Genomic DNA, 55,435 nt, shown 5'->3' with positions numbered 1-55,435 from the left:
TCGTCAGCGACTTCCTCTACTACCAGGACCAGCGCGAGCGCGGCCCGGTGATGAGCTTCATCCGCTGTGACCGCGGCCGCACGCCCACCGACCACCACACCCTCGCGCTGGCCCTCGGCCCGGCCAACCGTTACGTGCACTCGGCCTACCAGGTCGCCGACCTCGACGCGCTGGCCGCCGGCGGCGAGTACCTACGCGAGCACGGCTACCGGCGCTCGTGGGGCGTAGGCAGGCACATCCAGGGGAGCCAGATCTTCGACTACTGGCGCGACCCTGACGGCTTCCTGGTGGAGCACTTCAGTGACGGCGATCTTTTCGACAACACCCTCGAGGCGGGCTGGGCTCCTATGACCGCCTCCGGTCTGGCCCAGTGGGGTCCGCCTGCCACCAGTGACTTCCTCGGGATCAAACCCGGCCGGCAAGCACTTCGTGAACTGCGCGCGGTCGCCGCCGCGCTGCGCGAGGACAACGAGTTCGACCTGCACCGCCTTCGCGGCCTGATGAAAGTAGCAACGACATGAGTATCTCCGTCCTGCGTACCGCCGATGCCTGGTGGGTGCTCTCACCTACCGGCGCGGCGAAGATCGCCACCGAGGCGACCACCACCGGCCAGCTGCTCGCCGACGGGCTGGCCATCGCGGCCGCCACGGCGAACAGCGAAACCGTCCCGGTCGACACGTTGGCCCTGATCTCTCCGGTGACAGGGCCGTGCCGTGTCGTCGCGCAGATGACGAACTACGCCTCGCACGTGACCGACACCGGCGGCGATCCCAGCACCGTCCCGATGACGTTCTTCCGCAAGTCGTCCGGGTCGATCAGCGGCCCGCACGACGACGTGATCCGGCCCAGCCACGTACGCCTGCTGGACTACGAGGTGGAGATCGGCCTGGTCATCGGACGCGAGATGCCGGTCGGCACGACGGTCACCGACGACAACCTCGCCGACTACGTCGCCGGGCTGGTCGTCACCAACGACGTCTCCGCGCGCGACGTCCAACTGCCCCAGACGCAGTTCTACGAGGCCAAGTCCTACCCGACGTTCACCCCGGTCGGCCCGGCACTGGTGCTGCTCGACGCCGAGGAACTCAAGCGGTTCACGGACCTGCGGCTGACGTTGCGGGTCAATGGCGCGCTGCGGCAGGACATGACGGCCGCTGACATGATCTACTCGCCGGTCCGGGCGCTGCAGAGCCTGTCCCGGTTCCAGCGGTTGGACGCCGGTGACCTGCTGCTCACCGGTACACCGGTCGGCACCGCGCTGAGCGCGCCGCCGAGGCCCGTCCAGGTCATCGCTTCGCTGTTGCCGCCGGCCACGAGATGGAAGCTGTTCTTCGGCGGCCAGGCCCGCAACCCGAAGTACCTCAAGGACGGTGACGTCGTCGAGGCCACGATCGCCACCGACGACTGCGCGATCGATCTGGGCACCCAGCGCACGGTCGTCAGGGACGCCCGGTGAACGAACAGCTGCTGTGGCCCCGCTACGCCACACCCACCGACCTCGCCGCGATCGAAGCCGTGCCCCTGCAAGCACGGGGCCTGCCCGAGTCGACCTACGCCCTGCTCGCGCGCGCGGCCGAACACTGGCCCGACCGCATCGCCGTCAGCGTCCTACCCGCCGCCGCGCGGTGGCGCGAGCCGATGCAGCGCACCTTCGCCCAGATGCTGGCCGACGTCCACCGCTACGCCAACCTCCTGCACCAGCTCGGCGTACGGCGTGGTGACGCGGTGGCGCTGATGTCACCCAATTGCGCGGAGCTGATCACTGCGACGCTCGCCGCTCAGCTGGCCGGGATCGCAGCGCCCCTGGGCGCCGGCCTGTCGGGGCAGCATCTGGCTGAGCTGCTGCGCCGAAGCGGCGCTCGGGTGCTGGTCACGGCCGGACCCGACCTCGCTCCCGGCACGTGGGACACCGTCCGGTCTCTCGCCGGCGAAGGTCTGCTCGACACCGTGCTCGTGCTGGGCCCCACCGCCGCGACAGGCGGGCTGCAGGCGCTGCCCGCCGTCGGCGGCGTGCACATCGGATACCTCGCTGAGCTGGCCACCGCCATGGACCCGTCGGCTTTCGGCGGTGACCTGCCCCGTGCCGGTGATCTGGCTGCGATCTTCCACACCGGCGGCACCACCGGCGCACCGAAGCTGGCCGCGCACACCCACGCCAACGAGGTCGCCGACGCCTGGATGCTGGCCGCCGCAACCATGTTCAACCAGCAGACCGTGGTCCTGGCCGCCCTTCCGCTGTTCCACGTCAACGCACTCGTGGTCACGCTGCTGGCACCGCTGTTCAAGGGCCAGCATGTGGTGTGGGCCGGCCCGCTCGGCTACCGCGACCCCGACCTGTTCCCGGCGTTCTGGAGAATCGTCGAGCACTACCGGATCGCCGCCATGAGCGCAGTGCCGACCGTGTACGCGGCGTTGACTCGATACCCGGTCGACGCCGACATCAGTAGCCTGCGCCATCCCATGGTGGGCGCGTCGCCGCTTCCAGCTGCGGTCCGCGAGGGCTTCCAGGCACATACCGGCGCCACTCTGGTCGAGGGCTACGGACTGACCGAGGCCACCTGTGCCAGCGCGCGTACCTTCGCAGACGTGCCCCGGCCCGGCTCGGTCGGGCAGCGCCTGCCATACCAGCGCGTCGAAGCGATCGCCATGGCGACCGACGGGACCTGGCGGATCCTGCCCGCCGGCGCCACCGGTGTGCTGGCGGTCAGCGGCCCGGCCGTCTTTCCCGGATACGTCACCCGCCGCGGCGGCGCTGGCCACGTCCTGGACGGACTGGGCAAGCTCGCCGACGGCTGGCTGGACACCGGCGACCTGGGGCGGGTCGACGCCGACGGCTTCGTTTACCTCACCGGCCGTGCCAAAGACCTCATCATCCGCGGCGGGCACAACATCGACCCGGCGATCGTCGAAGACGCGCTCCATGCCCATCCCGACGTCGTGGCGGCCTGCGCCGTCGGGCGTCCCGACAGGCACGCCGGAGAGGTCCCCGTCGCCTACGTCACCCTCGTCCCCGGTGCCACGGTGACGCCGGAGCAGTTGCGCGACTGGGCCCGCGACCGCGTGCCGGATCCCACCGCCGCGCCCAAGACCGTCACCATCCTCGACGAGCTGCCCGCCACGGCGGTCGGCAAGCTCTACCGGCTCGCCCTGCGCATGGACGCGACCCGCGCGGAACTGCACACCGCGCTGCACGACGTACCCGCCGTGCACGGGATCGACATCGCCGTCGAGGGCAGCACCCCGGTAGCGGTCATCACCGTCCAGGCGACGGCCCACCAGGCGGCCGTCAAAGCAGTCCTGGACCAGTACACCATCGCCTGGCGCACGGAGGTAAAACCATGACACTGCCCACCATCATCCTCGCGGTGCTGCTCGCCGTGGCCTTTGCCGCCCTGGGCGCCGCGAAGGTCAAGGCCGTGCCGGCGATGCGGGAGCTTGCCACCGAGGCAGGCTTCTCCACCGCCGCCTACCGCCGCATCGGAGCGCTCGAACTCGCCGCAGCCATCGGCCTGCTCCTCGGCCTGCTCCAACCGCTGATCGGCGCGCTGGCCGCGGCCGGCCTGCTGCTCCTGCTCACCGGAGCCGTCGTCGTACACGTCCGCAAAGGCGACGGCCTGCGCAAGGCCGCCCCGGCCCTGGTCTGCGCGCTTCTTGCCGCCGGCTACCTGATCCTGCTGCTGAGCGGGGCATGACCATGGTGCCTGTGGTGATAGTCGGCGCCGGTCCGACAGGGCTGACCGTCGCGACGCTGCTCGCCCAGTACGGCGTGCAGTGCCTGCTGCTCGAGCGGTGGCAGTCCGCCTATCCTCAGCCCCGCGCCGTCGCCGTCGACGATGAGGTCCAACGGATCATTGCCCGCCTCGGGCTGCGCGAGAAGTTCACGGCCGTTTCCCGACCGCACCAGGGCCTGCGCCTGCTCGACACCGACCTGCGCGTGCTGGCCGAAATCCGGCGCGATCGCGACGGCGGCAGGCACGGCTTCCCCGAGGGAAGCATGTTCGACCAGCCCGAGCTGGAGCAGCTGTTCCGCGACAACCTGACGCGGTACCCCGCTGCCACCCTTCGCGGCAACGCCGACGTGACCGCGCTCACGCAGGACGCCGATGGCGTGCGCGTCGACTTCACGGACCTGACTACCGGCGAACAACACTGCGTCCGCGCCGGCTACGTCCTCGGCTGCGACGGCGCCAACAGCCCGACGCGCACAGCGATCGGGGCCACGATGAACGACCTCGACTTCACCCAGCGCTGGCTCGTCGTCGACGTGGACACCAACGCCGACCTCGGCCACTGGGAAGGCGTCCAGCAGGTCTGCGACCCGAGCCGGGCCGCCACCTACATGCGCATAGGGACGACCCGCCACCGCTGGGAGTTCCAGTTGACGCCCGGCCAGACAGCCGACGACTTCCGGGACATGACCCGGCTGCACCCACTCATCGCCAGATGGACCGGCGACGTCCCGGTCGACCGGCTGCGCATCGTCCGCATGGCCGAATACACCTTCCGCGCCCAGGTCGCCGACAGGTGGCGCGACCGCCGCGTGTTCCTACTCGGCGACGCCGCCCACCTCACCCCGCCGTTCATCGGCCAGGGCATGGCAGCAGGGCTGCGCGACGCGATGAACCTCGCCTGGAAACTAGCCGCCGTACTCGACGGGACCCTGCCCGAAGCCGTGCTCCACACCTACCAGACCGAGCGCGCCGCACACGCCCGCTCGATGATCAAGCTGGCCAGACTCATCGGAGTCGTGATGACCGACAGCGGTCCTCTGGGCGCGCTCCTGCGCAGCGCTGTCGTGCCCTGGCTGCACGTGTTGCCCGTGATCAAGAAGATGACGGCCGGGAGTCAGACACCGGCGCTGCGCCGGTCCGCTCTGGTGGTGCGTGCGCGACTGCGCCGCGCGTTGGCCGGCCATCTGTGTCCGAACGCGCTCCTCGACGATGGCCGGCGCTTCGACGACGTGGCCGCAGGCCGCTTCGCACTCGTCACGTCAGCCGAGCCGTCCCCCGCCGAACAAGCCGATATAGCGGGCGTCGAAGTGGTCGTCGTGCACGCCGCACCCGGCAGCGAGCTCCACCGCTGGCTCAGGCAAGGCAGGGCGCACACCGCGCTCATCCGACCCGACGGCACGGTACTGAGCGCAGGACACAGTCCGTCGGCGCTCGTCGGTCAGCTGCGGGCGTTCGCCCCCCAACTCCCGCCCACCACGGCTGAAAACGAGAACCACCCGGACGTCGAGCATGACCCCGATGCGGTCGCCGACCGCTCATCCCTCGAAAACATCCATACTTCAGCAACACCGCAAACGCGCGGCGAATTCACTTAAACCGCTTCAATGGAATAACAGTGGACTTCCATTATGATCGGGATGTTCAGTAGATCGAAGCTGCAGGTGACACCGAGGGAGAAGGTGTGGGAGCACCCGAGTTGAATGTCGGTAAGGCGGCGGACGCCGTGCTGGCGGAGTACGCAGCACTGCGAGCCGAACTTCTCCAAAAACTCGGAGCGCAAAGCACGATAATGAACCTCAACATGACCGCAATAGCCGGAATCGGCGGTATCGTCATCACCCAGCGAGCGGACATCAGGCTACTGTTGATGCTGCCCGTCATCTCCGGCGCATTAGGACTGATCGCATATGGCGAGGCCCGGGACGTGACTGTAATCGCGCGCTACATCCGCGATCGACAGGCCTCGCTGCTGGCGCAATATGTCGGCGACCAGAGGCTGTTTCAGTTTGAAGCGTATTTCCAAGACAACAAGGGCAGGCTACGGCCGATCCTGCTCAGCGTGGTTGTCGGCCTGGTATTCCCCGGCATCTCGCTGGCGTCGCTGTACCTTGTCTGGCCTTATTTGAGGTCGCCTCTGGATTGGTCCGCGTGGGGTTTGGGCGCGGTTCTACTCGCGTTGAACGCCGTCGTCTGGGTTGCGCTGTGGAACCGGCGGCGGTGATCCCGGGCAAGTGCAGGCGAAGTACCAGGCGTCTTCCTGCACCGGGGCGGCCAGACCGCGCCCGCGTGAATCACAGGATCACGGGGGCTTGCTGATGGGATCCAGCGACGACGCTGCGACCGCGCGCAGACCCACCCCGCTGGATCCGTATCCGCGGCCGCGCCCCGCGGGTGCCGACGGTGCGGCGAAGCCATACCCGCCGGAGCTGGGCACCGACGCGATCGCGGTATTGGAAGGGCGCACCTTCGTGCTGTCGGATGCGCTCGGCGACGTGCCCACCGGCTCGGTGGGCGGTCTGGTGCACGACGACACGCGGTTTCTGAACCGGTGGGAGCTGTCCCTCGACGGGACGCGGCTGTCGCTGCTGAAGTCGCGAGCCGTCGACTACTACTCGGCGGCGTTCTATCTCGCCAATACCGAGTTGCCGGGCCTGCGGGCGAACACGGTCGCGGTACGCCGATTCCGGTTCGTCGGCAACGGCATGCTCGAACAGGTCGCCGCCGTCAACTCCGGCCTCGATGCGGCCAGAATTGAGCTGCGGCTGTCCTGCGGGACCGATTTCGCGGACCTGTTCGAGATGAAGGGGACCGTGCGCGACCGCAGCCAGCAGATCACGTGCCGGCCTGGCGACGGGTCCCGGTCGCTCAGGTTCGGGTACGCCGTCGACGGCTTCAACGTGGCCTGCACCGTACGCGTCGTGCGCGACACCATACTCGATGCAGCCTCGCTGAAGCCGGTCGGCGAGACGGCCGTGCGGGTGGACGGCGACAGCCTCGTCTGGGACCTGGACCTGGCACCGGGACAGCTGTTCGCCGCGCTCGTGCGCGTCGACCTCGAACGCGATGGTGTCACGCTGGAGCCGATGCACGAAAACTTCGGTGAGCAGCAGCAGATCTCCGAAGGTCCGCTGAAGCGCTGGCTCGAGCATGCGCCGGACATCGAATGCGACAACGCAGACCTCAATGCGGTGCTCGACAGGTCGATCGTCGACCTGGCAGCGCTACGGATCGAAGGCACCATCGCAGGCGAGCCCTACGTGCTGCCCGCCGCCGGCCTGCCGTGGTTCATGACCCTGTTCGGCCGCGACACGCTGATCACCTGCCTGCAGACGCTGTGGGCCGGCCCCGATCTGGCACGCGGTGCCCTGCACCTGCTCGGCGAACTGCAGGGCACCCGGATGGACGAGTTCCGCGACGAGGAACCCGGCAAGATCCTGCATGAGATCCGCCACGGGGAGCTGACCGTGCTCGGCGAGAAACCCCACAGCCCATACTTCGGCACCGCCGACGCCACCCCCCTATGGCTCATCCTGATGTCGGAGTACTGGCGCTTCACCGGCGACGACGCCTTCGTACGCGAGCGGTGGCCGCGGGTGCTGGCCGCGCTGGAGTGGATCGACCGCTACGGCGACCGCGACGGCGACGGATACGTCGAATACGCCACACGATCGTCGCAGGGCCTTGGCAACCAGTGCTGGAAAGACTCATGGGACGGGGTGCAGTTCCACGACGGGCGCATCCCGTACCTGCCGATCGCCACCGCCGAGATCCAGGGCTACGTCTACGACGCGAAGACGCGCGCCGCCGAGCTCGCGTCCCAGGTGATCGGCGACGACGACTTCGCAGGCCGGCTCACACGCCAGGCCGAACAGCTGTACACGCGATTCAACCGCGACTTCTGGTCACCGGATCGCGGCGGTTTCTACGTCATCGGTCTCGACGGGGACAAGCAGCCCATCGACTCGCTGACCTCCAATCTCGGCCACCTGCTGTGGTCGGGCATCGTGCCCCCCGAACGCGCGTCCGTGATCGCGAGCCACCTGATGTCGGACAGCATGTTCAGCGGTTGGGGTGTGCGGACGCTGTCGACCAGCGACCGCGGCTTCAACCCGATCGGATACCACACCGGCACGATCTGGCCGCACGACAACTCGATCATCGCCCTGGGATTGGCCCGTTACGGGTTCCGCGACGAAGCCAACCGCATTGCGCTCGCACAGCTCGAGGCCGCCACGCACTCCGCCTTCCGTCTGCCGGAGGCCTTCGCCGGCTTCCCCCGCGTCCATGCTGGCTTCCCGGTCCCCTACCCGACGGCTTGCAGCCCGCAGGCCTGGGCGACAGGCGCCCCGTTCGCGTTCGCCAAAGTCATGCTCGGCTTGGACGCACACGACCGGCAGATCCGCCTCGACCCCTGGGTGCCCGACGAAATCGGCCGGATCCAGATCAGCAACCTGCCCGCCTTCGGTGTCCACTGGGACGTCGAGGCCCACGGCGCGACCGGGTACGCACGACTCGCCCGTTGAACGCTGGCTGGCTCCGTAGACGGCGATTCGACAGTCGCTGACAACCATCTCATCTGCCCGGCGACCGACCACTCAACGAGCTGCTATTTCCGAGCCGGGTAGTGATTGATCATGCTGTCAGCAAGACGGCGTCGTCAGCGGCCTGCGGTTGTAGGCAGGTAAAGGGGTCGGACAGCGCTGTACTACCCGGGCTGTCCGGCGAGCGCCGCACTTGCCGGCCCACTCGCCCCGACATACAACCTGTTTCACGTTCAGAGTCGGTGGGCAGTTGACTCAGCCACGGCCACTAGCACTTCCACCTGCGTTGGGGCCCGCCTGATGTGTCTTGAGCGTGGCGCGACCGTCCGATTTGGTCTGCGGTCAGGTCGCAGTGTGCACCCAGACGAGGATCGCTCACGCGCCGCGCAATCCGTGCGGAACGGCGGCCCGAGCCCGCGTACAGACCGGCAGATGACACGCAAACCATACGCGCGTCCGCGCCCTTTACCCGTGTCTTCAAGAGCAAGAAAGGCGACTTCCGGATCTTCGGAAACCGCCTTTTACCTGCTGTTTTATTCTGTCGGGCTGGCCGGATTCGAACCGACGACCCCTTGACCCCCAGGTATATAAAGGGTCAGCGGTGCACTAGGCAACGTTTGCCGAGGTCGCCAGAAGTATAAAGTACCCCAGTCAAGGGGTCTGTGATTGCACCATTCCAGCACCACGTTGACCCAGTTCACGGCACATCCGCATTCAGGATAGCTGATCACCGCATGACAAAATGGACAATTTGAAATAACGGTGGGCGCCGAATTGGCGGGTTGCAAACCCTGAAGCGCCTGCGTCAACGAAACGCACCATGACCGAATTTGAAGCGCTGTACTACGGCGCATTCGCACCAGCGTTCACGCCCTCCGGCCACTACGGTGACGGCCCAGTCAAACTGACTGAACCCTCGCTCATGCCAGGGCAGGCCGCCGCCGGTGCGTGCAGCCCAAAGGGTCTGGTGTGGATGCCTCCGGCTCGGAACGACGCGGCATGCAGAGGCCAACAACTCCAGCAGGTCCTCGATTGGCAACTCGGCCCCCCGCCCCGGCACGACGACGAGGTCGGTGGCGATGCTGACGGCATGGCCGAGAGCTGCCAGTTGGCTCGCTGTCCGCGCCGCGTTGCGGTCTAGCTGCAGGCTGGCGCTTGCGGCAGCAGGATGCAGGATGCAGGATGCAGGGTACCCGCGACGTCGCGCCGGGGCCGTAAATGACGAAGTATTGCCTGCTCATGTGCACGCTGTTTCCGTCGTGGCGAGATGCTCAAACGTGGCGACGACCAGCCGGGCTGCTGCGGCCAGGGTTGCGGGGTCGACGCGGTCGGGGGTTTCGGCCGGGGTCTGGTAGCTGGGCATCCCCATGCCGATGCCGACGGCTGCGTGACCGGCTGCCGCGTAGCGGGCGGTTGTCTGAGGGCATGGCCTTCCCGCGCAGCGCGATGACGGTGGCTCGGCCCGCCTGGTCGAGGGCGGCCAGGAGTCTGTCGGCGTCGCCTCCGGCTTCCAGGGCGACGGCTTGGCGCAGGGCCGCGGCGCCGTCGAGGTTGATGACCAGCGTGCCGGGTGCCCGTCGGGTGGCGTGGCGCGCCGAGCCGTGGGCCTTTGCTTCGTCAGCGTCCAGCCGCCGCCACCACGGTCACGAGTCGCACCTCACCCTTGAACGTTCAAGCGTTGATGCTAAGCTGACACTTGAACGTTCAAGTGAAGTCTGTGGCGCGGGTCGGTACCGGCTCAACGCACGACCCGCCGGCCATGCAATCCGTCGGCCGGCCTCACACTGGCCAGCCGGCCCAGCAAGGAGAGAACCGCATGAGTGACCTCAAGATTGCCGTCATTCTCGGCAGCACCCGGCCCGGCCGCAACGGCAAGGCCGTCGCGGACTGGGTGATGGGCCAGTCCGGCGCCCGCACCGGCGCCGAGTACGAGCTGGTCGACCTCGCCGACTTCCCGCTGCCCCACCTGGACGAGGCCATGCCACCGGCCATGGGCCAGTACCGGGGTGAGCACACCAAGGCGTGGGCGTCCAAGATCGCCGAGTTCGACGGGTACGTCTTCGTGACCCCCGAGTACAACCACTCCACCTCCGGGGTGCTCAAGAACGCGATCGACTACCTGTACGGCGAGTGGAACAACAAGGCCGCCGCCTTCGTCTCGTACGGTTCCCTCGGCGGAGCTCGGGCCATCGAGCACCTGCGGACCGTGGCCAGCGAACTGCAGCTGGCCCACGTACGTCAGCAGCTGTCCTTCTCGCTGTTCACGGACTTCGAGCACTTCTCCGTCTTCAAGCCGGCTCCGCAGCACGACGCCGCGGCGACCATCCTGTTCGACCAGCTGGAGTCCTGGACCCGCGCCCTCAAGACCGTCCGGGTTTGACGCCCTCGCCTGCCGGAAGGCAGGCGACGGGAAACCCGTCCGCCTTCAGGCGGACGGCGCCGTCCGGGTCGACACCACCGCGGCCCGTCCGCCCACCGACTCGGCGGCGCGGGTACACCGCGACGCCGGGTCCGGCCGCACCGGCGGCAAGATCATCCTCGTTCCATGAAGGAGTCCCTGATGACTGACACTTCCGTCTCCCCGCCGGCCTCGCGGCTGCGCGTCGGCGCTCTCACGGTCGGCGGTGCCGTCCTGGCCGCTGCGCTGCTCTGGACGGCCGCCCAGATTCTGGATATCGGCCTGGTCGTCGACCCCGGCAACGGCCAGGCGCCCTCTGCGGTCAGCCTGCCGCTCACCGTCACGTTCACGCTCGTCGTCAGCCTGCTCGGCTGGGGTGCCCGGGCGCTGCTGGACCGGTTCACCCGCAAGGCATCGGTCATGTGGACCGTGCTTGCCGTATTGGTGCTGTTGGTGTCCTTCATGCCCCTGTTCGTCTTCTCGGCAACCGGGGCAACCAAGACGATCCTGGCGCTGATGCACGTCGCGGTCGCCGCCGTGCTGATCTCCACCTTCAGCCGACGCAAGCCTTGACCATCGGTCAGCGCAACCGCGATGCCGGTCGCCGCTGAGCCACCACGCACTTCGGATCGCCACCGTGCGGGCTGGTACGGCGACAGCCGGAGCAGGCGGTGTCCCGGAACGGACATGGGTCAGGTTCCGGGACCCGCACTCTTCGCCGACTCCCGATCGAGGACGGTCGGCCCGGCGGATGCCTTTCCGCCCGGCGGCCCCTCAGCGAGCCAGCCGGTCCGCATCATCGACCTGGCGCCCTGACCATGCAATCGGGGCCTGATCTCCCCAGCGTCCTGCGACACGAGCGGGTGCGGTGATCCCTTCGATGCACGTCCTCAGGCACCTTCAGCCAGCCAATTCCTCACGAAGTAACGAAGTGGATACCCCCATGTCTCGCACAGCCCTCAAAGCTGCCAGCGACGCGCACGCCGAGCGTTGGAAAGCGCTCGTCTTCATCGCCCTCGCCCAGCTGATCGTCGTCCTCGACGCCACAATCGTGAACATCGCCCTGCCCTCCGCCCAGCAGGAGCTGGGTATCTCCGACGGCGACCGGCAGTGGGTCGTCACCGCCTACGCGCTGGCCTTCGGCGGCCTGGTCCTGTTCGGCGGCCGGGTGGCCGACCTGTGGGGCCGCAAGCGCGCCTTCGTCATAGGCCTGATCGGGTTCGCCGCCGCCTCCGCGCTCGGCGGCGCGGCGACCACCGGCACCATGATGTTCGGCGCCCGCGCCCTCCAAGGCGCCTTCGGCGCCCTGCTCGCCCCCGCCGCGCTCTCACTGCTCGCCGTGATGTTCACCGACGCCAAGGAACGCGCCAAGGCGTTCGGCATCTACGGCGCGATCGCCGGCGGCGGCAGCGCCGTCGGCTTCATCCTCGGCGGTGCGCTCACCGAGTACCTGGACTGGCGCTGGACGTTCTACGTCAACATCCCGTTCGCCATCGCCGCGGCGGCCGGCGCCTACTTCGTCATCCGCGAGCCCGCCAGCAGCCGCAACCGCTCCCCGCTCGACATCCCCGGCGTGGTCCTGTCCACCCTGGCCCTGACCTGCCTGGTCTACGGCTTCAACTACGCCGAGTCCCACGGCTGGGGCGACAGCACGACCCTCTCCCTGTTGGGCGGTGGGGTGGTCCTGCTGCTCGCCTTCGTCATCACCGAGGCCCGGGTCAAGGCACCACTGCTGCCCCTGCGAGTGGTCACCGACCGCAACCGCGGCGGCGTCTACCTCTCCCTCGCCCTCGCGGTCATCGCCATCTTCGGCACCTTCTTGTTCCTGACCTACTACCTGCAGGTCGTAAAAGGCTACTCGCCGATCATGAGCGGGTTCTGCTTCCTGCCGATGGTGGCGGGCATGATGATCGGCTCGACGCAGATCGGGCCGCGTCTGATGACCCGCGTTCCGGCCCGGTTTCTGATGGGTGCCGGCTACCTGGTGGCCGCGTCCGGCATGTTCCTGCTCGCGCAGATGGAGATCCGCTCGTCCTACGCCTCGACCGTCCTGCCGGCTCTGGCGCTGCTCGGTCTCGGCATGGGCATGACCTTCATGCCTGCCATGTCGCTGGCCACTGCGGGCGTCGAGCCCCGCGATGCTGGCGTCGCGTCCGCGATGGTCAACACCTCGCAGCAGGTGGGCGGCGCGATCGGCACAGCCCTGCTGAACACCATCGCCACGTCCGTGACGACCTCGTACGTCCGGGACCACATCGCCGACGCCGCGACGAACCCGCAGCAGCAGCTGGTCCAGCTGCAGGGCGTGGTGCACGGCTACAGCACCGCCATCTGGTTCGCCATCGGCATGCTCGTGATCGCCACGCTGGTCGTCCTGTCCCTGGTCGACGTCGGCCGTACGGACCACGAACACGCCGAGGACGAGGCGGCGGTGCCGCTGCTCGCCCACTGATGCACCAGGTCCCCTGACGAAGCCTGTCGTGGGGGTGAGGCGGGACGCCGCGCCACGACTCCTGAGTCTCCCGCCCCCGCAGCGGGGCAATGCGGAAGGAACAAACATTGACAGAGCAGTTGCGATTGATGGCGGTCCACGCACACCCGGACGACGAGTCCAGTAAGGGCGCCGCCAGCATGGCGAAGTACGTCGCCCAGGGCGTGGACGTGCTGGTGGCCACCTGCACCGGGGGCGAGCGAGGTTCCATTCTCAACCCGAAGCTCCAAGGCGACCCGAAGATCGCGGCCAACATCCACGAGGTGCGGCGCAGGGAGATGGACGCCGCCCGCGAGATCCTGGGCGTCCAGCAGGCCTGGCTGGGGTTCGTCGACTCCGGCATGCCGGAGGGCGACCCGCTGCCCGCCGGTTGCTTCGCGCTGGTGCCGCTGGAGAAGGCGGCCGAGCCGCTGGTCCGGCTGATCCGGCAGTTCCGTCCGCACGTGATCACCACGTACGACGAGAACGGCGGCTACCCGCACCCCGACCACATCATGACCCACAAGATCACGATGGCGGCCTTCGAGGCGGCCGGCGACCCCGACGCCTACCCGGAGTCCGGCCAGCCCTGGCAGCCGCTGAAGGTGTACTACAACCACGGCATGTCGATGGCCCGGATCCGCGTGCTCCACGCCTACCTCGTGGAACACGGGCAAGAGTCCCCCTTCGGCGAGTGGATCGCCGTCTGGGACGAGGACGGCCTCACCGAGCGCGAGTTCACCACCCGGGTGCAGTGCGCCGACTGGTTCGACGTGCGCGACCGGGCGCTGCTCGCCCACTCCACGCAGATCGACCCGGACGGCCCGTGGTTCCGGGTGCCGCTCGACGTCCAGCGCGAGGTCTGGCCGACCGAGGAGTACGAGCTGGCCCACTCGCTGGTCGACACTCGGCTGCCCGAGGACGACCTGTTCGCCGGCATCACCGCCGACATCACCGTCTGACCCGACCTTGCCGAAACCCCGACCGCTCAGGTGGGAGGCGGTGTCTCAAAGGGACGAAGCTTCGTTCCAGATCGTATCGTTGCCCGTGACCAGGGGTGCTGCGGCGTCAGTGTCCCTACGAGGCGACCGCGACTACGGATTCCGCCCCGGGGGTCGCGACACGGCCGCGATCGCACGCCGGACGCCGGATGCCCGGCCTCGCTCCCATCGAGGCCCCTCATGGCCCGGCGTTGCGCTGTGGCACCTGAAGGGCGGTGTCCGTGCGAGGAAAGGTCTACTGCTCCCGGCGGTCGATCCTCTCGCTGATCTTCTCGGCAGCGGTGCGCAGAGTGTCCAGCTCGGCGGGGTCGAGAACCTCGAAGACCAGGTCCCGTACCCGAGCCACGTGCCCCGGGGCGGCCTCGGCGAGATGGGCCTGACCGGCTTCGGTCAGGATCGCATGGGTGTAGCGGCCATTGGTGGGGTCTGGTTCGCGGCGGACGAAACCCCGGCGCTCCAGCCTGCTGATCATGTGGGAGAGACGGGACAGCTCAGCGTTGGCGAGCACGGCCAGGCCGCTCATGCGCATGCGCCGTCCTGGCTGGTCGGACAGTCCGGCGAGGACGTAGTACTCGACGTAGCTAAGGCCCGCGTCCTGCTGCAGTTGCGCTTCCAGGGCAATGGGCAGCTTGTGCATCATCAGGGCGAATTGCTGCCATGTCTCCAGCTCCGCCGCGGTCAGCCAGCGCGGCTGATCGTTCGGGCGTGGAGGCTGTTCAGGCATGCCCGGAGTCTAACTGACGTGAACGTTCACGTGTCACATTTGGATCTTCCGCAGCGAACCGCCCACCCCCGACCTGCGAGTATCAGTACGCAGCGCCAATGGCCTGGCCCTCGTCCATCCAGGTGCGGTGGATACTCCGTCGGCGTGCGCTGACCGGTGGCTGCGAGGGTCGGCGATCACTGACCCTCGAGGACACCCCCGCTCGGCGGGTTGGCGGCCAAGAGCGCCTTACTTGCCATCGAGCCTCCGGCACGTGTCGGCGGCATCAAGGCGCAGTCGGCGTGCTCCTGCCGCGGGCCCAGTACCAAGGTGAGGTCGAGGACTGGGGATAACGCAGTTAGGGCATCAGATTCGCGTTCATGGTCGGTTCGATGACGAGCACTTTCGAGAACGCACAGCGGATGCGAGCCTGTTCGGCCAGGTGCTGGAAGACTCGCTGTGACATCCCGGGGGCCTTCGCCTCGACTGTGAGGTGCACGGCGACGATGGCCGGGCCTCGGTCACCAACGCCCGTGGTCACGTCCGCTGCCGTGCTCACCGAGGCGATCTGGGAGCCCTCCTTGCCGGAGATGTTGGACAGGGCCTGGTTGTAGCAGGCAGCGTAGGCCGCTGCCAACAGCTCTTCCGGGCATGCCCCCTCGGCCCCCTCGAACCGACTCGCATACGTGTATGGCACGGCGTCGAGGGTGCCGCTCGTGGTGGAGATTGTTCCGGCACCGTCCTGGAGCGTCCCGCTCCAGTCCGACCGGCCGCGCACGGTGGGCATCGTTCACTCCTTCGCCTGGCGGGGCGCTGCGGCGTACTGGTCGCCAACGTGCCGGAGTCCTCGCCACGGTTGGGCCCGTTCAGGGGACCCACTCGGCAAACCGGCACAGTGCCCGCTGGTCGGGGCGGTGTTCGGATAGGGGTCGATCATGGTGTGGTGGACAGCCATGTAAGGAAGTCCAGGAGTTCCCGGTTGACCTCCTCGGGGCGTTCCTGCTGGGTCCAATGGCCGCAGCCGGGCAGGATCCGGGCACGCCACAACCGTGGCGCAGCCTGCTCGACAGCGTTCAACGTGGCCTCGACGCCACGTAGGCCGACAACCATGTCGCGGCCTCCGGCGATGTAGAGAGCCGGCACCTCGATCCGGCGGCCGCGGAACGCCGCGAGCAGTTCCCAGTTCCGTTCGATGTTGCGGTACCAGTTCAGGCCGCCCGTGAAGGCCCGGTCGCCGTGAATGGCGTAGTCGCCGACGAAGGCTTCGATGTCGTCGTCGGTGAGCCAGCCCGGCAGTCGCGTCGGCTCAGGCATCACGTCCAGGAGCGTGCCACCGTCGGGGACGATCCACGGGCGGGGCGGATCGCTGGACGGGCTGTCGCCTGAGGCGCCGACCAGCAACCGGCGGAATGTGGTCGCCGGGTCTCGGGCCAGCATGGCGTCGGCGACCCCGGGTTGCTGAAAGACGACCTGGTAGTAGCCGTCGCCGAACTTCTTGCGGGTCGCCGACGGCGGGGTCATCCCTGCGGGTAGCACAGGCGGGACGCTCAGTCCCGCCACCGCCCGTACGACGTCGGGGCGAAGCATCGCCGTCACCCAGGCGACCGGTGCGCCCCAGTCGTGGCCGACGAGCACCGCTGTCTGCTCCCCGAGCGCGTCGATGAGCCCGATGACGTCGCCGGCGAGGTGGAGCAGGCTGTAGGCCTCGACGGCTTCGGGCTGCTCGCTGCGGGCGTATCCACGCTGGTCAGGAGCGACGGCGCGGTAGCCGGCCGCAGCCAGTGGGCCGAACTGGTGCCGCCACGAGTACCAGCTCTCCGGGAATCCGTGCAGCAGCACAACCAGCGGGCCGGTGCCCTGTTCGGCGACGTGCAGCCTGACGCCGTTGACCGTGACGTACCTGTGCTGGACGTCGCCCGCCATACGATCCCCTACGAAATCCGCCACCAGATCGCGAAGCACGGCTAGGTAGGCCGGGCTGGCATGCAGCACGTCCCACATTGGTCGATATGCGCCGCCGACGCCAAGTCCATGCCAGAACCTCGCACTTCAGGCAACGACTTGACCTGCTCCGAGGACGCGATCCGGGGGCGCGGTACCTGCCCCTCCAACCCGCTGCGGCGCCGGCCTGCCGTAAGGAGGCCACCAGCCGCTGATTGGTTCTCGCCCCGCGGTGGCGCATCAGGCAGCCTGACCATCGGATGCCGTACATGAGGAGTGGTTATGCAGGTTGCCGTGGTCACCTTCGACGGGTTCAACGAGCTCGACAGCTTCATCGCTTCCGCGCTGATCAACCGGTGCCGTAAGGACGGCTTGGCGGCCTTCATCACGACGCCGACGCCGGTGGTCACGTCGATGAACGGCGTCGAGGTGAGCGGGCAGCGCCCGATGGAATTCGCGACCGAGGCCGATGTCGTGCTGATCGGCAGCGGGGTCAAGACACGCGACGTGGTCGCCGACGACCGGCTGCTGTCCATGCTGGCGCTCGACCCTTCGCGGCAACTGATCGGTTCGCAGTGCTCCGGAGCGCTCGTGCTGGCGCGCCTCGGGCTGCTGGGTGCCATGCCGGCCTGCACGGACATGGTGAGCCGGCCCTTTGTCGAGGCGTGCGGCGTCACCGTGCTGGACGCGCCGTTCCACGCTGAGGGAAACATCGCTACAGCGGGTGGCTGCCTGGCGTCGCAGTATCTGGCCACCTGGGTGATCACCCGAACGCTCGGACCGGACGCCGCGCGCGACGTCATCGGCTACGTGGCACCGGTCGGCGAACGCGAGGAGACCGTCGAGCGGGCTATGCGTGCCGTCAACACGGGCGAGATCGCGATGCGCTGACACTCCGCAGCATACGAACGCGGCGCAGCATCGACCTCAGGCGCCGACCGCGTTTGGCTTCGTTGTTGCCGCCCGTTTGCGCCGGATCGCCGGGTGGCGTCAGGTCGCTGGTTGCGGCCTACCGAGTGCGGCTCGCCCCACGGGCAGCCGCCGTTCGGAGGCGGCCGAGGTTGAAGCTGCGGCCGAGGGCGTCGCCCAGTCCTCCGGGATGCTGTCACGCAGGGCGGCGACCTGGTCCAGGCCGGTCAGTTCGAGGATCTGGTGAGTTATGCCCGGCGCTCCGCACAGCGATATCGCTGCCCCGGGCAGCCGCGCCGCCAGTGCGTAGAGGTAATGAACCAGAGCCGCGCCACCGAAGGTGACATCGGTCAAGTCCACATACAGGGTCTCGCAGGACACCACGGCCAATTGCCGCTGCGCCAGGCTTATGTCCCCGGAATCGAGCAGGTCAACGTCACCAGCTATGCACATACACGCCACCCGCCCCTGACATGCGCGGGTGACAGTGATGACCATCGGATGCTGTTCCACGCCATCCCCACCTCTGGCTTTTCCGACGAGCTGCCGAGGTCTGGGGCAGTTAAGATCAAACAGTCAACATGAAGGATTCTACCCTTAGTTCCGCAGCCGCAACACTGCCCGACTACACACAGGATGGCCGCTGCCGCCGGAGGTATCGGTCGATAGATCAGCTGGTACGCGGCCGAGACGGTCGCGCGGTAGACCGCACCCGCGACGGCCCGATCGCGGTGAATCGCAGCGCGGGCGGCATTGGCACCGGGGCCCCCGTGCACGCCGGGGCCGGGATGGGCCGAGGCGCTGGCCAGATACAGCCGGTCGATCACGGTGTCGGCGAGACCCAGCCCCGGCGTCGGCCGCAGCACCAACTGCTGGGTGAGCGCGGCGGTGCCCCCGCCGAGCGCGCCGCTCATGTTGGCGTTCTCGTTGACCAGGTCCTTAGGACCTTGGACGCAACGGCCGACGACCAGCTCACCGAATCCGGGCGCCAGTTTGTCGACCATTTCTTCGATGCGGTCCACGTATCCCCGGATGCCGGCGTCGTCGCGGCCCCGCCCGGCGTAGCGGTAGGGCAGGTGGGTGTAGGCCCAGGCGGTCTCTGTTCCCGACGGCGACCTGGTCGGGTCGGCGCGGCTCATCTGTCCCACCAGCACGAACGGCACCGTGGGATCGTCTCCTGCGGCAACCGACGCCGCCGTACGCGAAAGTCGGGCAGTGTTCCCGCCCAAGTGCGCCGTGCCGCCGACGCCGCCGCGGGCCAGCAGCCGCGTGGCCGCCCGCACCGGCGGGAACGGTGTGAACATGGCCGCCACCAGGTCGTCCTCAAGGGCCAGCCAGCTGCGGTATGCGGCCAGCCAGCGCCGGCCATCGCGACGGTCGAACGAGGTGACCGACTCGGCGGTTTGTTCAGGGTCGCCCCACATCAGCGCGGCGCGTCGGTCCGGGAGCGCGTGTGCGAGCACGGCGTCGGCGCGCAGCCAGCGCAGGCCGTAGTCGGTCAGCTGCAGTCCGGAGATCACGGGCGAGCAGGCCGCGAACGGGTAGAACGCGCTGCACAGGTCGGCGCGGAAACCGGGTGCGGCGACCTCCGCGCTGCGTACGGCGCCGCCCGGGGTGGGTGCGGCCTCCATGTCACCCGGTTTCCTTTGTCAGGTGCCGGGTAAAGATGCCAAGGTGTTTGCTTCGGTGAAGGCGCAACAGCTCGCGGCAGCTTTCGTGCGGGTCCGCAACCGGTTCGGCTGGCTCGACCATGTGGTCCGGGCCGGCAGGCGTTACGACGCCGCCGACGGCGGCAGGCTTTCCGCGGCCGTGACCTACTACGGGTTCTTCGCCGTGTTCTCCATGGCGCTGCTCGCCTTCGCGTTGCTCGGCTACGTCCTGGACGATCCCGCCGTGCTGGCCGCGGTCCAGGACTACCTCTCGCAGAACCTGCCCCGCCTGGACGCCAGCGCGTTACGCGACGCCCGCGGCACCGCCGGGCTGGTCGCCTTGCTCATCTTGCCCATCGCGGGACTGTTCTGGGTCGACGCGCTGCGTTCCTCGATCCGGGCGATCTGGCGGCTGGCGCAATACCCGGGCGGCTTCCTGACCCGCCAGCTCATCGACCTGGGCATCCTGGCCGGGCTGTGCCTGCTGCTGGCCGCATCGCTGGCCGCCGCCGCCGGCTCCGAAACCGGGCTGCGATGGCTGCTGGTGGACATCTTCAGCGCGCAAGGCCTGCCCAGCCAGTGGACGTTGGCCACCGCCGGGTTCGTCCTGGGCTTCGCGGTCAACACCGTTCTGGCCATCGCCGTGCTGACCGCGGTCCCGCGCGTGCGAATGCGGCTACGCCGCGTCCTGGGCCCAGCTCTGCTGGTCGCCGCCGGGCTGGAAATCCTCAAAACCGCGGGACGGCTCTACATCCAGCGCACCGAAGCCAACCCCGCCTACCAAGTCGTCGCCGGAGCGGTCGGCCTGCTGGTGTTCCTCAACATCCTCAACCAGCTCCTGCTGTTCGCCGCGACCCTGACCGCCACCAGCAGCACAGGGCCGGTCACCGACCTGTCCGCAGGCCCGCCACCAGCCACCCCACACCGCCCCCACCAGCACGCTGCGTCGCCTACACGGCTTCGCGATCGACTGCGCCGCCGGATGACAATCCGCCGTGCCCGCGTGACCGACCGGAACAAGCAGACCGTTACCACGTTCTTCGAAAATCTCTCCGCCGGCAGTGTCGAGCAGGCGCTCGCGACCCTCACCCCGGACGCGACGTGGTGGGCACCCGGCGACCTGCCGGTCTCCGGGACCAAAACCAAAGACCAATACCAGAGCGCACTCGCCGCGATCGGCACCGAGTTCCCCGCCGGACTCACCTACACCATCCAGGGGCTAATCGCAGAAGGTGACCAGGTGGCCGCCGAAGTCGTGTCCACAGGAACACACCTCGCCGGCAAGTCTTACCACAACGACCACCACTTCCTGTTCACCGTGCGCAACGGGCAGATCGTGGCCGTCAACGAATACATGGACACCAAACACCTACACGACCTCATCTATTAGTGCCCTGTCACGCGGCCTTAATGGTGTAACCCGGTTCGCAGATTCGTGAGTGTCAGTTCGAGCGACTTCCTCGAACGCCCGATCGGCTCCCGGGCCGCGAGCCTGACCGGGCGCCAGAGCGCGATCCTCGAGGACCCGGCCGATCTCGTCGGACCTCGGCCTAGCGTAGACACAGCTCGAGGCGCAGCCGGATCTCGTGGCCGAAGACCACACGGCGTACGTCGCCGAGCCGGTCAGCGTGGAGCTCTGGCAGGGGTGACCGGCTCGACGCCACATCGTCCTGCGTTACCGGCGGCTGGGTTCGCGAACTGCTGTGGCTGTGACGGTCGCGCCCCTCCAGCGGAATCGGCCGGACCGGGTGCGCCACAACCGCCCGTGCGACGACAGCCGACAGCCGACAGCCGGTGAACGTCAGCGGACACCGGCTGTCGGTCGTCTCGGTCAGGGCAGGAACGTGAGACTGTTGATCTTTATGGGTCCGGTAGCGGTGATGTACACGTCGCGAAGGCCGCCCGGTTTCGGGTAGCAGGAGTTCGACTTCAGGTGCCAGACGCCGTTGCTGTCGGGGTACACGGTGCAGACCGGTGCGGCGGTTGCGCTGCCGAGTCGGACCTGGACGTTGACGCCCGCCGCCGAGGTGAGTGCGCGGAACTGGACCCGGCCGGCGCCGCCACTGCCGAACTGCACGCCGCGCAGCGCGACGTGGCTACCGGAGCCCGCGAAGGAGACTATGGTTCCTGAGTCACCAGATTCGGTCGTGATGCCGGAGGCGGTGTCGTAGGATTCAGCCTCGATCTGCTGGTAGGCGTTGCGGTCTCCGGCGGATGCGGTGGTCGTGGTGACGGTGATGGCGCTGGAGGCGGGGCTGGTGTTGCCGGCCGCGTCTTGTGCCTTGACGGTGACGGTGTACGCGGTGCTCGCAGACAGGCCGGTGACGGTGCAGCCGGTCGTGGTGACGCTGCTGCAGCCGGCCGCACCGGCCGTGGCCCCGCCCAGGTACGCGGTGTAGCCGGTAACGCCGACGTTATCGGTCGACGCGGCCCACGACAGCGTGACCGTGCTGGACGTCGCCGAGGTCGAGGTGAGGCCGGCCGGGGTCGAGGGCGCCTGGGTGTCGGCCGGGACGCCGCCCGGCTTGTAGATGCGGAAGTTGCCGCTGGCGTGCAGTAACGCCATGAAGTTGAGCAGGCCGTCGTAGTAGCGGTATTGGCCGGTGGAGGGCTGCAGGTTCCACAGCGCCTCGACGAACTTCCAGGCGCGGGCGTTGGTCGCGGCGAGGGAGGCGGCGCCGTTGGAGGCGATGAGTCCGGGTGAGCGGTCGCTGGACAGCGGGCTTCCCGCCAGGGAGTACTGGTTGGCGTACGCGTTGACGCCCTGGGCCTCGAAGAAGCTCTGCAGCCGGTCGGTGAGGGTCTTCTGGTTCGCGTCCGCGGCCCACCAGGCGTAGTCGACGGCCCAGTTGACCGACGTGCGCCAGGCGTCGAAGCGGAAGTCGCCGTGGTTGCCGGTGTTGTTGGGGGTTCCGTTGAACTCGGCGTAGTCGGGGTTCAGCCCCGTCGTGGGGTGCGTGGCCTGGCCGAAGTAGGTGCGGCTGCGGGCGGCCGCATCACGCCAGAACTGGCGGTCGGCGGCCTGGCCGCCGTTCCAGCCGGTGGCCCAGCGCGACCACAGCTCGTAGAAGGCGGGCAGGTGGTATGACGGGTCGGAGAAGTTCGCGGCGCTGGCGTACGGCACGAACACGATCATCTTCTCGTCGCGGTCGAACATGCTGGTGACGCTGTCGACCACGCCGCCGTTGATGTCCTGCTGGTGGAGCATGGCGTCGAGGATCGCGTTCGCCTCGGCGGTGTAGTTGCGGATGCCGGTGCCGTTGCCCCAGCGATGACCGGCGAACAACAGCGCCGTGGCGAAGTACTCCTCGCCGTCGGAGGCCGGATTGCTGTCCCGACAGGAGCCGCTGAAGGTCGCCTGCCAGCAGAAGTAGCCCTTGCGTGCCCCTGTCTTGTGCTGCATGTTGGTCTTGGCCCAGTTCCACAGGGCGTCGAACTCGGCCCTCTTGTTCATCTGGACGGCGATCATCATGCCGTAGCTCATGCCTTCGGAGCGCACGTCGTCGTTGCCGGTGTCCTTGATGTAGGCGAGGTTCCCGGCGGCGTTGGCGCCGGCCGGGTAGTACAGACGCTTGCTGTCGTCGGTGCCGGTGAAGAAGTGGTTCCAGTACGTGGCGAGCTTGGCGCTGACCGCGGTCTCGGTGAGCGAAGCGTCCCACTCGCGAAACAGGTTGCGGTACACGCCGCTGGCGTAGGCGCCGGTGGACGGAGGGACGGGTGCCGGCGGCGGCGCCGGCGTGGCGCCCTCGTGGTAGAGCTCGAACCAGTCGATGTACGTGTCGTTCTGGCCGTTGTCCGTCTCCAGCCGCAGCCTGATCTCCTTGGCCCCGCCCGAGCCGAGGTCGAAGGCCGCCGACTGCTCCGTGTACGCCGTACCGGCGAAGCCCAACGAGCCGATCATGGTGCCGCCGACGAGAACGCTGATGCCGGCCGTGCTGGCGGCGCTGGAGGCGCCGCGGACCTTGATGCTGTAGCGGCCCGGCTGGCCGAACGAGTGGCTGGTGTAGGTGCTGTCGCCGTTGCAGTAGTACACCGCCCTGCTCTCCTGCAGGCCGGTGCAGCCGCCGCCGCTGGTCATCGTCTCGGCCTGGGTGGTCACCAGCAGGATGGCGGCGTGCACCGCGGTGGTGGGCACGGTCGCCGCGACGGCGCCGGACGCGGCGAGCACGGCCAGGGTGAGCAGCAGGCGCCCCGGCCGGGAGCGGGCGGCCCGTGGCACACGGGTCCTGATGGCCGGTTGTGGAGTGGTGGATCGGGTGCTGCGCATCGGGGCACCTCACATTGGCATCGGGGTTCCGATTCTGTGAAGCGTCGCGACATGCCGTCAATATCTTCCGGAAATGTTTCGGCAACAATTTGGACGGTTTGCCAAGTCACTGCCGACATTAGAAGCCGACTAGCGGTGCGCCCCGAGGGCCGTTCGCCACCCCTGGTGACGCGCGGTCCCTGGCATGCGGTTCCGTGAGAGCGTCTCGTCACCGAAACTTTCGGCGTACTACCGGCTGCGGCCACAGGTGATGCCGGCATAACGAGTCCGGCGTCGCTGGTGCCGTCGGTCGACAGCCCGTCGTCGTAGTTGTAGGGCCGGCGAAGGATCCGGCGGGCGGGGTCGGCCACGTGTGCCCGGCGGATGTGCGCGAACTGGGAGATGACGGGCAAGCCGAGGCGGTCGGTGGCAGCGTAGTCGGCTGTGTCGTGTTCGTCCTTGCCGGTCAAAGGGGCGCCGGAGCTGAGACGGCGTCCGATGGTGAGTTCTTTGCCTTGTCGGTCGACGGCGTCCCAGGTCTCCAGTTCGGCCCGGATCCGGCGCACGACGACAGTGGTGCCGCCGCGCAGCCAGCTGGGTTGCTTGTCGATCCAGACGGCCTGGTCTTACCCCTGTTCGGGTGGTTGCACGGTGCCGTCGACCTGTCCGAGCAGGTTGCGTTGCGTCATGGCGGCAGGGTCGGCGCCTGGCGGGTGCACGGAATAGCCGATGTGCGAATGCCGGGAACTTGCCTAGATCCTCGCCAGGCGTTCGGACAGACGTGCCTTTGCTGCGGGCCACTCGGCCTGGCGCATCGAATAAACCAAGAGGGTCGGCTCGGCGGTGACCTCCGGCTCGTGGCCGATCAGGGTGGCGCCGATGCGCGTGATCGCCTCTCGTGAGCGGATGTTGCCCGGACTGATGCGCCAGGCGATGGCTGCATATCCAAGCGCCTCGAAGGCATAGGTCATCATCAGGAGTTTCGTTTCGGTGTTCGCTGCGGTACGCCACCATTTCCGGCCAAACCACGTGCCGCCGATCTCGATGCAGCCGTCGCCACGATGCCAGCTGTGCAGATTCGTGGTGCCGATCGCTGTTCCCTCGTCGTGGCCAAGCACGGCGAACGCGACTCGCTTCTCGTCGTCGACGTCCTTGAGGCGTCTAGACACGATCTCCCGTAGTTCCGCTTCGGTACGCGGAGTTGGTGCGCTTAGCCAGCGCCAAACTTCGCCGTCTCGGCCGCCTGCTACGAACAGGGCAGGGACATGGGACTCGGCAAGGGGCTCGAGACGTACATAGCGGCCTTCAAGGACCGTCAATCCAGGAGCTAACGGCATGGCGGGGACGCTACCGGCCTGCCGCCATAGATCGACGGCACCAGGCTGATGTGGGCTGACTGCAGGATGCGTTGGCGGACTCACCTGGCATCGCTCATGCCGCGATCCGCACGGGCGAGCCCGTCACCAACTCGCTTCGACCACGGTTACACAGGGTCATCGGGCAGGTCGGTGGTGATCAACTGGTGGGCCGCGACGCCGAACGCGACCTGGTGCCGATGGTCCAGGCCGAGGGCCTGGCGCTGACGGTGTGAAGCCCGCTGGCCAGCGGCTTCCTCGCCGGAAAGACCAACCGGGACGGCACTTCCAACGGCAGCGGCCGGCGCACCACCGCCGACTACCCGGATTTTCCGCCGGTGGACCGCGAGCGCGGCCACGACGTGCTCGATGTGCTGCGCGCCGTCGCCGCCCGGCACGAAGGCAGCGTGCCGCGCGTGGCACTGGCCTGGCTGCTGGCACAGCCCGCGGTGACCAGTGTCATCGTCGGAGCGCGCCGCGAGGACCAGCTCACCGACAACATCGACGCCAGCGGCCTGGCCCTCACCGAGCAGGACCTGCGCGAACTCGACAAGGTCAGCGTGCTGGCGCCGTCATACCCGAACTGGATCCAGCAGTTGTTCGCCCCGGCGCGCGACGTCAACGGATGACCGGGCCGGCATCAAGCAGGTCGCAGTGTCGCTTGCCGGGCAGCGGTGGGGGCGGGCTGTCGGCTTCGGCTTGACGACGTGCGGGAAGGTGGAGGTGCGGAGTCGTTCGTTGGTCGACGGGCCGAGGGCGCCCGGCGTGGCCCGGCCCAGCACGAGGGAGAACATCACCTCGGGAACGAAGTCGGCCAGCGTGCGGCCGTTGATGCCGGCGAACCCGAACGTCGCCGGGGTGCCGACCTCGTAGTGCAGCACGTCCGGGAACAGCCGCCGGGCGACCGTCCAGCCGTACCCCTGCGGATCGGCCACGTTGCCCTGCGCGGCGACGACGGCACTGACCTGGTCGGCTAGGTACTTGCCCGCGCCCTCCAGGTCCTCCGAAGGATGGCGGTCGTTGGCCGGATTCGAGAAATCCGTGTCCGTGGGCCAGAAGATCGGCCACATCATCGGGTGACCGGCCCGGTTGATCTGCCGCCAGCCGCCCGCGTCAGTGGCCAGCTTCGTGGAGCACCACACCCCGACCTGCGCGCCCGGCCGCAGGATCGGATGCTCGTGGGAGACCTCCACCACGATCGCCTGCACAGTGGTGTTCGCGAACGAGTTCTTCGCCTGCTTCGGGTCCCACTTCGCGCTGTCGACCGCGGTGCCCTTGGCGACCGCCGCGTTGATGGTGAACAGCTGGTCGAGATCGACGTAGAACGGGTCGGCGACACGATCGGTCCACACCCGCACACCGCCGCCGGAGATCTGCTCACCGGTCCCGCCGCGTGCGAGCAGCGTGCCGCTCGCGCTGTCATCACGGGCTTCGTCCCCGGTCAGGCTGTGCACGGTGATCTACTGGCGTCCATTCGCGTCGGGTTCGTCATGCGCGGCGATGCGCAACGTCAACGACTCGAACGCCTCGCCACCCACATGGACCTTGAACTCGTAGCGCGCCTCAGGGTGCAGCCCCGCCTGCACGTCCGGTCCGGTGATCGTCGAGTTGACGTCCATGATGAGGACCGTGGACCCGTCACCCTGAAACACGTAAAGATCGTCTATATAGAGCCGGCCGTTCTGGCGGGCCAGCGGCGTGTCGAGATGGTGAGACATGGCAGATCTCCGTCCTCAGGCAGCGCCTGCGAACCTAACAACGCAGCTCACCGCCCACCCCCGGAACCCGGATACTCGCCACACCACGGTCGGCGAAGGAGAAAGTGAGGGTCCGGCAGCTCGCGAGATCCGGATACGCTCCGGGCCAAGCCGCGCGATCATGGACACATGACTGTCCCATCGAGCGGGGCGCCGTCCGCCAGCAGCCCGAGGACCAGGTTCGTCGATCTGAGCCATGTCGTCGAGGCCGAGATGATCACCTATCCCGGGCTGCCCGGTCCCGAGATCACGCCTCACCTCACCCGGAAGGCGTCGCGGGCCAGCTACGCCGCTGGCACCGAGTTCGCCATCGACCGGATCAGTTTCGTGGGCAACACCGGAACGTACGTGGACAGCCCGTTTCACCGGTACGAGCATGGCACCGACCTGGCTGGGCTGGCCCTGGAATCGCTCGCGGACCTGCCTGTCGTCGTGATCCGCCTCGAACGCGGCAGCGGGCGTGCCGTCACTGCGCAGATGCTGAGCGGCCACGATTTCGCTGGGACGGCGGTGCTGCTGCACACCGGCTGGGACCGGCATTGGCGCACCGACGCGTACGGCAAGGATGCTCCGTTCCTGGCCGAGGACGGCGCGCAGCTGCTAGCCGATGCCTGGGCTCGGCTGGTCGGCATCGACAGCGTCAACATCGACTGCATCGACGGCGACACCCGTCCTGCGCACTCGATCCTGCTCGGAGCTGACATCCCCGTGCTGGAACACCTCACCAACCTCGATGCGCTACCGGCCCAAGGTGCCCGGCTGCACGCCGTACCCGCTCCGGTCCGCCGATTCGGGACGTTTCCCGTGCGCGCCTATGCCGTTCTGCCGTCGTGACAAAACCTGCCAGGTGACCAGCCGCTGGAGGTCTGGAACGTGGACCTGTGGATCGAAGTGGTGGGCTGGTCGGGCGCCGTCGTGTTGCTGATGGCGTACGGGCTGCTGTCCACCGGGCGCATCGCCGCTGGGCTGACCTATCAGCTGCTCAATCTCGCCGGTGCGATCCTGCTGGCGGTCAACGCGGTGTTCCACCGTGCGCTGCCCTCGGCCGCGGTGAACGTGGTGTGGCTCGTCATCGGTGTCGCAGCGTTGCGCCGCCTCCACACTCGCCGTATGGCTCCGCCACCTCCAGCCGCCCCGGACTCCTTCCCGTAGTCGCACCGTCCCTGGCAGAGGACCTTTCGACCGCTGTCTCCCGCACCGTTACCGCGGCGGTCAGGCTGGTGGGCTCCCTTTTCAAGAGACGCGGGGGCGGGGGCGGTTGCCGCGTTTGATTTCGTAGAAGCCGGGGGTGGCGGAGACGAGTAGGACGCCGTCCCAGAGCAGTCCGGCGGCCTCGCCGAGGGGGACGGGGGTGACGACGGGGCCGAAGAAGGCGTTGACGCTGCCGTCGCGAGCGGGGATGTGGATCGTGGGGGTGCCGAGGTCTTCGCCGACCGGGCGCAGGCCGTCTTCGTGGCTCTGACGCAGGGCTTCGTCGTGGTCGGTCACGTCGGCCGCAGCGGCGAGGTCGGCCGGCAGGCCGAGGTCGGACAGTGCGGCGGTGTAGAGGTCGGGGCCGATCGGGGTCTTGTCGTGGTGGATGCGGGTGCCGAGGGCGGTGTAGAGGCCGCGCACCACTTCGTCGCCGAACTTCTGCTGCACGGCGGTGATTACGCGGACCGGGCCCAGGGTGTCGGCCAGCCATTCTCGGTACCAGGGGTCGACCTCGCGGTCGCGGTTGAGCAGCCACAGGCTCATAACGTGGAAGCGCACCCGCACGTCGCGGACCCGTTCGACCTCCAGCAGCCATCGGGAGTTGTTCCAGGCCCATGGGCATTTCGGGTCGAACCACATGTCGGTGTACATCGTCATCAGATCTCCTCAGGCGTGGTACTGGTCATGGCGGGCGAGCAGGTCGGTCCACTCCTCCTCGGACAGCTGCCGCCCCGTGGCGGAGATGTCGGCGAGTTCGCGGAAGTAGGTCTCCCGCGCGATGCCAGGTGCGAACAGGATGAGCATCGAGGCCTCGGCGTCGCTGTCGTTGCGGAAGCCGTGCACGCCGCCCTCGGGCACGTGCAGGAAGTCGCCGGGCTGCCCGTCGATCCAGCTGGACCCGTTGTACAACCGCACCGTGCCGGAGACGACGTAGAAAGACTCGGAGAAGGTGCGGTGGAAGTGCGGGTCGGCCTGGCCCACTCTGGCGGGCATGCGCCAGTACGTAGAGGCCGAACCGGCCCTGGGTGACGCTGCCCGGGGCCACGAACCGGGCGATGGAGCCCGAGCCCATGACCGTCTGCTCCACGGTGCCGGCGGGGCGAAGCGATGCGCGGCACTCACCGCGCCGACGTCGGCGGTGTACGTCATCGCGTTCCTCCCTGAACTAGCTTTGATGTAACTTACCACTAAGCTACTTGGCGTCAAGCTATCATGGGCGTCATGACCCCGGACACCGTCGACGCGATCATCGGCCAGTGGCGCAACGAGCGCCCTGACCTGGACGACCTGCTGCCTATGGAGGTCTTCGGCCGCGTCTACCGCGTCGCCGCCGCCATCGGCGACCGGATGGAGCAGGCCTACCAGCGCCTCGGCATCGGACGCGGCGAGTTTGACGTACTGGCCACGCTGCGCCGCAGCGGCGAGCCGTTCAACCTCTCCCCCAAACAGCTGTCCGACACCCTGATGCTCACCACGGGCGGCATGACCGGCCGACTCGACAAACTGGAGAAAGCTGGACTCATCACGCGTACGCCCGATCCCGGCGACCGCCGCTCACTGCGCGCGCAGCTCAACCCGGCGGGCCGGGAGCTGATCGACGAGGCCGTCACGGCCGGGCTGGCGGTGCAGCGCGAAGCGCTGGCCCGGCTGGCCCCGGCCGACGCCCGACGCCTGGCCGACCTGCTGCGCGAACTCGCCACCACGGTCACCCGCTGACTCCGCGGCGCACCCCACGGCCAAATGCGTGCCCGACCACGGCCTGACTGTCGACGAGCACGCGGCGAAGGCGGCGGACACGCCCAGGAGCAGACGTGGGAGGCAGCCGGCTCGGGTAAATGTCCGGCAGCAAGTCGGTCGATCCGCGGCGTCACAGCGGCGTCTCCTCGTTCATGACCACGGTGCGGTGCAGCGGCAGCTTGAAGTGCTCGACCTGGTCGGCGGCGTTGCGTGACAGGAACAGGTAGACCTGTTTGCGCCACCGGGGCATGGTCGGCGCGGGCGAGTTGACGGCGACTTCGCGGGTCAGGAAGTACGCCGGTTCGCTCAGGTCGATGTCGGGGGCGAGCAGCCTTCGGGAGGTCGCCTTGCGCAGCATCGCCTGGATGTCGAGGCGGTCGCGGTAACCGACGCGGACGTCGAGGTGGGTGACCCGCGGTGCGGCATCGTGCGTGACGCGGGCGGTCAGCTGGTCGGCGTCGGGCACGTGTGCCCGGCGGTCGTCGCGCACGGTCATGACGATGACGTCACGGTGCACGATGTGGTTGATGAGCACGTTGGCCGCCAGCGCGCCGGGGGCCGCCCCGGGCGCGCTGGCCAGGAACACCGCGGTTCCGGGCACCTGCTGCGGTGGCGGCGTCGATGCGGCAGAGTCGCGCAGCAGGTGCTCGACGGACCGGTCGTGCTGGGCGCGGTAGCGGTCGACGATCTGCCGTCCCTGGCGCCAGGTGGCCATGACGGTGTAGACGAACGCGGCAAGGGTCAGTGGGAGCCACCCGCCGTGGGCGATCTTCGTGAGGCTGGCGGTGAAGAACATGGTCTCGACGCTGAGCAGCATCACCCCGATCAGGGCGATGACGGTTCTGCGCGTGTGCCAGCGTGTCCGGGCGACGACCAGGAACAGCGTGGTGTTCAGCAGGAACGTGGCGGTGACCGCGACGCCGTAGGCTGAGGCGAGTGCCGCAGACGATCCGAAGGCCAGCACCAGCCCGGTCACGGTCACGAACAGCACGTGGTTGACGACGGGGACGTAGACCCGGCCCTGCTGGCCGCCGGGGGTGTGCCGGATCGACAGGCGGGGCAGGTAGCCCAGGCGCATCGCCTGGTAGGTGACGCTGAACGCGCCGGTGATCACCGCCTGGGAGGCGATCACGGTCGCCGCGGTCGCCAGGAAGACCATCGGCAGTTGCAGGGTTGAGGGGACCAGCAGGTAGAACGGGTTGGTCACCGCTGACGGCGTGCGCAGCACAAGCGAGCCCTGTCCCAGGTAGTTGAGGATGAGCGCGGGGAAGACCAGCAGGAACCAGGCCCGCCGGATGGGTGGCTGGCCGAACTGGCCCATGTCTGCGTACAGCGCCTCGGCGCCAGTGACGGCGAGCACCACCGATGACAGTGACAGGAACGCCGTCCAGCCGTCGGTGCGGAAGAACTGCCAGGCGTAGTACGGCGACAGCGCCCGCAGTATGCCGGGGTGGCGGGCGACTTCGGCGGCGCCGAGGACGGCGAGGGTGAGGAACCAGGCCAGCATCACCGCTCCGAACATCCGGCCGACCACGGCGGTGCCGTAGCGCTGGATGGCGAACAGGGCGGTGAGCACGGCCACCGTGACGGGCACGACCCAGGCGCTCAGGGACGGTTCGACGATCTGCAGTCCTTCGACGGCGGACAGGACCGAGATCGCGGGGGTGATGGTGCCGTCGCCGTAGAACAGTGCGGCGCCCAGGATGCCGAGGCTGACCAGGACGGCCTTCGCCCGGGCGCGGCGCGGGCCGGTGTCCTCGATCAGGGCGGTCAGGGCCAGGATGCCGCCTTCGCCGCGGTTGTCAGCGCGCATGATCAGGCTGACGTACTTGACCGACACGACGATCGTGATCGCCCAGAAGATCAGCGAGACGACGCCGTACACGTTGACCGGGGTCGGCACCACCGCGCCGTTGTCAGCGGTGAACGCGGTCTGCAGCGTGTACAGCGGGCTGGTGCCGATGTCGCCGTACACGACTCCCAGCGCCCCCAGCAGCAACGCCGCCGCACCACCCGGAACCATCCCGCCGGTCTGGCTGCGTTGCCCGCGGGCGGCTGCGGCCTTCGGCACCCGTCCAGACTATGCAATCGGAGCCCGGATAACCCGATATGCGCGTTGTGTGGTCCCGGAAGGTGCGGCTCGACGAAGCCGGAGAAAGCACGTTATGCCTGTCGAGGCGATCATGTCGCCGTACGCTGAGCGCTGAGTGTCTGTCCACAGCTGCACCACGATCGGTGCTCGACGCGTCGTCGTCCGGGAGGTGGCCGTGCCGAGGTCAGCCATGCCGATGAACTGCGATGTCGACCTTGCCATTCCGGCGCACCGCGCCGAGATGCACCCCAGCAGCCGCTGGGCGCTACTGGGCGTCATCTCTGCAGGAGGAGTGCTCGGGGCGCTCGCCCGGTACGCATTGGAGACGGCATTCCCCCGTCCTGCGGGCACGTTCGGGTGGACGGTCTTCACCATCAACGTGGTCGGCTGCGCCCTCATCGGGATCCTCATGGTGCTAGTCCAGCGGGTCTGGCGTGGGCAGTTGATCCGCCCGTTCCTCGGCGTGGGAGTGCTCGGTGGCTTCACCACCTTCTCAACCTACATCGGCGACATCCAAGTCATGATCGCCGAAGGTCACCCCCGGACGGCGCTGGCCTATCTGGCCGGTACGCTTTTCGCAGCGCTGCTGGCGGTATGGGCGGCGATGGAACTCACCATCTGGTTGGTGCGGCCGCGAGCACCGGTGATCCACGCACCTGGGCAGCGGCGATGACGCTGCTGTTGCTGGTCGCGCTCGGCGCCGCGGTCGGCGCACCGCTGCGGTACCTCACAGACCGCGCCATCCAGACACGCCACCCCTCCCTGTTCCCGTGGGGCACGTTGGCGGTGAATGTGGCCGGTGCTCTGGTGCTGGGGTTCGTGCTCGGGCTGCCACCCGCCAACGGTCTGATGGCACTAGTCGGCACCGGGTTTTGCGGAGCACTCACCACATACTCCACGTTCAGCTACGAGACCGTCCGGCTCATCCAGGACGGCTCCCGCCTGTACGCCCTGGTCAACCTCACCGCCAGCATCGTCGCAGGCCTCGGTGCCGCGGTGCTGGGCTACGCAGCGGCCGGGGCCGTCGTCGGCTGACACCCAAGCCGCCGCTGAGCGTTGAGGGGCGGAACCCGCCCCTCAACCGGAGCCCAGGCGGCTTTCGAGACTCGGACCGCCTGGGCTCGACGGGCTCATGCGGCGGTCATGCCGCCGTCGATCGCCAGTGCCGCGCCGGTGATGAATTTGGCCTCGTCGCTGAGCAGGAACGCGACGAACGCGGCGATCTCCTCGGGCTGGGCGATCCGTCCGACCGGGTGCATCGCGCCTGCGGCCTTGATGGCCTCTTCCGGGTTCGGGCCCATCGCGCCGCGCAGCAGCGGGGTGTCGACGCCGCCGGTGACGAGCGCGTTGATCCGGACGCCCGTGGAGGCGGTGTCGAGTGCGGCCGAGCGGGTGAGTCCGACGACGCCGTGCTTGGCGGCGCTGTAGGAGGCCATGCCGGGCGCGCCGGTGACGCCGAGGTTGGAGGAGTTGTTGACGATCGCGCCGCCGCCGGCCGCCTGGATCGCGGGGATCTCGTACTTGAGTCCGTAGAAGACGCTGTCGAGGTTGAGCGCCTGGTCGGCACGCCAGGCGTCTTCGCCGATGTCGGTGACGGGGGCGTACGCGGTGGCGGCGCCGACGTTGTTGAACGCGCCGTCGAGCCGCCCGTAGTGCTCGACGGCTTGCCGGACCAGCTGCGCGACCTCGGCCGCGACCGTCACGTCGGTCGGCACGAACAGCACGTCGTGCCCGGCGGCGCGCAGCTGCGCGGCGAAGGCGTCTCCGGCGTCCTTGCCGCGGGCGGCCAGCACGACCTTGGCGCCCTCGGCGGTGACCCGCTCGGCGACGGCCCGGCCCATGCCAGAAGTGGCACCGGTGATCAGGATGACTTTGTCGGTGAAGCGTGCGGACACGGTTGCTCTCTCTTTCGGATGTATCGAACTGTTGCCAGAAGGTGAGCTTTGTCAGAAGGTGAGGACGAACCGCCCGCGTACCCCGCCCTCCTCGAGCCGGCGGTGGGCTTCTGATGCCCGGTCAGCGGGCATCACCTCGGCGATCCGGGGCGTGAGCACACCGGATCCGGCCAGGCGGCGGATCTCGTCGAGCTTGTCGGTGCGGCCGTCGTATTCGGGTACGAACGGCGACAGCACCCTGATCCCGCGGGTGCTGTCGGCGGTGTAGCCGCCGGGCTCCTCGGTCTGCCGGAACCGGATGAAGGTGCCACCGTCGCGGACCGCGTCGAGCAGCCGGGGCCCGACCAGCGCCGTGTCGGCGACGGCGTCCACGCCGTCGGGATACCGTGCGCGGATGTTGTCGACGACCTCGGGACCCCTGGGCACGACCTCGGTCGCGCCGAGCTCGCGGACGAGCTGTTCGTCGGCTGGGGCGGCGTCGGCGATCACGGTGAGTCCGGCGTGGGCGGCCAGCTGGACGAGGTATCCGCCGAGCGCTCCGGCGGCCCCGATTACGGCCAGGGTCGACCCGGGCGGCAGGCCCAGCTGGTCGAAGGCCAGCAGCGCGGTCAGGCCGTTCATCGGCAGCGTCGCGGCGGCCTCGTGGCCGAACCCGTCCGGCGCGCGGACCACCGACGTGGCAGGCAGGACCGCGTACTGCACGTAGCCGCCGCCCCGGTAGGCGACGGTGCCGTCGTCGGCGGGAAGGAACGGCAGCAGCATCGCCATCACCGGATCACCGACGCGCAGCCCCGTGTCGGTGTCGGGGCCTATCTCGTCGACCACGCCCGCGACGTCCATTCCCGGAACGTACGGCGCGGGCACCCCTTCCAGCGCCCATTCCTGCGTGCCGTTGCGTATCAGCACGTCCGCCGGGTTCACGGCGGCAGCGTGCACCCGGACCCGGACCTGCCCGGGACCGGCGTGCGGTTCCGGCACGTCGACGACCCGCAGCACCTCCGGACCGCCGAACTCGTGCAGACCGACAGCTTTCATGATCTTCCCCCGTGATCTAGCTCAAGACTCTCGTGTGGTTCGGGTCACGTACCTGGTACCTGACCCGTACCGTCCTTCGAGTGTCCGCAGTCTGGGCAAGTCCGACAAGAAGGCACTTCAAAGTGCCCTGGTATCGCCAGCGGTACCGACTGGCCGCAGGTCGGCACCTGGTATCCGTCATATACTGGCGTTCATGGCGCACCCGACCACCTCCATGAGCGAGCAGGAACTGGTGCTCTGCGGTCAGGGCCGCGAGCTGGTGCGCGACGTGCTGGAGCGCATCGGCGACAAGTGGTCTGTCGTGGTCATCTGCCAGCTGGGGCACTCCACGAAGCGCTTCAACGAGCTCCGCCGGCTCAGCGAGCCCATCACCCAGCGCATGCTCAGCGCCACCCTGCGAAGCATGGAGCGGGACGGGCTGGTCACCCGGACCCTGCACGACGCCAAACCCCTGCGCGTCGACTACGCGCTCACCCCGCGCGGCATCAGCCTGCTCGCCGTCGCACGACGCCTCGCCCGCTGGGCGGTCGACAACGCAGCCGGCATCCAGCAAGCGCGGGAGGTCTTCGACGCTCCGTAGCCGGCGCGGCATGGGCGTCGCAGCGCCGTTTGGCCGACCAGGACGGTGCACGCGAACCGCCCACTGATGTCATCAGCCTCCCAACGGTTCGCCCGATTTCGCCGGCGTCTGGCTGCTCGACCCACCGGCCACCTGTACATCGTCGCGCGGGACGGCGCTGACCGTCAGGTTTAGGTCAACACCGTGGCGAGCTGCTCAAACGGCCGATCGTCCGGTCCGTGACGTGTTGGCTGGGTGGGGCAGGCCGGGTTTCCTCGAGTCGCCCATCCCTCGGCCCGTCGCGCATTAGCGTTACTGGACGGCAAGTGAGCCGCGGCAGGTCGTGAAGTGGCCGACCACCACCAGGAACTCTCGATGATGTGGTCGCCCGATGGCGACTTGCGGATGGGGGCGCGAGATGACCGATCGCATCGCGGACATCTGGGGGGAGCGCACGCCGCATACCCCGCAGCAGCCGTGGCCCGTACGGGTCGACACCATGCTGGACGAGGGCGTCGGCGAGGCGGCCGTGAGTTGGGTGCCGTCGGTTTGTGTTCTGTGCAGCAATGGCTGCGGGTGTGAGATCGCGGTCGCGGGCGGCCGGATGGTCGGTATCCGCGGCCGGGCCGTGGACCGGGTCAACCACGGCCGGCTCGGGCCCAAGGGCCTCTACGGCTGGCAGGCCGCGAACTCCCCCGATCGGCTCACCCGGCCCCTCATCCGCCGCGACGGGGTGCTGACCGAAAGCACCTGGGACGAGGCCATGTCCCTCATCACCGACACGTCCCAACACCTGCTGGCCGAGAGCGGCCCGCTGTCCCACGGCTTCTACAGCACCGGGCAGATGTTCATAGAGGAGTACTACACCCTCGGCGTGATCGGCAAGGCCGGGCTGGGCACCCCGCACATGGACGGCAACACCCGCCTGTGCACCGCCACCGCCGCCGCGGCGTTCAAGGAGAACTTCGGCAGCGACGGCCAACCAGGCAGCTACACCGACCTTGACGTCACCGACGCGATCTTCCTGTACGGCCACAACATGGCCGAGACGCAGACCGTGCTCTGGGCCCGCATCCTGGACCGGTTGGCCGCACCCAATCCGCCGGTGCTGGTCTGCGTCGACCCGCGCCGCAGCAACGTCGCCGACGCCGCCGAAGTCCACCTGCCGATCCGCCCGGGCACGAACATGGCGCTGCTCAACGGGCTAATCCAGCAGCTGATCGAACTGGACGCCGTCGACCACGACTGGGTGGCGGCGCACACGATCGGATACGACGACCTGGCTCGCACCGCCGCCGCCTATCCATTGGACAAGGTCGCCGACATCTGTGGCGTGCCCGCCCGCGACATCCGCCGCGCCGCGGAGATTTTCACCACCGCCCCGAGTGTCATGTCGACCGTGTTGCAGGGCGTCTACCAGTCGAATCAGGCGACCGCGTCGGCCTGCCAGGTCAACAACCTGCACCTGCTGCGCGGCCTTATCGGCCGGCCCGGTAGTGGGCTGCTGCAGATGAACGGCCAGCCCACCGCGCAGAACAACCGCGAGACCGGCGCGGGCGGCGACCTGCCAGGCTTCCGGAACTGGGACAACCCCGAGCACATCGAGCAGCTGGCGCGGCTGTGGAACGTCGATCCGCTGAAGATCCCGCACTGGGCCGAGTCCACCCACGCCATGCAGATCTTCCGCTACGCCGAGCAGGGTTCGATCAGGCTGCTGTGGATCGTGGGCACCAACCCCGCGGTCAGCATGCCCGACCTGGCCCGCATCCGGCGCATCCTGGCCGACGAGCGACTGTTCGTGATCGTGCAGGACTGCTTCCCGACCGAGACCACGGAGCTGGCCGACGTTGTGCTGCCCGCGGCGATGTGGGGCGAGAGGACCGGCACCTGCACCAACGTCGACCGCACGGTCCACCTGAGCGACAAGGCCGTCGACCCGCCCGGGCAGGCCCGCTCCGACCTCGACATCTTCTGCGACTACGCCCAGCGCATGGACCTGCGTGACCGCGACGGCAACCCGCTGATCGGCTGGCACGACCCGGAGGGCGCGTTCGCGGCCTGGCGGGAGTGCACCCGCGGCCGGCCCTGCGACTACACCGGCATCAGCTACGAACAGCTGCGCGCCGGCGGAGTGCAGTGGCCGTGCAACGACGCCCACCCCGACGGCACCGAACGCCTTTACACCGACGGCGTGTTCCCGACCGCGGCCGATGAGTGCGAAACGTACGGCCATGACCTGCTCACCGGCGCGGGGGTCAGCCCGCAGCAGTACGCGCTGTTCGACCCGGCCGGCCGGGCGATGCTGAAGACGGCCCACTACCAGCCCGTCGATCCCAGCAGTGGTGACTACCCGCTGGTGCTGACCACCGGTCGCACCGTCTACCACTTCCACACCCGCACCAAGACCGGCCGCGCCCGCCAGCTCAATGATGCCGCGCCCGGGCCGTGGGTCGAGGTCAACGTCGACGACGCGACCCGACTCGGGTTGGCCGAAGGCGACCTGGCTCTGGTAGAGACGGAGAACGGCGCCGTACGGCTACCCGTGCGCGTCGCTCGCGGACGACCCGGCACGGTGTTCATCCCGTTCCACTACGGCACCTGGGACGATCCCGACGAGCTACCCCGCGCGGCCAACGAACTCGTCGACACCGTCTGGGACCCGGTGTCCAAGCAGCCGCAGTTCAAACTCGCCGCCGCCCGCATCACCCGCCTCGGCCCGGGTGCCCACCCGACGCCCGCACCGGCGAACACCGCCTCCGCCCCGGCCGAACCGGAGCCCTCCCTGGCCGCCGCCGCACGTGGGCCGCGCGAAGGTGGTGCGTGATGCATCTAGCGACCTACGTCGGGCTCCTGCACGGCGGCGAGGGCACCCTCGCCGATGCCTATGACATGATCCGCGCCGGGCATGCCGAGGAGAAGGAAGTCGCCCGTACCTGCCGCCTGCTAGCCGCCCAGTGCCGCGAACATGTCTCCATGCTCGCCCCGATCGTCGAACGCTACGGCGAGCACCGCGAGACCGAACCTGAGCGCCTACACGCCGACACCCTGCCCAGCACTCGCAGCGGTGGTGTCGGACTGCTGCGCGACCTGCAGGACCTGCTGCTGCTGGCGACCCTGGTCGACTGCACGTGGACGGCGGTGTACCAGGCCGCGCAGGCATTGCGCGATCACGACCTGATCGCCGCGGTCAGCGCCTGTCAGCCCGAGACGAAGGTGCAGTTGGCGTGGTTGACCACCCAGCTGAAGGCGGCCGCACCGCAGGCCCTGCTGGTGGCGAAGTGACCCATGCCGGCCGCGGCGACCGTCCGCAGCCCACGAGTAGAAACAAGATGGGCGTCGAGACGGGCAAGGCGTTCTCCGGCAGCGTCGTGGCAATGGCGGTCGCCGGCACCGCCGCACTCGTGACGCAGCAACCGTGGCTGTTCCCCAGCCTCGGCCCGACGGTGATGCTGCACGTCGAGCAGCCGCGCGCGCCGCAGTCCTCACCGCGCAGCACCCTGTATGGCCACGGCATCGCGCTCCTCGTCGGCTATGCGGCGCTGGTCGTCTGCGGGCTGGCAGATGAGCCGTCGGCGCTGCAGGCTGGCGTCAGCGCCCCCCGGATCGCCGCCGCCGCAGGGTCGCTCGGTCTGACCGCAGCGTTACTGGTGCCGCTGCGGGCGACACACCCGCCCGCAGGCGCCACCACGCTCATCGTGAGTCTCGGTCTGCTGCACACTCCGTCCGAGCTGCTCGTGGCGTTCGCCGCCGTGGTGCTGGTGACCGTGGTGGACGGCCTGTTCTGCCGCGTCACCGGGCCCACCATGCCGCTGTGGCGCATCAAAGACCGATGACCGAATGCCGTCGCCGGGACTATCTGACCCGCTGACGAGTGCTACAGCATCGGCAATCCGCGACATTCTTCGCGGCCCTGAGCATAAGCTTTGGGCTGGGACGGGACCGCTATGCCCACGGCCGCTGGCCAGGCCGAACGCCAATTCCACCACAGTACGGAGCCGATGCGCTCCGCACCCTGGCTGAGCGATCACGCACAGGATCCTCAGCAGGCAGACACCCAACCCGCTCGACGAGGCTGCACTGCCCGACGGGCGACGAAGCGTTCAGGTGCGCTTCACGGCTGAAGGCATGCATGTGGTGCCTGAATCGTCTGGAGCGTGCGAAGGTTCGCGCTGGCGAAAATTGACACTCGCAGCGCTGGGAAAGACGCCGGGACGTTACACCCAACAGGCATCTTGCCACGGCAAGGCCTAGGACCGGAGTGCAATCGTGAGCACGGGAATGGTTACCACCAAAGACGGCACCGACATCTTCTACAAGGACTGGGGCACAGGCCAACCGATCGTGTTCAGTCACGGCTGGCCGCTGACGGCCGACGCCTGGGACGACCAGATGTGGTACGTCGTGTCCAACGGCTTCCGCGGAATGTCCCACGACCGGCGCGGCCACGGCCGCTCCAGCCAGCCGTGGGAGGGCAACGACCTCAACACCTACGCCGACGACCTCGCCGCCGTCATCGAAAAGCTCGACCTGCGCGACATCGTCCTGGTCGGACACTCCACCGGCGGCGGCGAAATCGTCCGCTACATGGGCCGGCACGGCACCGACCGCGTCTCCAAGGCCGTACTGGTCGGCGCCATCCCGCCGCTGATGCTCAAGACCGACGCCAACCCCGAAGGCCTGCCCCGCAGCGTCTTCGACGGCCTGCGCGAAGGAGTCGAACGCGACCGGTCGCAATTCTGGAAGGACCTGTCCGCACCGTTCTTCGGAGCCAACCGCGAGGGCAACAAGGTCAGCCAGGGCCTGCGTGACGAGTTCTGGCTGCAGGGCATGACGCTGGGCTTCAAGGCCGCCTACGACTGCATCAAGGCGTTCTCCGAGACCGACCTCACCGAGGACTGCAAGAAGATCGACGTTCCGGTGCTGATCATCCAGGGCGACGACGACCAGATCGTGCCGATCGTCGCCTCCGGCATGAAATCGTCCAAGCTCATCCCGAACAACACCTTCAAGATCTACAAGGGTGCACCGCACGGCCTGTTCGCCACCAACCAGGACGAGTTCAACGCCGACCTGCTCGCCTTCATCAAGGGCTGACCAGGCGCATACCAGCGAACGTCGCCGTAGTCCGGGGCGATCAACCGACCCGGGACTGCGGCGACATCTCCGGTCAGACAGCGACGCGCAAGCCAGGTGCCAGTCGTGATCCGTCGACGCGGCCGGTCAACCGGCAGCGACAGGCCCGCGGCGTGTACACCGCTGCCGAACGCGTGCGACGCGAGGTCTGGGTGAAAGGTGAAGACGATGTCACCACACAGCATTGCCACAGCAGCCTCTCCCACGCACCACACCGGATTGCACGGCCATCCGCTCGACGGCGCCCTGATACGCGCCTGCTGTGCCGAAGCGGTGGGAACCTTTGTGCTAGTCCTGGCGATCATCGGTGTCGCGATCACCGCAAGCCTGACCATGCCTGTAGCCGGAGCGGCCTACAGCTCCGAAACCGTCGCGCTGGCCGGCGGCTTCGCACTTCTCATCATCGTCGCCAGCCTCGGCGCGCTATCCGGAGCACACGTCAACCCAGCAGTGACCATCGCACTGGCCATCGACCACAGATTTCCTTGGGCCAGAGTCCCGGCCTACCTCATCGCCCAGTTCGCAGGATCGATCGTGGCCGCGCTTGCCGCATGGGTGCTGTACGGGCCAAGCGCCCGCACGGACGCCGGCCTCGGCGCGACAGCACCAGCGCCTGGCGTCAACGTGGGCCGGGTGTTCCTGATCGAGGCGGTGGCCACCTTCATCCTCATGATGGTCGTCATGGCGGTCGTGATCGACACACCGGCCGGCCCCGCCGTGACCGCACTGTCAATCGGCCTGGCGCTGAGCGTGGCCATCCTGATCAGCGGCCCGGTCTCCGGCGCGGGAGTGAACCCCGCCCGGGCACTCGGCCCGATGCTCGTCGCCGGACGCTTGACCGACTGGTGGGCGTACCTGCTCGCCCCGATCGTGGGAGCGGCAGCCGCAGCCCTGACGCGCAGCCGGCTGGATTCCGCCCGACATCAACCTGATGTTTCTGCAGACTCGGGCGCCAACAAGGCGGAACGAGCTCGGTAACTTGCGCCCAGGCGGCTACAAGGATCTCGACGTCTGCGTTGCCACCCCGTGGAAGGCGACCGTTGCACGGCCACCGAAAGTACAACTGACCAGCGAGCTTGACGCGTCTCCGCCATACAGCTGAGCCGCCCGGCACAGAAAGAAGACCATGACACCTCGACGCACTGACACGACGCACAACCTCCGGGCACGACGGGTATACGAAGACCCGTGGCCCGACGACGGCCGCCGGGTGCTCGTGGATCGGCTCTGGCCGCGCGGGCTGAGCAAGGAGAGAGCCCACATCGATGACTGGCCGAAGGAACTCACACCTTCAGACGACCTGCGCAACTGGTACCACGAGGCACCGGAAAGCCACCACGCCGAATTCGTCGTCAAATTCGACGCCGAATTGGACAATCCGGCCGCACGCGGTGCCCTGCAGAAGCTGCGGGAGGCACTACGCGACGGTCCCGTGACGTTGCTGACAGCGGTAAAGGATATCCCGGAGAGTCACGTCGAGGTGCTCTTGGAAAGGCTGCGTAAGCGGGACTGAGCGGGGCTCTGTTGCGTTCGCGGATCGCCGGGCATGGTTAACCCGGGTCGGCGCCGGGTCAGACTGCCTTGGCGAGTTCGGCAAACGCCGCGGCGACCCGCCGGGCCTGCGGGGTGTCGATGGCGATCTCGTAGTGTCCGCGACGCAGGTTCTGCATGAACGCATGTCCAGCGATGATCACCTGAGCGGTCCTATCGGTCTGGAGTCCGCGCATCGGTCTCAACCGGTGCTTGAGGTGGCTGTGATCGGCCTCGACCCGGTTGTTCGCATGGCGTTCGACGTGATGCCACGCCTGCGGAACCAGTTCATCCAGCACAGCCGGGTACACCGCCGCGGCATCGATCACGACCTCGATCGGTGTCACCTTCAACGTCGAAAGAGCCCGCCGGAAGAACCTGCGGGCCGCGTCGGCGTCGCGGCGGGCGGACACGAGCACGTCGATGACCTGCCCGCGCTGGTCGACGGCCCGGTAGACGTAGCGCCGGACCCCGTCTCCGGGCATGCCTTCATGCGGAACCTGCGCCGCAGGCACTACGAAATCGCGATCGACATCCCGACTGCCCGGCGGATCGCCACGGCGTTCGCCGAACTCGCCACCGCGATCTGGCCCCCGACCCGCCCCGACACCGATTCAACACGGCCGCCGATCCAGTAACTCAACGGCACCCACAACAGTCCTACCGTCACCGGCACGGCTCCGCGCCAGTGCTGGCCGTCACCAGTGCTGGCCGTCGCCAGCGCCGCACTGACGCTGCTCGCGCCACCCGGCCGTCCCGGACACGCCAGTGCGGCTGCGAACGCCGACTTGACTATTGATCAAGGAGGTCGAACTCAGAAGGCCGCAATCAGATCAAATCGGTCGTCAAGCTCGACGATACATCCCTTTTGGGAGCAAAATTGTTACCAAAACAGCGATGGTCGTCGCTACCAGTGCTAACGACGACCATCCACAAAGCCATGTAGGCCTGCCTATACAGGCAGGTCACAGCGTCGGGCTGGCCGGATTCGAACCGACGACCCCTTGACCCCCAGTTGTCGTGAGGGTCAGCGGTGTACTAGGCAACATTTGCCGAGGTCGCCAGAAGTATAAAGTGGCCCAGTCAAGGGGTCTGTGATTGCACCATTTCTGCGCCGTGTTTGCCCAGCTTAAACGACTGCCGGGCTTGAACTCAACTCTGGAAACGCCCTAAAAGGATTCATCCGACCAGGCTACCGTCGTGGTTGCCGGCCCGCTTCCGCTGCCGCGGGATCGTCGGCGCCGACGGGCCGATCGCTCCGGTGAGCGGCAGCAGTCCGTGACCGAGCCGCGGCATCTTCAGCGTCGGCGGTTCGGCGACTCATCTACTTCAGAGGGGCCCCGACGCCCGGTTCATCCGACCGGGTGCGGCGACGCTTGCGCAGCCGCGATGGCTGATGAAGGATCGTCGGTGCCGACGGCCCGGTCGCGCCGTCCAGCGCGAGCCGACCGGTTGCCAGCGCCGCGGCATCGTCGGCGGCCCGCCGCCGGCGCACCGCGTTGACCCGGGCGTAGTACCCGCATGAACGTCGCCGGATCATGCCCCCAGACGCTCGGCGACCTCGTGCACGCCGTAGCCGAAGTCCTGCAGGCTCGACCCGAGCATGTGCCGGACCTGGTGCGGACCGACCGCCCGTACCCCTGCCGCAACCGCCAACTGGTTGAACCGGCCGGTGATGTTATCCGGCCGCAAGGGCATGTTCGTCCGCCCCGTGAACATCTACGCGCTGCCACCGGCTGGCCGCATCCAGCCGAGAATCTCGGCCCTGACCTTGTCGATCATGATCGTTCGAACGCTGTTCGGCGACTTCGGCCGCTTCTCCCGAACCACGCTGTCGTCTCCCTCGACCACCCGCTGACGCACCACACGCACCGTCCCGGTCGCCGAATCGAAGTCCTCCCACTTCATGCCCGCCAGCTCGCCGCGGCGCAGCCCGGTCACCAGCAGCAGCCGCCACATCGTATACAGGCGGTCATTGTGTACGTGCGTAAGGAAGGTGGCAGCGAAGCGGCAACCCCGCACCACCCCGGTGGGCAAGGCGGGGACCGTCGGCCGGCGACGGCCGACTGCAACCCGGGCGCTCACGAGAGTCCACTCAGTTGCAACGGCGTTGGTACGCTTCGCGGATGCATGACCTGGCTACGCTGCGCGAGGCACTTCCCGGCCAGTGGCGGGTCCTGGCGACGACCTTCCCGATGTGGCTGTCGGGGCGCCGGCTGCAACCGACGTTCCGGTACGGGCTGCTCCCAGGCGAACCGTTCGCACTCAGCGACGAGGTCTCCTACCGCACCCGCAGGGGCGCGACGAAGCGGATCGTCGGCGTCGACCGGTTCGACCCGTCCACCGGGGCGTTCACCTGGCGCGGGCGGGGTCTGCTGCGCGTGCTCAGCAGCCAGTGGCAGGTGGAGCACCTGAGCGACGACCGGAGCCTGGTCGTGCTCTCGTTCGCACGGTCCTTGGTCACCCCGGCGGGCCTGGACGTCATCGGACGGGGCAGCGGGGAGCACCCGAACGCCCGAGAACGCATCCCCGCAGAGGTCCTCGTTCCGGACCTGCACTGGCTTTCCTAGCAACCGTGCCGGAGGATTCCGTACGTGACCGTAGGCCCACTGCCGCCGATCGCCGCGGGTGTTCCGGTGCTGGGCAACGCGTTGCGGATGATGGGAGACGTCCAGCAGTTCTTCGTGGACACCTACCGGGATCTGGGCCCGGTGTTCCGGGTGCGGGCCCTGAACCAGTCCTTCGTCATCATGGCTGGGGCGGCAGCCAACCGCTTCCTGCTCGAACACGGCGAGAAGGTGTTCACCAGCAAGGAGAGCTTCGGCGGGCTCGACCAGGAGTTCGGCATGCGGGTCCACGTACTGCGTGGCCGCCCGCACCGGCATCTGCGCGGGCTGCTCGCCACCGGCCTCTCCCGCGACCTGCTCGCCGCCCGCTGGGAGCCCGTCGCCGCCGAGACCGAGCGGATCCTTGACGGCTGGGCGAACCGGCCCGCGCTGCCCGTGGTCGACGCGTGCCAGCGGCTCGCGGCGGCTCAGCTGTCCATCGCGTACACCGGGGCGAGTTCCGCCTCCCAGTTCGAGACCCTGCGATCGGCATTCGAACTCGTCCTCGACGTCACCCTCGCCGGGAAATGGCCGGCCGCGACACTGCGGTGGCCGGCCTACCGCAGGGCGCGGGCCGCGATCCACCAGTTCGCCCATACTGCGCTCGCCGAGCGGGCGGCCAGGCCGCGACACGGCATCCCCGACCTGCTCGACCAGGCACTCGACGCGACCGACGAGCACGGTGCACCGTACCCGCTCGACGTGCGGGCGGGGATGGCGTTGCAGGGCTACTTCGCAGGCGTCAACACGGTCGCCTACCTCTACGGCTTCATGATCGACGTACTGCTGCGGAACCCAGCCGTGCTCGCTCGGGTCACCGACGAGGTCGATGCCGCACAGCGCGGCGGCCCGCTCGCCTTCGACCGGCTCCGCGAGCTACCTGCCCTGCACGGCCTGGTGATGGAGACGCTGCGGGTCCACCCGCCGGCGCCCGGCTCCGCCCGGACCGCGGCGCAGGCGTTCGACTTCGGCGGCTGCCGCATCGACCAGGGGCAGCGGGTTCTCGTCGCCACGTGCGTCACCCACCACCTGCCCGAGCACTTCCCCGACCCGCAGCGGTTCGACCTCGACCGGGACTTCACAGCTGGGCGGAAGGCAGCGGTCTATGCGCCCTTCTCGGTGGGCGGCCACACCTGCCTCGGGGCAGGGATGACCCAGGTGCTGTCGGTGGCGACGGTCGCGATGCTGGTACGCAGGCTGCGCTTGTCTCCGACACGACCGGGACGGCCACTGCGGATAACGGCCACGCCCGGCCCGAACCCCGGCAGGCGGTTCAGAGTGTCCGCCTCGCGGCGCGAGCATTGACGCCTCGACAGGTCCAGGTGACCGACCTGCGGCCGGCTGCCACTGCCGACTCCGGCAGCCTGCCACGGCGCATGGAAAGTGACGGGCGAAGGTGCGCCTTCACCCGTCGCTTGAGGCCTTGCGCGCTCTGGACACCTCCTCGGTCCCAGGTCACGACACGGGGCTGCTCCCAGAGCCGGCGGTCGCGCCCCCGGTGCCGGCCTACCGGCCCCGGCCTGTCCGCCGTATCTCGGTCTCTGGATGGCCGTCGCCGAACCGGTGGCAAAACCGGCGATCCCAGCCGACGGGCGCCACTCCCGCCTAGCCTGGAGCCTGTCGGCACGACTGACGGGGGTGCCGTTCATGGCACTGCATACAGGCAGAAGACCAGGTGACCGGTCCGGACGCCACGCGGGAAACACCGTGGTCTCGGCGGCGAACCCGGCGCTCGGCCGGCAGGTCGCGCTGCCGGTGCACGAGCTGCCGGACGATCCGGCGCCGCCGGATGGCGCGTACCAACTGATTCATGACGAGCTGATGCTGGACGGCAACGCACGCCTGAACCTCGCCACCTTCGTCACCACCTGGATGGAACCGCGGGCGACGCTGCTCATGGCCGAGCGCGCCACCAAGAACATGATCGACAATGACTTGGGCGGCAATGTGCAGGTGTGCTGGGACATTTGCAACCACCGGGAGGTCGAGCCCCGGATGGCACCGGTGGAGGGCGGCCGCTTCCACCTCTCGGCCGAGGAGGCGGTCGCCCGCAGCGACCTGCCGGAACTCGCCGCGCAATTCGGGCCGCAGCACGCGCCCGAGACGGCGTCCGCGTTCCATCACTGATCCGACCACCGGCAGGAGGACACCATGTGCCGATGGCTTGCCTACTCGGGCTCGCCCCTGCTCCTGGATGACCTGCTCTACAAGCCGAAGCATTCCTTGATCGACCAGAGCCTGCACGCCACCCTCGGTGTCGAGACGACCAACGGCGACGGCTTCGGCGTCGGCTGGTACACGGGAGGCGACCCAGGCGTCTTCCACGGCATCGGTCCTGCCTGGAACAACCGCAACCTGCGCAACCTCGCCGCGCACATTCGGGCGCCGATCGTGCTCGCCCACATCAGGGCCTCGACCGGTACGCCGGTTCAGGAGAGCAACTGCCACCCGTTCCAGTACCAGAACTGGCTCTGGATGCACAACGGCTCCATCGCCGCCTTTCCCACCGTCAAACGCGATCTCGTCCTGAGGGTCGACCCGCAGCTGTACCCCTTCATCGAGGGCTCCACCGACTCGGAGCTGATGTTCTACCTCGCGCTCACCCTCGGACTGCGCGACGATCCGCCGAGTGCCGTGGCGCGCATGGTCGGATTCGTCGAGAAGACCGGCCGCGAGCACGGGATCGAACACCCGATCCAGATGACGGTCGCCACTTCGGACGGGGTCAAGGTGTGGGCGTTTCGCTACTCGTCGATCGGCGACTCCCGCTCGCTGTTCTACAGCACCAACGTCGCCACGCTGCGCGAGCTCCACCCGGACGTCGCCGTGCTGCAGCACGTCTCGGACGAGAGCCGGCTCGTCGTCTCCGAACCGCTCGGCGACCTACCCGGCGCGTGGAACGCGGTGCCGGAGTCGACCTACGGCGTGATCCAGGAGGGCACCGACGTCATTACCTCGTTCCAGCCGCAGTGGCCGTGACCCGGCCACAGCTGTGGGGGTGGCCAGCCGGCGATGGGCGGCCGTAGTCCGGCGCGCCGCGACTCGCGACCGGCAATCCGCCCTTGGGCTCAGGTGGCCCTTCCCGCGACGGTGCCGCAACCAGCCGAGCACAACACACACCGAGTCAAGATGTCTGGCTGCGGTGTACAAGCGGTGTGCTCCGCCCCACCGGGCGTTCACACACGCAAGAGGAGACACCCGCAGGCTGTCACCTGCGGAAATCCTTCGCGTGCTCGCGCTGGTCGGATTCGTACCGACGGCTCTGACCGGGCATGGCGCCAACACGGGTTTACCGCCAGAGCGCCACGGCACGGGAGCAGGTGAGATGCGGCCACACGGTGTCTCGAGCGTGTCTTGACAGTCCACATTGGCCCTACGCTCGACAACGGCATACATCGATTACTTGCGTAGAACGCAATCACATGATCATCTCAACGTCCCAGACAACAGCGCGGGTCAGGCGTTCATCACCCCGGTCAAAGTAGCGCACAGAAAGATCCAGTTCAGGCATGGGCGGGCGGTACGCCAGTCGCAGGCACTCCGGGACCGAGCAGGTCGCCCGACACGAGCCCAAACCGTACGCGCGTACGTGTAAAAAAACCGTGTCCAGAAGAACGTCAAAGGCGGCTCCCGCAAGTACCGGAACCGCCCGTGACCTGCTATTTCGTTCTGTCGGGCTGGCCGGATTCGAACCGACGACCCCTTGACCCCCAGGACGGGTGACCAAGCCTCTACGCACGTCACACGCGATACAGGCCGTGATTTGACGAGGCTGCCGGGCCCGTCCGGGACTGAGATGCATGACGTGTGGTCCCCGCCTGGTCCCCATGCGCCCAGCAACTCGGGCAGGACTGCTCGACCCGCGACACAATAGCGCCGAAGCCGGCAGGCGAGCAGGTCGGTGTCGGTGGCGAGTGTGTGGAGCCGATCCGCAACCGTCATCGCGTCGGCCTGGTCCTGACCGCTGTGACCTGCCGGTGGACGTCGCCGTAGCGCGGGTCATGGTGAAAGTGGCAGCGGGCTATGGCGCCATCGACGGTCGCGACTAGACACGCACTGGCATCATGTGATCATGCATGGTGGAGTGCGTGTTGTGCCCGTTGCTCCGGCTGGGCGAACGTGGCGGCGGTGGGGCGTGTTGCGACTCGCTCTTGTCCTGTTGTGGCTGCTTGCGGCAGCCATCAGTTGGTGGACGGCACCCCGGAAGCAGAGCTACGAGCAGGCGAAGGCGGACGTGGCCGCTGGCCACGTGACGGCATACCAGTGGGGCGACAGCTGGGCCACCGGCAGTCCGCGGCCGTGGTTCGGTGTCTCCGGCCTGCGGGCGTCCGGCACGCTAGGTCCGCTGTTCGCGTGGCGAACTCCCGATGGTCGGGTGTACTGGACCGACACCGATTATTTCGACCAGGTCACCACCACGGGCGCTGTCGACCCGGCGAACTACTCCGGGCCCGGTGCCGAAGGTATTGCGCAGGATCTGCGGGCTGGAGGCCTGGAGCACCGAGCTGGCGAGGTCCATCCCCTGGGGGTCGCCGTCACCGTGATCGGCCTGGCCCTCGCAGCCGTCTTCCTCGGCGTGGTTGTTGCCGGTCCAGCTCCGGTCCTCGGCACTCGATGGTTCTGGTTCTGGCTGGTCTACACCGCACCGTACGGCCTCGGGATGCTTTTCTGGTTGTCCCGGGACCGCCCGTGGTCGCGTCCAGTGGTACCGGAGGCCATGCCCGGCGATCGGGAGCGGCGGGACCGTGGGATCCTCGGCCTCTGTCTCGGCATCCTCGCGACGATCCTGATCAGCCTTCTGCTGCTGATGCTCCACGGAGCCCTCGGTGATCGGTGGGTGCCGATGCCCGATGCCTAGAACCAGATGCACTGGCGCGTTCGACGCCCCAGCCCCGACCGTATGTCCTGCAAGGTAGTTGCGACGTCGCCAGCCACCGCGAACGGTATGCGGCGATCCGGTCATTAGGTCGAGGCCTGCGCATCGTGCCGTGCTGCCTACCGGGCACACTGAAAACCATGGGAAACACGGCGTGGGCGAGGCCGCTGAGGTCGTGGAACTACGTTGACCATGGTGCGGCCGAATGATGAACAACTGGTGGAACGACTCCACCGACCACCTTGCGGTCTGCTTGCGCAGTGCCCCGGTCGAGCTCGCGGCGGTACTGCCGGCTACGGGAAGGTTCGTCGTTGCCCGGCTCGATGGAACGAGGATGACGGATGCGGACCACGCCTTCTACGAGTTCTCCGACGCGCTCCTCTTTCCCGGTTACTTCGGCTGGAACTGGGACACGTTCTCGACCACGATCAGGTAACCGTCCGCGGGCAACCAGTTCAGGTCACGGAGACAGTCGGACACGTACCTGCAGCCAGCCCACGCTGTTGAGACGCGCGACTACGCTCATCGCCACCAGCCCCCACCATCAGGAGCCGACGATGCGCCGAGCCCGACACAGGCTGTCCGCCGCAGTCGCCGCAGCCGTGATCCTCAGTTCGGCCTCGTGCAGCCGCGAATCGGACACATTGGAGCCTGAGTACCGCTTCGGAGGGACGGTCCTGACCCGGCACCAGGCGGCCAGTGATGGGCAGCCTGCCGCCTTCGGCCCATACGCCAAGCGCGGCGACCTGGACATCCAGGCGGCATGCCTCGGCGGCGGCAAGATCGACGTTAAGGTCTACGCCGACCAGTTCACACCAAACATCTTCACCGACCGGCACGCCGGCGCGATCGCATACCTCACCAAGGACTGCGACGGCACAGTCGGCTTCCTCGGCCTCGATGCGAACGTTGAAGGCAGCCAGCATTGCATCGTCGCCAACTTCGTCGGCGACGTCACGACCTACCGGGTCACCGTCAACGGCGTCGCCGGTCCCGAGCTGACCAGCCCGCAGGCGGCTCCCGCAAACGCAACCGGCGCGACGCCGCACGTGTTTCCGTGCCGAACGGGTGCCTGAACCCGAGCACAGCATCACGCGCATCACAGCTCGCTGCCGCTCGAGGTTCGGCTGGGCTAACGAACCCTGAACCTACGGATTACTGGCAGCAAGGTCGGCAGCGACTGCGGATGAGGCCCCCAGCATGATTGCGGTCGAACATCAACCGCGGCTACGCACCCGCTGCGCCACCACCCGCCAAACCCGCGGGCACCTCGACCCCCGATAAGCTTCACAGAGCCGCGTTACGGCTGTGGACATGCTACGAGAGTTCGGGGACTCAACACGCTGACTCCTCCTGGAAAACGGCGAGTTTCGCGACCTCGGCGTTGCCTCCACCCCCGGACACCAAAACCTCCTCGGGCCGCAGGGCGAGGAGGTCGTCGACGGTAAACTTGATCGACCGGCTCGGGTTGCGGCAGATGGAGGAGGTGCCCGTGAGCGCTCCGACGGCAGCAGCCGGACGCAAGGTCAACCGGATCGACACCAAGACCCGGTTCGGTCCCAACGATCAGGTCGACGATCGCGCGGTATTGATCGCCCCCAACCGGCCCGCACTCACAGACCCGTTCCTGCTGCTCAGCGAGGACTGGTTCTCGTCGCCGGGCTTTGAGTGGCACCCCCACCGCGGCCTGGAGACCGTCACGACCGTGCTCGACGGCGTTCTCGAACACGGCGACAACGCGGGCAATGTGGGGGCGCTTGCCGCCGGTGACGTGCAGTGGATGACGGCGGGGCGAGGGATCATCCACCGCGAACTCGCCTACCGCAACGAGCACGCCCACACGCTGCAACTATGGGTGAACCTGCCGCGCTCGAAGCGGATGACCGGCACCCGCTACCAGGACCTCCTGGCTGGCAGTCGGCCCCAGATCGAGCAGCCCGGCAGCCGCTTCGACATCATTTCCGGCACCGTGGGCGGTGTATCCGGACCCGCCCTGAACAACTGGCCGATCACCGGCATGATCGTCACCGTCGAGCCCGGCCGGCAGGCCGACGTCGTGCTACCGGGCGAGGACAGGGCGTTCGCGTACGTGCTGAGCGGGGTTACCAAGATTGCCGGGCGGACCGTACGTGCCGGGCAGATCGCCTGGTCAGACCCGGTCAAGGGAACCGCGACGGCCACACTCCCGCTGCAGGCCGCAGACGGCGACACCCCGACCGTGGTGATGATCTACAGCGGGCGTCCGATCGGTGAGTCCATCGTCATGGGCGGACCATTCGTGATGAACACCAACCAGGAGATTCAGGACGCCTTCCGCGACTTCCACAACGGCAAGTTCGGCCAGATCCCGCGGCAGGCCCGCCTCAAGTACAGATGAACGAAGCTACCCGCACAGGTCAGCGCGGCATCGGGTCCGACACCTACGCCGCCTTGCAACACCTGGCACAGAAGGCCTTGCTTTCCTCGATCAGTGAGCGCACCAGTTCGCGCAGGCGGGGATACTCGGGGTCAAGGCCACTGGCGTGGCGCAGGCCGGCGACGATCGTCTCGGCGAAGCTGTTCCATCGGGTGAAGAACTGCCGGGCCCGCCGGGTCGAGGAACGTGATGCGGGCAAGGTTGTCCACCACCTCGCACGGCGAGAACAGCACCTCTGCGAGGGCGTTGAACGCCATAAAGTTCTTCGCCGGGTTCAGGACAGACGCCGGGGCGGTCGTGTGCCCGTCGAGGAGCTGCTGCAGCGGCCCGCTGACCGTTTCCCTCGGCGTCTTCCGAACGTCTGGTGCTGCCAGCCGGTACAGGTGCTCGCGTGCCTGGTCGTCGAGCCATAGGGCACCTCTGATCGCTTCGAGGATCTGCGGGGACGGACTGCGCTCGCGTCCCTGTTCCGGACGGGCGCAGTGGTCGCTGTTCACACCCGCCAGCACGGCGAACTCCTCGCACCGCAGCCCGGCTACCAGCCTCTGTGGCTGCGGTCAGGACGGCTGGCGCGAGCCGTGAATTTGAACGAGTCCGTCGACACCGCGCAGGAAAGTCTCGCAGATGAGGACCGGGTCGAACAGGCAGCCGGCCGCCATGGCCCCGTCCCGCAGCATGACGAAGTGCTGCGCTGCGGGCTCAGCCTTGGTCGCCTCGATGCTCGCCATCAGGGTGCTGATCGTGTCGAGGAACCATCTCCGATGAGCGAGGACGGCCTGATGCACGGGATCGGCGAGATCGGGATACTCGGCCACGGCGTTCAGGAAGGCACAACCGCGAAAGCCGGAGGACTGGATGTACTCGGCGATCCCTGCCGCAATGGCCCGTACGGCGTCACTCGCCGATGTGCTCGCGGCGATGGCCGCTTCCACCTGGCTGCGGATGCCTTGGTCCGCGCTCTCCAGGTGAGCCAGCACAAGGTCTTCCTTGCTGGGAAAGTGCCGATAGAAGGTGGATCGGGTCACCTGCGACTCGGCGATGATCCGGTCGACGCCGACCGAGTGGATCCCTTCGGCGTAGAAAATCCTGCTCGCCGTGGTCAGCAGCCGCAGTCGTGCCTCGGACGGCCTGGCCTCGGCCTCAGTGCGTGCCATGAGCCCACTCTAAACGATAGAACGTTCGGTCTTGCTATTTGGCATCGCTCGAACACCTCGCCCAGGTGAGGGCGTCGCAACATCTGCGTACTGCCGCAAGCATGGCCGCATCGCGGTTCAGTTGCCGGAACCCGGCTGATCCGGCAGTCCCAGCGGAATGGCGGGGCGGGCGTCTTCGGGTGTGGCGCCCATGAGCACCCGAATGGGAAAGAACGTTCGGTCTTGACATTTGGCGACCGCGCCGCCACTGTTAGAGGGACGGAACGTTCGGTCTCCCCCATCGGTCCCTTGCGAATCCGCTGGTCGCACCTTCCTTGCTCACCACCGAGAGGACCACCATGACCACCGAAAAGATCAATATGACCCAAGTTGCCTCCCCCGCCATCTCGACGGCGGCGGCCGCCCTGCGACGGCTGTACTTCGCCCGCTTCATATTCGCCACCATCTGGGCCGGCGTGACGTTCACGGTCGCCGACGGCCTCAACCCGCTCGCAGTCACGCTGCTCGTGCTATACCCGCTGGTCGATGTGGCCGCCGCCATCATCGACGCCCGCTCGTCGCGCTCCGCGGGATCGCCCACCCTCCTGTACGTCAACGTCGCGGTCAGCCTGCTTGCCGCTGTCGGGCTGGCCGTCGCCGGCTCGTCCGGCATCCCGGAGGTCCTGCGCGTGTGGGGCGCTTGGGCAGTCGTGGCCGGACTGGTTCAGCTGATCGTGGGTGCCACCCGCCGCAGGATGGGCGGCCAGTGGCCGATGATCATCAGTGGTGGCCTCTCCATGCTCGCCGGTGGGTCGTTCTTCGCGGCTGCCTCCGCGGACAACCCGGCGCTGACCAACGCGATCGGGTACGCGATTCCCGGAGCCATCTTCTTCCTCATCGCGGCCATCCGACTCGGCCGCGCAGCGAAGGCAAACTGACATGGGACACATCTCGCACGACGGCATCGTCATGGGGCGCGGGACCGGTCAGGCAGAACATCGCCGATCGGGCAATGCAGGGAGGTCTGACCGCCGCCATTCTCGAGCCGGAGCTGGTCGATGGCGAGTGCTCCTACTGGGCTTGCATGCCGACAAGCCTTTACTACCTAGCGACCCCGCTCTCCGTGGCTCGTCGCCTTCCGGGCGTTCGCGGGGCGGTGACCGGCCGACCTCGCTCACCGCCCGGGCGGTCACATCCGGTCCTGCGCCGACCACCTCCACGGAGATGTTGAAGTGTCCGCGCGCGGCGCGAAAGCCGAGAAGTCCGCTCAGCTGGCCAACGTCAGATCCCTTTCGCGGGCGACACGGCGTGAGCTGCCAGCGCCGCGTTGCGCTCGTACGGGGGCGGCTTGGCGGGTGCGGGCAATGACGTCGGCGGCGGTGGCGCTCTTGAGGTCAACTTCGGCGAAGACCTCGGTGTAGGTGTCGACGGTGACCGTGATCGACGGAATCGGCGTCGCCCTCACCACCGGGCCCGGAACCGGTGGCGTGCCACGTGTCAGTGGGACTGCCGACGGTGCGTGTCGAGTTGCTCCACCAGCATCACCAGCTTCTCGAACGGCAGCCTGACCACCGGACTGAACAGATTCCGGCTGACGCCGACGCTCGTGGCGACCCGGGTGCCGTCGAGCAGTTCCAGGTGGAGCAGCCGCTTGCCGGCCCTGCCGGGCTGCGGGCGGATGGTGAACTCGCGTACCCGGCTCAGCGCGACGGCCGTGCGGCCCAGGCCGAACCGCAGGATCAGCTGGTCACCCGCCAGGTAGATGCCCTGGCGCAGGCCGGCGTAGGCGGCGATCAACAGGACGGCCGACGGGATCAGGATCGGATCGGCGTATCGGCCGTCGACGAACGCCTCCACGATGAGCGTTGCGCAGATCGCGATCCCGACGAGGTAGAGCGGGCCGAGGGCGGGCAGCGGGGTGAGGCGCTTCGAGCGGCCTGGGGCAACTGACGGCACGGGCGCATTCTGCCGAGTCACCGGCCCGCCCGTCTGCCCCACTTTCGGTTGATCATTAGCGACACGGACATACCCGAGATCGTGTGACCGAGTAGGCCAGGGCGTGGCGGCTCGCGCCGGTCAGCCAGGGCAAGGAGGATGGGCCGATGCCGCGGGATCTTGTGGTGGTGGGCGCGCCGACCAGCGCGGGCAGCTACGCACCTGGACAGGAGACGGCTGCGCGGGTCCTGCGCGAGCTCGGCCTGATCGATCAGCTGCGGGCGGCAGGCCGTCAGGTCCGTGACGCCGGTGACGGGCCGATGCAGGTCTGGTCCCCGGACCGGCGCCATCCACATGCCCAGAACCTCACGGCGGTGGTGGCAGCCGTCAACGCCGTCGCCGATCAGGTGGCGACGGCGTTGGCGGCGGACGCGGACGTGCTGGTCCTCGGCGGCAACTGCACGGTCGCCCTCGGCGTGATGACCGCGTTGACGGCCCACGACCCTGACGCCGGCCTGCTGTACGTCGACCGGCACTTCGATCTCAACACGCCGCAGAGCACCACCGACGGGGCTCTGGACTGGATGGGCCTC

Annotated in this window: 57 protein-coding genes and 3 pseudogenes (2 of these 60 cut by a window edge); 37 read left to right on the top strand and 23 right to left on the bottom strand. The window is 68.1% G+C overall.

The window, feature by feature from the left end; all coding sequences use genetic code 11:
• The 11 genes from F9C41_RS08870 to mca form a co-directional block, all read left to right on the top strand.
• Positions 1 to 521, top strand: the final stretch of a protein-coding gene (locus tag F9C41_RS08870) for a VOC family protein (protein WP_230689440.1). Its footprint begins 604 nt before the window's first position; 521 of the gene's 1,125 nt are visible here — the last part of the coding sequence; its start codon lies off the left edge, out of view; the stop codon is at positions 519 to 521.
• Positions 518 to 1,456 carry a fumarylacetoacetate hydrolase family protein gene (locus tag F9C41_RS08865; RefSeq protein ID WP_155386135.1) on the top strand — a complete coding sequence of 313 codons (939 nt, stop codon included), beginning with the start codon at positions 518 to 520 and terminating at the stop codon, positions 1,454 to 1,456. The genes F9C41_RS08870 and F9C41_RS08865 overlap by 4 nt, the downstream gene beginning before the upstream one ends.
• Positions 1,453 to 3,342: an acyl-CoA synthetase gene (locus tag F9C41_RS08860; protein ID WP_155386134.1), complete on the top strand. Its 1,890-nt coding sequence runs from the start codon at positions 1,453 to 1,455 to the stop codon at positions 3,340 to 3,342. Before F9C41_RS08865 ends, F9C41_RS08860 begins: the two co-directional genes overlap by 4 nt.
• Positions 3,339 to 3,692, top strand: coding sequence for a DoxX family protein (locus tag F9C41_RS08855; RefSeq protein WP_155386133.1), 354 nt, complete (start codon positions 3,339 to 3,341; stop codon positions 3,690 to 3,692). Before F9C41_RS08860 ends, F9C41_RS08855 begins: the two co-directional genes overlap by 4 nt.
• Positions 3,689 to 5,326 (top strand): bifunctional 3-(3-hydroxy-phenyl)propionate/3-hydroxycinnamic acid hydroxylase MhpA, encoded by a 1,638-nt coding sequence (mhpA, locus tag F9C41_RS08850; RefSeq protein ID WP_155386132.1) that lies wholly within the window; start codon positions 3,689 to 3,691, stop codon positions 5,324 to 5,326. Before F9C41_RS08855 ends, mhpA begins: the two co-directional genes overlap by 4 nt.
• 86 nt (positions 5,327 to 5,412) lie before the next feature.
• Positions 5,413 to 5,952, top strand: a complete 540-nt coding sequence (locus F9C41_RS08845) for a hypothetical protein (protein WP_155386131.1) — start codon at positions 5,413 to 5,415, stop codon at positions 5,950 to 5,952.
• 94 nt (positions 5,953 to 6,046) lie between these two features.
• Entirely contained in the window at positions 6,047 to 8,254 is a 2,208-nt protein-coding gene (locus F9C41_RS08840; protein ID WP_155386130.1) for an amylo-alpha-1,6-glucosidase, read from the top strand.
• 1,834 nt (positions 8,255 to 10,088) lie between these two features.
• Entirely contained in the window at positions 10,089 to 10,652 is a 564-nt protein-coding gene (locus tag F9C41_RS08835) for an NADPH-dependent FMN reductase (RefSeq protein ID WP_155386129.1), read from the top strand.
• A gap of 165 nt (positions 10,653 to 10,817) precedes the next feature.
• The gene (locus F9C41_RS08830) at positions 10,818 to 11,243 is read left to right on the top strand and encodes a DUF6069 family protein (protein WP_155386128.1); all 426 of its coding nucleotides are present in this window, start codon (positions 10,818 to 10,820) and stop codon (positions 11,241 to 11,243) included.
• A 370-nt stretch (positions 11,244 to 11,613) separates the two neighbouring features.
• On the top strand, positions 11,614 to 13,122 hold the full coding sequence (locus F9C41_RS08825) for an MFS transporter (protein ID WP_155386127.1): 1,509 nt from the start codon (positions 11,614 to 11,616) through the stop codon (positions 13,120 to 13,122).
• Positions 13,123 to 13,229: 107 nt separating this feature from the next.
• On the top strand, positions 13,230 to 14,102 hold the full coding sequence (gene mca, locus F9C41_RS08820; RefSeq protein WP_155386126.1) for a mycothiol conjugate amidase Mca: 873 nt from the start codon (positions 13,230 to 13,232) through the stop codon (positions 14,100 to 14,102).
• A 274-nt stretch (positions 14,103 to 14,376) separates the two neighbouring features.
• Here mca and F9C41_RS08815 read toward each other — a convergent pair whose 3' ends face one another.
• From F9C41_RS08815 to F9C41_RS08805, 3 genes are all read right to left on the bottom strand, one after another.
• On the bottom strand, positions 14,377 to 14,865 hold the full coding sequence (locus F9C41_RS08815) for a MarR family winged helix-turn-helix transcriptional regulator (protein ID WP_155386125.1): 489 nt from the start codon (positions 14,863 to 14,865) through the stop codon (positions 14,377 to 14,379).
• A gap of 337 nt (positions 14,866 to 15,202) precedes the next feature.
• Entirely contained in the window at positions 15,203 to 15,631 is a 429-nt protein-coding gene (locus tag F9C41_RS08810) for an OsmC family peroxiredoxin (protein WP_155386124.1), read from the bottom strand.
• A 146-nt stretch (positions 15,632 to 15,777) separates the two neighbouring features.
• Positions 15,778 to 16,767 carry an alpha/beta fold hydrolase gene (locus F9C41_RS08805; protein ID WP_155386123.1) on the bottom strand — a complete coding sequence of 330 codons (990 nt, stop codon included), beginning with the start codon at positions 16,765 to 16,767 and terminating at the stop codon, positions 15,778 to 15,780.
• Positions 16,768 to 17,067: 300 nt separating this feature from the next.
• On the opposite strand from F9C41_RS08805, the gene F9C41_RS08800 reads away from it, so the two are divergent.
• Positions 17,068 to 17,676 (top strand): DJ-1/PfpI family protein, encoded by a 609-nt coding sequence (locus tag F9C41_RS08800; protein ID WP_155386122.1) that lies wholly within the window; start codon positions 17,068 to 17,070, stop codon positions 17,674 to 17,676.
• Between the two features lie 99 nt (positions 17,677 to 17,775).
• Here the strand turns inward: F9C41_RS08800 and F9C41_RS08795 are convergent, their stop codons facing one another.
• Both F9C41_RS08795 and F9C41_RS42260 read right to left on the bottom strand, forming a co-directional pair.
• Positions 17,776 to 18,147 (bottom strand): STAS domain-containing protein, encoded by a 372-nt coding sequence (locus tag F9C41_RS08795; RefSeq protein WP_155386121.1) that lies wholly within the window; start codon positions 18,145 to 18,147, stop codon positions 17,776 to 17,778.
• 209 nt (positions 18,148 to 18,356) lie between these two features.
• A pseudogene (locus F9C41_RS42260) lies at positions 18,357 to 18,692 on the bottom strand (NAD(P)/FAD-dependent oxidoreductase); the annotation flags it as partial.
• 631 nt (positions 18,693 to 19,323) lie between these two features.
• Between F9C41_RS42260 and F9C41_RS08785 the strand changes: the two are divergent.
• On the top strand, positions 19,324 to 20,733 hold the full coding sequence (locus F9C41_RS08785) for a YhjD/YihY/BrkB family envelope integrity protein (RefSeq protein WP_155386119.1): 1,410 nt from the start codon (positions 19,324 to 19,326) through the stop codon (positions 20,731 to 20,733).
• A gap of 441 nt (positions 20,734 to 21,174) precedes the next feature.
• On the opposite strand, the gene F9C41_RS08780 is transcribed toward F9C41_RS08785, so the two are convergent.
• The 3 genes and pseudogenes from F9C41_RS08780 to F9C41_RS08770 all read right to left on the bottom strand — a co-directional run bounded on the left by F9C41_RS08780 (position 21,175) and on the right by F9C41_RS08770 (position 24,926).
• Complete coding sequence (locus F9C41_RS08780) at positions 21,175 to 23,610, bottom strand: glycosyl hydrolase family 8 (protein ID WP_155386118.1); 2,436 nt, start codon at positions 23,608 to 23,610, stop codon at positions 21,175 to 21,177.
• A 272-nt stretch (positions 23,611 to 23,882) separates the two neighbouring features.
• Positions 23,883 to 24,200 (bottom strand): annotated as a pseudogene (locus tag F9C41_RS42150) (Dyp-type peroxidase); the annotation flags it as partial.
• Positions 24,201 to 24,341: 141 nt separating this feature from the next.
• A complete protein-coding gene (locus F9C41_RS08770) occupies positions 24,342 to 24,926 on the bottom strand; it encodes a GNAT family N-acetyltransferase (RefSeq protein WP_155386117.1) in 585 nt (194 codons plus the stop codon).
• A gap of 71 nt (positions 24,927 to 24,997) precedes the next feature.
• On the opposite strand from F9C41_RS08770, the gene F9C41_RS08765 reads away from it, so the two are divergent.
• Together F9C41_RS08765 and F9C41_RS08760 are read left to right on the top strand one after the other, a co-directional pair.
• Complete coding sequence (locus tag F9C41_RS08765) at positions 24,998 to 25,180, top strand: hypothetical protein (RefSeq protein ID WP_155386116.1); 183 nt, start codon at positions 24,998 to 25,000, stop codon at positions 25,178 to 25,180.
• Positions 25,181 to 25,186: 6 nt separating this feature from the next.
• Positions 25,187 to 25,573: an aldo/keto reductase gene (locus tag F9C41_RS08760; RefSeq protein WP_155386115.1), complete on the top strand. Its 387-nt coding sequence runs from the start codon at positions 25,187 to 25,189 to the stop codon at positions 25,571 to 25,573.
• Here F9C41_RS08760 and F9C41_RS08755 read toward each other — a convergent pair.
• The gene (locus F9C41_RS08755) at positions 25,517 to 26,398 is read right to left on the bottom strand and encodes a DUF4331 family protein (protein ID WP_230689439.1); all 882 of its coding nucleotides are present in this window, start codon (positions 26,396 to 26,398) and stop codon (positions 25,517 to 25,519) included. The two genes, F9C41_RS08760 and F9C41_RS08755, sit on opposite strands and share 57 nt — an antisense overlap.
• 6 nt (positions 26,399 to 26,404) lie before the next feature.
• The gene (locus tag F9C41_RS41170; RefSeq protein ID WP_230689438.1) at positions 26,405 to 26,662 is read right to left on the bottom strand and encodes a hypothetical protein; all 258 of its coding nucleotides are present in this window, start codon (positions 26,660 to 26,662) and stop codon (positions 26,405 to 26,407) included.
• 168 nt (positions 26,663 to 26,830) lie between these two features.
• Here F9C41_RS41170 and F9C41_RS08750 point away from each other — a divergent pair, with 168 nt between their 5' ends.
• Positions 26,831 to 27,535, top strand: a complete 705-nt coding sequence (locus tag F9C41_RS08750; RefSeq protein WP_155386114.1) for a cyclase family protein — start codon at positions 26,831 to 26,833, stop codon at positions 27,533 to 27,535.
• 39 nt (positions 27,536 to 27,574) lie between these two features.
• Positions 27,575 to 27,853 carry a CBU_0592 family membrane protein gene (locus tag F9C41_RS08745; protein ID WP_155386113.1) on the top strand — a complete coding sequence of 93 codons (279 nt, stop codon included), beginning with the start codon at positions 27,575 to 27,577 and terminating at the stop codon, positions 27,851 to 27,853.
• An 81-nt stretch (positions 27,854 to 27,934) separates the two neighbouring features.
• Here the strand turns inward: F9C41_RS08745 and F9C41_RS08740 are convergent, their stop codons facing one another.
• Together F9C41_RS08740 and F9C41_RS08735 are read right to left on the bottom strand one after the other, a co-directional pair.
• Positions 27,935 to 28,552, bottom strand: coding sequence for a mycothiol-dependent nitroreductase Rv2466c family protein (locus F9C41_RS08740; RefSeq protein WP_155386112.1), 618 nt, complete (start codon positions 28,550 to 28,552; stop codon positions 27,935 to 27,937).
• 9 nt (positions 28,553 to 28,561) lie between these two features.
• Complete coding sequence (locus F9C41_RS08735; RefSeq protein ID WP_155386111.1) at positions 28,562 to 28,888, bottom strand: cupin domain-containing protein; 327 nt, start codon at positions 28,886 to 28,888, stop codon at positions 28,562 to 28,564.
• Positions 28,889 to 29,116: 228 nt separating this feature from the next.
• On the opposite strand from F9C41_RS08735, the gene F9C41_RS08730 reads away from it, so the two are divergent.
• The gene (locus tag F9C41_RS08730; protein WP_230689436.1) at positions 29,117 to 29,611 is read left to right on the top strand and encodes a MarR family winged helix-turn-helix transcriptional regulator; all 495 of its coding nucleotides are present in this window, start codon (positions 29,117 to 29,119) and stop codon (positions 29,609 to 29,611) included.
• Positions 29,612 to 29,762: 151 nt separating this feature from the next.
• On the opposite strand, the gene F9C41_RS08725 is transcribed toward F9C41_RS08730, so the two are convergent.
• Positions 29,763 to 31,703, bottom strand: coding sequence for a potassium transporter Kup (locus F9C41_RS08725; protein ID WP_230689435.1), 1,941 nt, complete (start codon positions 31,701 to 31,703; stop codon positions 29,763 to 29,765).
• Positions 31,704 to 31,914: 211 nt separating this feature from the next.
• On the opposite strand from F9C41_RS08725, the gene F9C41_RS08720 reads away from it, so the two are divergent.
• Positions 31,915 to 32,397, top strand: a complete 483-nt coding sequence (locus F9C41_RS08720; protein WP_155386275.1) for a FluC/FEX family fluoride channel — start codon at positions 31,915 to 31,917, stop codon at positions 32,395 to 32,397.
• Positions 32,394 to 32,759: a fluoride efflux transporter CrcB gene (gene crcB, locus F9C41_RS08715; RefSeq protein WP_155386109.1), complete on the top strand. Its 366-nt coding sequence runs from the start codon at positions 32,394 to 32,396 to the stop codon at positions 32,757 to 32,759. Before F9C41_RS08720 ends, crcB begins: the two co-directional genes overlap by 4 nt.
• Before the next feature lie 95 nt (positions 32,760 to 32,854).
• Here crcB and F9C41_RS08710 read toward each other — a convergent pair whose 3' ends face one another.
• Together F9C41_RS08710 and F9C41_RS08705 are read right to left on the bottom strand one after the other, a co-directional pair.
• Positions 32,855 to 33,619: an SDR family NAD(P)-dependent oxidoreductase gene (locus tag F9C41_RS08710; protein ID WP_155386108.1), complete on the bottom strand. Its 765-nt coding sequence runs from the start codon at positions 33,617 to 33,619 to the stop codon at positions 32,855 to 32,857.
• A gap of 51 nt (positions 33,620 to 33,670) precedes the next feature.
• Entirely contained in the window at positions 33,671 to 34,654 is a 984-nt protein-coding gene (locus tag F9C41_RS08705; RefSeq protein WP_155386107.1) for an NADP-dependent oxidoreductase, read from the bottom strand.
• A 193-nt stretch (positions 34,655 to 34,847) separates the two neighbouring features.
• Here F9C41_RS08705 and F9C41_RS08700 point away from each other — a divergent pair, with 193 nt between their 5' ends.
• The 7 genes from F9C41_RS08700 (at position 34,848) to F9C41_RS08670 (ending at position 41,859) form a co-directional block, all read left to right on the top strand.
• Positions 34,848 to 35,234 carry a winged helix-turn-helix transcriptional regulator gene (locus F9C41_RS08700; RefSeq protein ID WP_230689433.1) on the top strand — a complete coding sequence of 129 codons (387 nt, stop codon included), beginning with the start codon at positions 34,848 to 34,850 and terminating at the stop codon, positions 35,232 to 35,234.
• A 397-nt stretch (positions 35,235 to 35,631) separates the two neighbouring features.
• On the top strand, positions 35,632 to 38,037 hold the full coding sequence (locus tag F9C41_RS08695; protein ID WP_155386106.1) for a molybdopterin oxidoreductase family protein: 2,406 nt from the start codon (positions 35,632 to 35,634) through the stop codon (positions 38,035 to 38,037).
• A complete protein-coding gene (locus tag F9C41_RS08690; protein WP_155386105.1) occupies positions 38,037 to 38,495 on the top strand; it encodes a hypothetical protein in 459 nt (152 codons plus the stop codon). Before F9C41_RS08695 ends, F9C41_RS08690 begins: the two co-directional genes overlap by 1 nt.
• Before the next feature lie 47 nt (positions 38,496 to 38,542).
• Positions 38,543 to 39,046: an HPP family protein gene (locus F9C41_RS08685; RefSeq protein ID WP_155386104.1), complete on the top strand. Its 504-nt coding sequence runs from the start codon at positions 38,543 to 38,545 to the stop codon at positions 39,044 to 39,046.
• 445 nt (positions 39,047 to 39,491) lie between these two features.
• Positions 39,492 to 40,307, top strand: coding sequence for an alpha/beta fold hydrolase (locus F9C41_RS08680; protein ID WP_155386103.1), 816 nt, complete (start codon positions 39,492 to 39,494; stop codon positions 40,305 to 40,307).
• Positions 40,308 to 40,514: 207 nt separating this feature from the next.
• Positions 40,515 to 41,324: an MIP/aquaporin family protein gene (locus F9C41_RS08675; RefSeq protein ID WP_155386102.1), complete on the top strand. Its 810-nt coding sequence runs from the start codon at positions 40,515 to 40,517 to the stop codon at positions 41,322 to 41,324.
• Between the two features lie 148 nt (positions 41,325 to 41,472).
• On the top strand, positions 41,473 to 41,859 hold the full coding sequence (locus tag F9C41_RS08670; protein ID WP_155386101.1) for a DUF488 domain-containing protein: 387 nt from the start codon (positions 41,473 to 41,475) through the stop codon (positions 41,857 to 41,859).
• A gap of 58 nt (positions 41,860 to 41,917) precedes the next feature.
• Here F9C41_RS08670 and F9C41_RS08665 read toward each other — a convergent pair.
• From F9C41_RS08665 to F9C41_RS08655, 3 genes and pseudogenes are all read right to left on the bottom strand, one after another.
• Positions 41,918 to 42,337, bottom strand: a pseudogene (locus F9C41_RS08665) (DDE-type integrase/transposase/recombinase); the annotation flags it as partial.
• Positions 42,338 to 43,412: 1,075 nt separating this feature from the next.
• Entirely contained in the window at positions 43,413 to 43,574 is a 162-nt protein-coding gene (locus F9C41_RS08660; protein ID WP_196279681.1) for a site-specific integrase, read from the bottom strand.
• A 21-nt stretch (positions 43,575 to 43,595) separates the two neighbouring features.
• Positions 43,596 to 43,835: a site-specific integrase gene (locus F9C41_RS08655; protein WP_196279680.1), complete on the bottom strand. Its 240-nt coding sequence runs from the start codon at positions 43,833 to 43,835 to the stop codon at positions 43,596 to 43,598.
• A 167-nt stretch (positions 43,836 to 44,002) separates the two neighbouring features.
• On the opposite strand from F9C41_RS08655, the gene F9C41_RS08650 reads away from it, so the two are divergent.
• The 8 genes from F9C41_RS08650 to F9C41_RS08615 all read left to right on the top strand — a co-directional run bounded on the left by F9C41_RS08650 (position 44,003) and on the right by F9C41_RS08615 (position 51,735).
• Positions 44,003 to 44,446, top strand: coding sequence for a hypothetical protein (locus F9C41_RS08650; RefSeq protein ID WP_155386097.1), 444 nt, complete (start codon positions 44,003 to 44,005; stop codon positions 44,444 to 44,446).
• A gap of 24 nt (positions 44,447 to 44,470) precedes the next feature.
• A complete protein-coding gene (locus tag F9C41_RS08645; RefSeq protein ID WP_155386096.1) occupies positions 44,471 to 45,787 on the top strand; it encodes a cytochrome P450 in 1,317 nt (438 codons plus the stop codon).
• 240 nt (positions 45,788 to 46,027) lie between these two features.
• Positions 46,028 to 46,609, top strand: coding sequence for a hypothetical protein (locus tag F9C41_RS42145; RefSeq protein ID WP_196279679.1), 582 nt, complete (start codon positions 46,028 to 46,030; stop codon positions 46,607 to 46,609).
• A gap of 24 nt (positions 46,610 to 46,633) precedes the next feature.
• Positions 46,634 to 47,461 carry a class II glutamine amidotransferase gene (locus F9C41_RS08635; protein WP_155386095.1) on the top strand — a complete coding sequence of 276 codons (828 nt, stop codon included), beginning with the start codon at positions 46,634 to 46,636 and terminating at the stop codon, positions 47,459 to 47,461.
• A 1,105-nt stretch (positions 47,462 to 48,566) separates the two neighbouring features.
• A complete protein-coding gene (locus tag F9C41_RS08630; protein WP_407924678.1) occupies positions 48,567 to 49,340 on the top strand; it encodes a hypothetical protein in 774 nt (257 codons plus the stop codon).
• A 223-nt stretch (positions 49,341 to 49,563) separates the two neighbouring features.
• Positions 49,564 to 49,794, top strand: coding sequence for a barstar family protein (locus F9C41_RS41750; RefSeq protein WP_330164740.1), 231 nt, complete (start codon positions 49,564 to 49,566; stop codon positions 49,792 to 49,794).
• A 121-nt stretch (positions 49,795 to 49,915) separates the two neighbouring features.
• Positions 49,916 to 50,434, top strand: coding sequence for a hypothetical protein (locus F9C41_RS08620; RefSeq protein ID WP_155386093.1), 519 nt, complete (start codon positions 49,916 to 49,918; stop codon positions 50,432 to 50,434).
• A 416-nt stretch (positions 50,435 to 50,850) separates the two neighbouring features.
• Positions 50,851 to 51,735, top strand: a complete 885-nt coding sequence (locus F9C41_RS08615) for a pirin family protein (protein WP_230689430.1) — start codon at positions 50,851 to 50,853, stop codon at positions 51,733 to 51,735.
• A 43-nt stretch (positions 51,736 to 51,778) separates the two neighbouring features.
• Here the strand turns inward: F9C41_RS08615 and F9C41_RS42140 are convergent, their stop codons facing one another.
• The 3 genes from F9C41_RS42140 to F9C41_RS08605 are packed head-to-tail and all read right to left on the bottom strand — an operon-like array spanning position 51,779 to position 52,928.
• Positions 51,779 to 51,889: a hypothetical protein gene (locus tag F9C41_RS42140; protein WP_407924677.1), complete on the bottom strand. Its 111-nt coding sequence runs from the start codon at positions 51,887 to 51,889 to the stop codon at positions 51,779 to 51,781.
• Positions 51,867 to 52,283 (bottom strand): MmyB family transcriptional regulator, encoded by a 417-nt coding sequence (locus F9C41_RS08610; RefSeq protein WP_269058903.1) that lies wholly within the window; start codon positions 52,281 to 52,283, stop codon positions 51,867 to 51,869. The genes F9C41_RS42140 and F9C41_RS08610 overlap by 23 nt, the downstream gene beginning before the upstream one ends.
• Before the next feature lie 48 nt (positions 52,284 to 52,331).
• Positions 52,332 to 52,928 (bottom strand): TetR/AcrR family transcriptional regulator, encoded by a 597-nt coding sequence (locus F9C41_RS08605; protein WP_155386092.1) that lies wholly within the window; start codon positions 52,926 to 52,928, stop codon positions 52,332 to 52,334.
• 338 nt (positions 52,929 to 53,266) lie between these two features.
• On the opposite strand from F9C41_RS08605, the gene F9C41_RS08600 reads away from it, so the two are divergent.
• Positions 53,267 to 53,845, top strand: a complete 579-nt coding sequence (locus F9C41_RS08600; protein ID WP_230689429.1) for a hypothetical protein — start codon at positions 53,267 to 53,269, stop codon at positions 53,843 to 53,845.
• A 329-nt stretch (positions 53,846 to 54,174) separates the two neighbouring features.
• Here the strand turns inward: F9C41_RS08600 and F9C41_RS08595 are convergent, their stop codons facing one another.
• Entirely contained in the window at positions 54,175 to 54,375 is a 201-nt protein-coding gene (locus tag F9C41_RS08595; protein ID WP_155386091.1) for a hypothetical protein, read from the bottom strand.
• A gap of 29 nt (positions 54,376 to 54,404) precedes the next feature.
• Positions 54,405 to 54,863 carry a hypothetical protein gene (locus tag F9C41_RS08590; protein ID WP_155386090.1) on the bottom strand — a complete coding sequence of 153 codons (459 nt, stop codon included), beginning with the start codon at positions 54,861 to 54,863 and terminating at the stop codon, positions 54,405 to 54,407.
• A gap of 146 nt (positions 54,864 to 55,009) precedes the next feature.
• Here F9C41_RS08590 and F9C41_RS08585 point away from each other — a divergent pair, with 146 nt between their 5' ends.
• Positions 55,010 to 55,435, top strand: partial view of an arginase family protein gene (locus F9C41_RS08585; protein ID WP_155386089.1) — the start only. Its footprint extends 498 nt past the window's final position; 426 of the gene's 924 nt are visible here — the first part of the coding sequence; it begins with the start codon at positions 55,010 to 55,012; the stop codon falls past the right edge of the window.

The sequence above is a fragment of the Catellatospora paridis genome, assembly GCF_009720365.1.
GTDB lineage: Bacteria > Actinomycetota > Actinomycetes > Mycobacteriales > Micromonosporaceae > Catellatospora > Catellatospora paridis.
This window is presented reverse-complemented; position numbering and strand designations above follow the sequence as displayed.

Excerpts from the sequence above, each read along its gene's own strand:
- F9C41_RS08865 (WP_155386135.1), top strand. The coding sequence starts at position 518 with ATGAGTATCTCCGTCCTGCGTACCGCCGATGCCTGGTGGGTGCTCTCA.
- F9C41_RS08855 (WP_155386133.1), top strand. The coding sequence starts at position 3,339 with ATGACACTGCCCACCATCATCCTCGCGGTGCTGCTCGCCGTGGCCTTT.
- mhpA (WP_155386132.1), top strand. The coding sequence starts at position 3,689 with ATGACCATGGTGCCTGTGGTGATAGTCGGCGCCGGTCCGACAGGGCTG.
- F9C41_RS08840 (WP_155386130.1), top strand. The coding sequence starts at position 6,047 with ATGGGATCCAGCGACGACGCTGCGACCGCGCGCAGACCCACCCCGCTG.
- F9C41_RS08835 (WP_155386129.1), top strand. The coding sequence starts at position 10,089 with ATGAGTGACCTCAAGATTGCCGTCATTCTCGGCAGCACCCGGCCCGGC.
- F9C41_RS08830 (WP_155386128.1), top strand. The coding sequence starts at position 10,818 with ATGAAGGAGTCCCTGATGACTGACACTTCCGTCTCCCCGCCGGCCTCG.
- F9C41_RS08825 (WP_155386127.1), top strand. The coding sequence starts at position 11,614 with ATGTCTCGCACAGCCCTCAAAGCTGCCAGCGACGCGCACGCCGAGCGT.
- F9C41_RS08815 (WP_155386125.1), bottom strand. The coding sequence starts at position 14,865 with ATGCCTGAACAGCCTCCACGCCCGAACGATCAGCCGCGCTGGCTGACC.
- F9C41_RS08810 (WP_155386124.1), bottom strand. The coding sequence starts at position 15,631 with ATGCCCACCGTGCGCGGCCGGTCGGACTGGAGCGGGACGCTCCAGGAC.
- F9C41_RS08805 (WP_155386123.1), bottom strand. The coding sequence starts at position 16,767 with ATGGCGGGCGACGTCCAGCACAGGTACGTCACGGTCAACGGCGTCAGG.
- F9C41_RS08800 (WP_155386122.1), top strand. The coding sequence starts at position 17,068 with ATGCAGGTTGCCGTGGTCACCTTCGACGGGTTCAACGAGCTCGACAGC.
- F9C41_RS08795 (WP_155386121.1), bottom strand. The coding sequence starts at position 18,147 with ATGTGCATAGCTGGTGACGTTGACCTGCTCGATTCCGGGGACATAAGC.
- F9C41_RS08785 (WP_155386119.1), top strand. The coding sequence starts at position 19,324 with ATGTCACCCGGTTTCCTTTGTCAGGTGCCGGGTAAAGATGCCAAGGTG.
- F9C41_RS08780 (WP_155386118.1), bottom strand. The coding sequence starts at position 23,610 with ATGCGCAGCACCCGATCCACCACTCCACAACCGGCCATCAGGACCCGT.
- F9C41_RS08770 (WP_155386117.1), bottom strand. The coding sequence starts at position 24,926 with ATGCCGTTAGCTCCTGGATTGACGGTCCTTGAAGGCCGCTATGTACGT.
- F9C41_RS41170 (WP_230689438.1), bottom strand. The coding sequence starts at position 26,662 with ATGTCTCACCATCTCGACACGCCGCTGGCCCGCCAGAACGGCCGGCTC.
- F9C41_RS08750 (WP_155386114.1), top strand. The coding sequence starts at position 26,831 with ATGACTGTCCCATCGAGCGGGGCGCCGTCCGCCAGCAGCCCGAGGACC.
- F9C41_RS08740 (WP_155386112.1), bottom strand. The coding sequence starts at position 28,552 with ATGACGATGTACACCGACATGTGGTTCGACCCGAAATGCCCATGGGCC.
- F9C41_RS08735 (WP_155386111.1), bottom strand. The coding sequence starts at position 28,888 with ATGCCCGCCAGAGTGGGCCAGGCCGACCCGCACTTCCACCGCACCTTC.
- F9C41_RS08730 (WP_230689436.1), top strand. The coding sequence starts at position 29,117 with ATGACCCCGGACACCGTCGACGCGATCATCGGCCAGTGGCGCAACGAG.
- F9C41_RS08720 (WP_155386275.1), top strand. The coding sequence starts at position 31,915 with ATGCCGATGAACTGCGATGTCGACCTTGCCATTCCGGCGCACCGCGCC.
- crcB (WP_155386109.1), top strand. The coding sequence starts at position 32,394 with ATGACGCTGCTGTTGCTGGTCGCGCTCGGCGCCGCGGTCGGCGCACCG.
- F9C41_RS08705 (WP_155386107.1), bottom strand. The coding sequence starts at position 34,654 with ATGAAAGCTGTCGGTCTGCACGAGTTCGGCGGTCCGGAGGTGCTGCGG.
- F9C41_RS08700 (WP_230689433.1), top strand. The coding sequence starts at position 34,848 with ATGGCGCACCCGACCACCTCCATGAGCGAGCAGGAACTGGTGCTCTGC.
- F9C41_RS08695 (WP_155386106.1), top strand. The coding sequence starts at position 35,632 with ATGACCGATCGCATCGCGGACATCTGGGGGGAGCGCACGCCGCATACC.
- F9C41_RS08690 (WP_155386105.1), top strand. The coding sequence starts at position 38,037 with ATGCATCTAGCGACCTACGTCGGGCTCCTGCACGGCGGCGAGGGCACC.
- F9C41_RS08685 (WP_155386104.1), top strand. The coding sequence starts at position 38,543 with ATGGGCGTCGAGACGGGCAAGGCGTTCTCCGGCAGCGTCGTGGCAATG.
- F9C41_RS08680 (WP_155386103.1), top strand. The coding sequence starts at position 39,492 with ATGGTTACCACCAAAGACGGCACCGACATCTTCTACAAGGACTGGGGC.
- F9C41_RS08675 (WP_155386102.1), top strand. The coding sequence starts at position 40,515 with ATGTCACCACACAGCATTGCCACAGCAGCCTCTCCCACGCACCACACC.
- F9C41_RS08670 (WP_155386101.1), top strand. The coding sequence starts at position 41,473 with ATGACACCTCGACGCACTGACACGACGCACAACCTCCGGGCACGACGG.
- F9C41_RS08660 (WP_196279681.1), bottom strand. The coding sequence starts at position 43,574 with ATGCCCTTGCGGCCGGATAACATCACCGGCCGGTTCAACCAGTTGGCG.
- F9C41_RS08655 (WP_196279680.1), bottom strand. The coding sequence starts at position 43,835 with ATGTGGCGGCTGCTGCTGGTGACCGGGCTGCGCCGCGGCGAGCTGGCG.
- F9C41_RS08650 (WP_155386097.1), top strand. The coding sequence starts at position 44,003 with ATGCATGACCTGGCTACGCTGCGCGAGGCACTTCCCGGCCAGTGGCGG.
- F9C41_RS42145 (WP_196279679.1), top strand. The coding sequence starts at position 46,028 with ATGGCCGTCGCCGAACCGGTGGCAAAACCGGCGATCCCAGCCGACGGG.
- F9C41_RS08635 (WP_155386095.1), top strand. The coding sequence starts at position 46,634 with ATGTGCCGATGGCTTGCCTACTCGGGCTCGCCCCTGCTCCTGGATGAC.
- F9C41_RS41750 (WP_330164740.1), top strand. The coding sequence starts at position 49,564 with ATGATGAACAACTGGTGGAACGACTCCACCGACCACCTTGCGGTCTGC.
- F9C41_RS08620 (WP_155386093.1), top strand. The coding sequence starts at position 49,916 with ATGCGCCGAGCCCGACACAGGCTGTCCGCCGCAGTCGCCGCAGCCGTG.
- F9C41_RS08605 (WP_155386092.1), bottom strand. The coding sequence starts at position 52,928 with ATGGCACGCACTGAGGCCGAGGCCAGGCCGTCCGAGGCACGACTGCGG.
- F9C41_RS08600 (WP_230689429.1), top strand. The coding sequence starts at position 53,267 with ATGACCACCGAAAAGATCAATATGACCCAAGTTGCCTCCCCCGCCATC.